Raw genomic sequence first — 57,671 nt, forward strand, 5'->3', positions numbered from 1 at the left:
TGTGGCGGTCAAGTGATTTCGGACACCGCGTTAGGTGGATTGGCTGCCGTTGGTTGCTCGTAGACGCTGGGAGGCAGGTAGCCCAGCGTCGAGTGGATGCGAACGGTGTTGTAGAACCGAGCGATGTAGTCCGCGATATCCCGCCGCGCCTCGCCGTGGTTCGCGTAGCGGCGCTGCCAGACGCGTTCCGTCTTGAGGCTCAGGAAGAAGCGCTCGACGACGGCATTGTCCCAGCAGTTACCCCGGCGGCTCATGCTCGCCTGGATCTGGTGCCGGGCCAGTAGCCGCCGCCAGGCGGCGCTGGTGTATTGGCAACCCTGGTCGGAGTGCAGCAGCAGTCCCGGCTCCGGTTGGCGCTGCTCCAGCGCCATGCGCAGCGCCTCGCAGGTCAGGCTCGCCGGCATCTGCCGATCGAGGGCCCAACCGATGACCTTGCGCGAGTACAGGTCGAGGATGACCGCCAGGTAGCTCCAGCCGGTCGCGGTTGGGATATAGGTGATGTCGGACGCCCACGCCTGGTTCGGTCCGGCCGGGGTGAACTCGCGGTTGAGATGGTTTTCGGCGACAGGGGCCCGGTCGTCGCGTTGCGTGGTGGTCACAAAGCGCCGCCGCCAGACGGGCCGCAGGCCGCGCTCGCGCATCAGCGTCCGCACCCGGTAACGGCCCATGGCGGTGCCATCCGCCTGTAAGGCTTTTGCCAAACGCCGGCTGCCGTAGGTTCGCCCGGAAGCCGCGAACACCCGCTCAAGGTGAGCGCCAGCGGCGCAGGGCACGCTTGGACGTTCGGCCCGCGCCCGCGCCGCGTAATAGCCGGCCCGGCTCACTCCCAGCAGCCGACAAAGACGATGGACAGGGCCTTCTCCGCTCAACCGCGTGATGCAGCGATGCATCACTTCAGTTCCCGGGCGAAGAAGGCCGACGCTTTTTTTAACAGCTCCTTGTCCTCCTTCAACCGCCGGTTCTCCTCCTCGAGCTGGCGGATCCGTTGTTGTTCCGCCGTCAGCGGCCGACCCTCGCCCGGTTGCCCCTTGCGCTCCGCCTTGAGCTGATCGACCCAGCGGCGAACGGCCGTCTCGCCTAGATCCTGATCCCGGCATACGACCGAGACCTCCAGACCGTCATCGACCACCATCCGGGCCACGCGCTCCTTGTATTCGCTTGAAAAACTTCGGCGCTTGCGTGCCATGGTTGTTCTCCTCGTCCAGGGGGTATCGTCCCACCTAACGAGGTGTCCACGGAAATTAGACCAGCTCACAGGGAGCACCGCGAGTCGAAAAACGTGGATGGTGTGCGACCTGCTTAGACCTGCCAATCGGGGGTGATTGGGCGTAACCCGACCCAGGTTCGTTAGGCTTGGAATGGAGAAAAGCGGCGACTGTCGTGTGCAGCGCCGGGAGAAGAGATCGTGCGTAAATGGATCAATGGCATGTGGTTGGGGTTGGCTGTGGCGGGCCTGCTAACAGCCTGCGGCGGCGAACGTGTATCGCCGGTGACGCTGGAACAGCTGGCGGCGTCGGCGCCTGCGTTCGATGGTGAATTGGTGGAAACCGAAGGCGTGGTGAATCGGTTTGACGACCCGGAGCACTACTGGCTGGAGGATGAAGATATCAACCGTGTGGCGGTGACGCCTGGTGCGTCGGTTCGCGATCACGTGGGTGAGCGCCTGCGTGTGGTCGGGCGCTTCTCCTACCACCAGGAAGAGGGGCGTCAGATCGAGATCGACCCGGCCGCGACGGCGGCCCTGCAGGCGTCGACACACTGACGATGAGCGGTTTTGGGGGAGTGGAATGACGGAATGGATTGACGTGGCCCCGGTGGGCACCATCGAGGATGGCGACCATCGGCTGGTGGGGACGGCCGACACTGAGGTCGCGGTGTTTAACCTCGGAGGTGAGTACTTCGCGGTGGAGAATCTCTGCACCCACGAGGACGTGCCCATCGCGGATGGCGAGATCGATGCTGACGACTGCATCACCTGCCCGATGCACGATGCCCAGTTCTGCCTGCGCACGGGAGAGGTGCTTGAACCCCCAGCGGAGGAACCCCTGACGCGGTTCCCGGTGCGGATCGAGGCGGACATGGTCCAGGTTGGGAGCCATCCACTGGACTAGGTGATCCGGTTAGAACCTGTGCCGGATGCTTCAGTTTTGCATCCTCTTGTACACTGTTCGCGAGCTCACGTTGTACTCACGTGGGCGGGCAGCCACAAGGGGACATCGCCGCGATGGCAGGCACGGACCAAACAAACAGGGAAGGCAAGACCAAGCGGCTGGATGTGATCTGGTCTGGGCTTACGGGGTTGTCGGATGCCCAGCGCCAGCAATTGGCCCGAGGGGTCGTGCCTCGCGTCACTGACCATCTGGATCACTGTCTTGGATCCGCGTCGCAGGAGTGGTCCGCGGGCCGCGCCGAGACGCACGACTCCACCGAGTGGGCCAACCAGCTACAAGGTTTCCAATACGTGTTGCGCCGCCAGTTTGAAGAGGCGCTGGAGCGCGACTTTGTTGCTTCGAATTACCCGCCACATTACGAATTTTCCGGCTCCAGCTATGCAGGGGCCAACTCCGGTCTGCAGATTCTCGATGATTACCAGTCGACCCGCCGCTCGCTGCGCCACAAGCTCGAGGGCCTGATCCGCGAACACAACCGTTACTCCTGGTTCGTGTTCTTGCAGGCCGCTCGTGAAGAGAATCGGTTCGAACATCCCGGTTGGGCTCCCTGGTCGCCCCTGAACTGGTATGAGCGTCTGATCGAAGCCGCCGAGAAGCAGTTCGGACGCACAGACCTGACGCTGGCCCTGATGCGCGCCTACGTGCGTTGCCTGGGCAAGACGGCCGCACCCACCCTGGCGTTTGTGATCGAAACGGTGGAGGCCTGTGGCCTGGTGCGTGAGCCGGTTTCCGAGGTGCCGGACGGCGACCTGTCCCAGCCTTCCGTACGGGCGAGTTGGGCGGCCGCAAACCGGGATTCAGACACGGACTCCCCTTCGGAGTCGGGTTCAGAGGGAGGGCCCGCTCCCGCGCTGAACGAGGCTCCCGTGGGCCCGGGGGCGCCAGCGCAAATGCCCGCAGTCGATGCCGACCCGGACGCGTGGCGGCAGTGGGCCGCGGCTTCCGGCTGGCTATACTCCGCCGGTCAAACGGTGACTGGCAGTGAACCTCTAACCGGCGGTGGTGGCGCCAGGGGTGGGGCATTGCCTGGCAACGACGGTGCATCTGCGGTCGAGGCGCCACCGCTGGAGAGCGTAATCGAGGGCGTGTTGGGCGGGGTGTTTTCAGAGGTATCCCGCCAGCTCAATTGCCACTCGGAGTTTCGGGCCTTGATGCTGGAGCTGCAGCCCTTGCTGGCGCGCGCGGCTAGCCGGGACTTGGAGTTCTTTCACGACCGCAGGCATCCACTGCGCGAATGGGTCGGCAGCCTGATCAATACCGGCATACGGATCACGCCGGAACTCGATACCGGGGGCTCTGAGAGCGTGGCCGGCTACCTGGGCGTCATGCGCCAGACGGTCGAGCGTTTGCGGCAGGAAGCGGACCAGATGGATCGTGCCGCGGCACAGGACTTGAACGAGGCCTGGGAGACGTCGCTGGCGACGCAGGAACAACAATGGCATGCCCTGGCAGCCGAGCAGGCGGAGCCGATGTGCCAGCAGGAGCGCGCGGCACGCGCCCGCCGGAGCCTGACCGTCTGTGTACTGGAGACGGGCGCGGAGTTACCGGAGCGCTCTGCCGAAGAAATTGCGGAGGCCTGGGAAGACCTGCTGGCGGTGGAAGAAAGTGCAGCCAAGCGGCTGGATGCGGGCGTCCAGGATGTCGCTCGCGCGATCTGTAACAAGGCGACACCGCAGGAGGTCAATCCACTCGTCCAGCGTATCGTGGCGACGGCGCGCGAGAATGGGGTGGACGAGGGACGGATCAAAGCGGTGGTTCAACACTTGGGCCAGGCCCATTTGCAGCGTATCCGGTCGTCCGCTGACGAGCCGCGCTTCGACCCGCAAGCCCGCATCCAGGCGCGACGAGCGGTGCGCCTGGAAGATGACGATGCCGATCTGCTGACCGACCTGGACGACACCTGGGTGTTTGATGCCAGCCGTATCCGCACAGGCGATTGGTTCGAAGTGGTCGATAAGGCCAGTGGCCACGTTCATCGCGTTGCGTTGGTCTGGCGCGGGGAGGCCACTCGCGGCTTCCTGTTCCTGTCGCTGGACCTAGGTGCCAGCCGCCGCCACTCCCTGCAGGGCGTGGCCCAGGAACTCCGCGAGGGCCGCATGCGCCCGCTCCCGGACGACAACCCGTTGGATGCGTTGCTGGGTTGATCAGCGCCTGTGGTCTGAAGAGCCAGGGCATATTTACCACGAAGAGCACGAAGGCACGAAGAAGTCCAAGCGAAGCGGGAAGGGCGTTTTCACCACAGAGCACACAGAGGCCACGGAGAAATTCAAAAGCGGTTTACAGGAAGCATGGAAGGGAGCGGGTGTTGGGAGTCAGGCTGTGCCATAAAGCTGTGCAGCAACCCTCCGTCGCATTCCCGGGCAACGGAACGATGCTAATGACTGCACCTATCACCACACCATCACAGGAAACCTTCTTCGGTCTTCTCCGTGCTCTCTGTGTCCTCTGTGGTGAAAATACAATCCCTTCAGGCTGAGCCCCGACGTTGATGGGTCAGTGAGTTTTTGGGCAGGCGCACGCGGAGGTGGGTGGCGCCGATGACCGCGGCGGGGACCAGTAGCAGGTTTACGACGGGCACCATGGCCAGCAGCGTGGTGCCGGCGCCGAAGCTCAGGGTTTGCAGGCGGTGGGTTCGTAGCGTCTGCCGGACCTCGGAAAAGGCCAGGCCATCGTTGGCCAGTGGTGCCTCCATTAATTCCACGGCCAGCACCCAGCTACCAAAGGTGAACCAGGCGAGGGCGGCTAGCAGGTTCAGGCCGGGGATGACGGTGATCAGCAGGACCGGGATGAAGAGCAGGGCGTAGTAGCCGGTCTTGCGCAATGCGGTCGTGGTGGCATGGCCCATCTCGCCGAGGAAGGAGCGTGCGGGTTGCCGCGGCTCATGCCCGAGGCTGCGCGCGGTCCGATAGGCCAGGGGTCCTGAAAACGGGCTGGCGACGATGGCGGCAACCGCCACGGCGGAGACCGCGAAGGCGACGAGCAGGGCCAGCGCGAACAGGGGCCAGAGTAACCAGGCCAACCAGTCCCAGCCGCTGGGTAGCCAGGCGGCCAGCAGGGCCTCGAACCCGAACCCCGCGGCGACGGCGAGCCCGACCACCACCAGGACGTTGATGATGAGCGGACCGATCACAAGGCCGCGCAGTCCTGGCTCGAATACGCGCGAGAGGCCCCGAAACGGTGCCAGGAAGGCGAACAGGGGGCTGAGAGCCGCAGGGGCGGGCCTCACAGCTGCCCTCAGCGGCGCACCCCGAAGATCGTGAGCACGAGCCCAACCACGGTCATCACGCCGCCGGCGATCAGGTACATGCGCGTATCTTCCGTGTACCGGCCCATGAACTCCTGATGGAGTTCCTCGCCCAGGCTATCGGTAGCGTTGTACCCCATTACCAGCAGGATGATGCCGCCTACCAGCAAGGCAATCCCGAGAAGTCGCGTCCAGTGCATGGCGGTTTCCTTTGTTGTGGTGTTCTCCCCTGAATGTAGCACGCGATCCGCGTTGCCCAAATGTCTGGTAGCGCACATTTCGGGCTAACGCATGGGAGTGCCACCTCAGGCGCCTCCTGCCCATAGCCCCGTTTAGGAGTCGGCTCGGAGACGAAGCGTCGGCCAAACTGGGGATTGCGATGCGGATCAGCCCCCAGGGCCCGGCTCCAGTCCCACGCCGATGCGTGCAAGCCGGGCGGCCCCAGTGGCGGCATCGTCATCCTCGGCAGTGGAGACGGGCACTTCGAGGGTGCGTTCGCGGATCCGGGTCCACACCGGGTTCTGGGCGCCGCCGCCCAGCGAGACGACCCGTTCCACGCGTGGGGCCCCCAGCTCGGCCAGGCGTTGATAGCCATCGCATTCCACTCGGGCAATTCCCTCGAACAGCCCCTGCAGGAAACGTGCGTCATCGTCCGGGCGGGGTGTGAGGCGAGGTTTCAGTTCGGGGTCGTTGATCGGGAAGCGCTCTCCGGGACGGGGCAGGGGGAGGTAGTCGAGTCCGCTGTCGGTGTCTGGATCGATCGCGGCGCTTAGCCGTTCCAGTGTGTCGTCATCAAAGTGCTGGCGCAGCACGGCACCGCCGCTGTTGGAGGCGCCGCCGACCAGCCAGCGCCCCAGCAATCGGTGGCTGTAGATGCCCAGTTCCGGGGCGTAGATCGGTTCCGGTGCCAGCTGTTTGATCACCAGCGTCGAGCCCAGGCTCGTGACCCCCGTGGTGTCATCGTCCACCCCGGAGGCAAGAAACCCCGCGATGCTGTCTGTGGTGCCGGCGACCACGCGGCAGGCCGGGTTCAGATGCAGCGATTCCGCCATTTCGGGGGACAGCGGCCCCAGCACGGTGCCGGCCGGGACCACCTCCGGCAGCAGCGCGGCATCGGTACCCAGGGTCTCCTGTAACCAGTTGGGCCAGCCACCCCAGAGCGCGTCGTAGCCAAGCTTCAGGGCGTTGTTCTCGTCCATGCGGTCGAAGCGTCCGCGCAGCCGCCCGGCGATCCAGTCGGCCTGGTGCAGAATGCGGCGCACACCGGACAACCCCTCGTGTCGGCGCAGCCACAGCAGTTTGGCCGCCGAAGAACTCGGGCTGTGTACGGCCGAATCCGCTGGCGCGACCCCGGCCAGGACGGACAGCATGTCTTTGGCCCGGGCATCGTTGTACATCAGCGCCGGATGGGTCGGGCGGCCGTCGGCATCCAGGCGCAGCAGCGTAGCGGAGGTCCCGTCCACTGCAATGGCGGCGGGTTCGCCATGCAAATGGGTAGCCGCCTCGCGGAGCAACTCGCGCACGATGGACCACCACAGCGCAGGGTTCTGTTCCGCACGCTGTTCGTCCCCCCCGACCGAGGCCGGCAGCGCCCGGTAAGCGGCATGGACACGCGCACCCTCCGAGTCCAGCAGCGCTAGCCGGATCCCGGAAGTGCCGAGGTCAATGCCGATGGCGTGCATGGATCCGTGTTTTCCTGAGATCAGCCGTTCATGTCCAGCGGGCTGCGGGTCGGTGCCGGTAGCTGAACCGGCTCCGGCGGCGTCCAGCCGGGCTTGCGATGCTCTGCAACGACGGTGGTGTAGACGCCACCCCGCACGTTGAAGTAGGAGGTCAGGCGCATGTAGCGCGGGTCGGTGGCCTCCACCAGATCGGCCAGGATGCGGTTGGTAACCGCCTCGTGGAATGCGCCCTCGTCGCGGTAGGACCACATGTAGTTCTTCAGCGACTTCAGCTCTACGCACTTGCCGTCGGCGACGTACTGGATGTGGAGCTCGGCGAAATCCGGCTGGCCGGTGGCAGGGCACAGACAGGTGAACTCCGGGATCCGGATGTAGATCGCGAAATCGTTCTCCGGTGCCGGGTTGTCGAAGGTTTCCAGGGTCTTGCTTGGCTGGCTGGGCATCTGCGTCTCTCGTGGTTGAATGGGTGTCCCCCCGCGTGTGACAGCCCGCTGTAGGAGCCTGCTCGCAGGCGAAGCCCCTGCCAAAGCCGGGCACGTGCATGGTTTCGCCTGCGAGCAGGCTCCTATAGCGGGCGGCTTTCGGGGGCGGGTCACTCTGAGGGTGTAAGCGTGTACCATTCTAACCCCGAGTTTCCTGACCGCGGATAGCGCCGAACGTGCGACTCGCCCGAATCAAGCTGGCCGGCTTCAAGTCGTTTGTGGACCCGACCACCCTCGTCCTTCCGGGCAACCGGGTGGGCGTGGTCGGCCCGAACGGTTGTGGCAAGTCGAATACGATCGACGCGGTGCGCTGGGTGATGGGCGAGTCCTCGGCCAAGCACCTGCGCGGAGATTCCAGCGAGGACGTGATCTTCAACGGCTCGTCCAGCCGAAAGCCGGTTGGTCAGGCCTCCATCGAACTCGTGTTCGACAATTCCGACGGCCGCCTGGGCGGTGAGTACAGTGGCTACGGCGAGATCGCGGTCAAGCGCGCGCTCACCCGCGACGGCCAGTCCAAGTACTTTCTCAACGGCCAGCGTGCCCGCAAGCGCGACGTGGTGGACCTGTTCCTCGGCACCGGCCTGGGGCCGCGTAGCTACGCCATCATCGAGCAGGGCATGATCTCGCGCCTGATTGAGGCGCGGCCCGAGGAGCTGCGTGTCTACCTGGAAGAGGCTGCCGGGATCTCCAAGTACAAGGAACGCCGCCGCGAGACCGAGCACCGCGTGCGCCACACCCGCGAGAACCTCGAGCGCCTCGACGACGTCCGCGACGAGGTCGCCAAGCAGGCCGAACGCCTGAACCGCCAGGCCGCTACCGCGGAGCGATATCAGGCCCTGGCCGCCGAGCGCCGGCGCAAGCGCGCCGAGGCCATCCTGCTGCGCCTCCAGGCCCAGGAACAGAAGATGGAGGCCAGTCGCGCCCGGCTGAACGAGGCCGAGACGGCCCTCGCCGCCGCCCAGGCCGAGGCACAAAAGGCGCAGACGAGCACCGAACAGGCGCGCCAGGAACGCGTAGAGCTGGAAGCGGCCACCACCCAGGCGCAGAGCGCCTATTACGATCGCGCCGCCGAGGTCTCGCGCCTGGAGCAGTCCATCCGCCATGCCGAGGAAGAACTCGCGCGCGAACAGGCTGAACTGCGCCAGCTGGAAAGTCGCATCGAGACCGCCGACAACGACCACCAGGCGGTCGCGGCGCGCATCGCCCAGGCCGAACAGGAGAGCGAACAACGTCGCGAGGCGGCCGCAACCGCCGAGGCCGAGCGCGAGGGCCTGGAGGCCGCCGCCGAGCAGGCGGAGACCGAGTTCCAGGCCGCTCGCGAGGCGCTGACCGAATGGGAGCGCTCGCTCGCCGAGCCGCGCCAGAATGCCCAGCTCGCGCGCTCGCGGATGGACAACGCCGAGCACCTGCTCAAACGCATCGCTCAACGCCGGGAACGTCTGGAGGCCGAGCGTGCGGCCCTGCCGCAGACCCATCCGGGCACCGAGGCAGATCATCTGGACACGGAGCTGGCCGGTCTGCGGGAGCGGCTGCAGGCGCTTCAGGCCGAGCGTGAACAGCAGCAGAACGAGCTCGCCGGGCTGGCGCAGGCCCAGCGCGAGGAACAGGACACCCTGCACGCCACCGAACGCGAGGCGCGCGAGGTAGCCGGGCGCCTGGCTGGGCTGGAGCATTTTGCCGGCGAGGACGACCCGCAGGAGACCCGCGCCCGGCGCGAGGCCTGGGCACGCGAACACGGGCTGGACCTGTCACGCCCCCTGGTGCAGCAGCTAGAGGTGGCCGAGGGCTGGGATACCGCCGTGGAACTGGTGCTGGGCGCCTGGCTGGAGGCCGCCGTGGTTGACCGGCCGGAGGCGGCCACGGATCTCCCTGATGCGATGCTGCGCCTGGTCGGCACGGATCTGTCGTCCACGCCGGAGGCGCGGACGGGTAGCCTGGGGGAACGAGTCCAGGGTTCCCCGGTGGTCACCGCCTGGCTCGCCTCGGTTTATTGCGCAGACGATGCCGACGCGGCCCGTGCGCGTGTGGCCACGTTGGGGCCGGACGAGAGTGTGATCACCCCGGATGGCACCTGGATGGGTCCGGGGTGGGTCGCCCACCGTACCCTGGAGGGTGGCGCGAGTGGTGCCGTGGCCCGGGTCCGGCTCGCGCGCGAGCTGCAGGAGCGCCAGGAGGAACTGGCCACCCAGGTGAACCGTATGCAGGCCGCGCTGGAGGAGCGCAACGAGACCATCGCGGCCACTCGCGCCCGACGCGAGGCGCTGGACGGCCAGATCCGCGAACAACAGGCGCAGATCGACGACCGCGACCGTCGGGTACAACGCCTGCGCGACCAGGCGCGCCAGCTGGAACAGCAGCAGGAACGCATCGATCGCGAGGCCGGCGAGCTGGACGAGGAAGCCGCCCGTGCCCGCGAGCAGTTCGCTGCGGCGGAGGCCGAGCGCAACGAGGCCCTGACCCGTATCGAGACCCTGGAGGCCGACCGCACCGATCTGGAGGCGCGGGTCGAGGCCGCGCGCACGGCCCAAGGGGGAGGGCGCGATGCCGTTCGTGCGGCCCGCGACGCGGCCAACCAGGCGCGTATGGCCGAGCAGGAGGCGCGTCATCGCCTGGAGCGCGAGCAGAACGAGCGCGGGCGTCTGGAACGCCAGCGTGAGGACGATACCCAGCGCCGCGAGCGCCTCGCGCAGGGCCTGAGTGATCGCCAGGGGCCGCTGGAGCAGTGGCGCGCGGACCTGCAAACCGCCGCCGAACAGCGCCAGGCGGCAGAGGCGCAGCTGACCCAGGCACGCTCGGGCCTGGAGGCCTGCGACGCGCGCCTGCGCGAACTAGCCAATAGCAGCACCGAGCTGGGCAATCGGGTTGAGGCGCAGCGTTCCACCTGCGAGGAGCTTCGCCTGGACCTGCGCGAACGCTCGGTCCAGATTGATCAGTTGAAGACCCAGTTCCAGGAATCCGGCTTCGACGCGGAGGCGCTGGCGCCGGAGCTGCCGGAGGATGCGGCGGTTCCGGCCTGGGAGCAGGCGATTGGCGAGCTGGATCGCAAGATCGAGAAGCTCGGGCCGATCAACCTGGCGGCGATCGACGAGGCGCGCAGTCTGGAGGAGCGTTCGCGCTACCTGGAAGAGCAGCACGCGGACTTGATCGAGGCGCTAGAGACGCTGGAGGCGGCGATGCACCGCATCGATCGCGAGACCCGGGCCCTGTTCAAGCAGACCTTCGATCAGGTGAACGCCGGGCTGGGGCACAAATTCCAGCGCCTGTTCGGTGGGGGCGAGGCGCGCCTGGAGATGACCGGGGACGACCTGCTGGATACGGGCGTCACCATCATGGCGCGGCCACCCGGCAAACGGCTGTCGACCATCCATTTGATGTCCGGTGGTGAGAAGGCGCTCACGGCTTCGGCGCTGGTGTTCGCGATTTTCGAGCTAAATCCGGCGCCATTCTGCATGCTGGACGAGGTGGACGCGCCGCTGGACGAAGCCAACGTCGGGCGTTTCTGTGATCTGCTGCGTGAGATGTCCGAGCAGATCCAGTTCATCTTTATTACGCACAACAAGGCAACCATGGCGATGGCGGAACAGCTCATTGGCGTTACCATGCACGAGCCGGGCGTGTCGCGGCTGGTCAGTGTGGATGTCGACGAGGCCGTGGAACTGGCGGAGGCCTGACCGAGGTTCCGTCATTGCGAGCGAAGCGAAGCAATCTCCAGCGGCTTCCCAGCGTGTTCTAACGGGCTCTGGGCCCCGGTAGCCCACGGCACAAAACAGCAACACAACGAGGTATTGCGTGGATTGGATGCGCATCAGTCTGGTCATTCTGGGGATTGTCCTGATCGCGGGGATCTGGATCGCCCATCGCCTGCGCACGCGGGCGGTGACGCGCGATCTTGAAGACGATGCCGAGGATTGGGGCGACGAGGCGGTACACATCCGGGCGAGCGACGAGCCGGGCCACAAGCGCTGGTACGAGCCGGCCGACCCGGATGCGTCCGCCGAGCCGGAAGCGGGCTGGGGCGATCCGCTGGATACCAACCGAACCACGGGTGGCACACGTGAGCCCGCCTTTGACGCACCTCATATCCCTGGCAGTGTCCGCGACGAGCGCCATGAGCCGCATCTCGGCGTGACCGCCAATGAAGACGAGCCGGACCTGGAACCTGACTACGGACGGCGAGGCGAGCGCGCCCAGGATATCTATGGCGTGTTGGACAGCGACGAGGAGCCTACGCCACCCCCGCCGCACGGAGCCTTCGAGCCTTCACCGGAGGATCGCCCGGGCCGGGGGCGGCGGCGCAGTTCGTCGACCGCGCCAGTAGAGCGGGCCCGCGAGGTACTGGGAGGCCTGGGTGGGCGTCTGCGTTCCGGCATGGACCGCTTGCGCTCGGCACGACTCAAGCGCCCGCGAGCCGACGACACCCTGGGCGAACACCTGGACCCGGACCACGAGGTGGATCCGGACCTGATCGAGCAACCATCCCCCGATATGGAAACCCTGGGCGAGTACGTCTCCGAGCCGCGCGTGGTGGGGCGTAACCCCAGGGCCGATCGCCGCGCGACGGACGAGAAGATCCTGTTGTTGCACGTTGTCGCGCCGCGCAACAAACCGTTCACCGGTGTCGCGCTGGGTGCCGCGATGCAGCGCGCCGGCATGACGCCGGGCGAGATGGACATTTACCACTTTCACGAACCCGGGACCGACGCCCGCGTACCGTTGTTCTCCGCAGCCAACATGGTTCCACCGGGCACCCTGCGGGAAGAAGACCTGGCGGACATGATGACGCCGGGTGTCACGCTGTTTACCCAGGTGCATCGGAGTGCCCAGCCGCAGCGGGCCTTCGAGGCCTTGCTGGAGCACGCTCATACGCTGGCGCGTGACCTGGGCGGCAGCATCCTGGACGCGCAGCAATCCACTGCCACCAACCAGACGCTCGCCTACATGCGCGAGGATCTGAACGACTGGTTGCGCCGCCACCGGCCCGATGTGCTGCGCCGCCGGAGTGCGCGGTGAGCGTGGCGGGCTCGCCTGCCCCGCAGGCTGGCTCGACCGATTCCTCGAAGGCGCGTAGCGACGAGCTGCGTCGACAGATCGAGCACCACAACTACCGTTACTACGTGCTCGACGACCCGGAGGTCTCCGACGCCGAGTTCGACGCGCTGATGCGCGAGCTGGAGGGGTTGGAAAAAGACCATCCGGACCTGGTCACACCCGACTCACCGACCCAGCGCGTAGGGGCGCACCCGGCCGAGGGTTTTGCCACGGTCCGGCATCGGCTTCCGATGCTGTCGCTGGCCAACGGCTTCGAGCCCGACGAGATCCGCGACTTCGACCGTCGCGTGCGCGAACGCCTGGCGAAGCAGACCGGCGACCCCGAGCTTGTCGAGGCGGCCGTGATTTACATGGCCGAGCCCAAGCTGGACGGCCTCGCGATCAGCCTGATCTACGAGGACGGGCGCCTGGTGCAGGCCGCTACCCGTGGTGATGGCGAGACCGGCGAGGACGTGACCACAAACGTCCGCACCATCCGGCCGATCCCGCTGCACCTGGGCGACCGCTTTACCGACGATGCCCCGCGTGTGCTGGAGGTACGCGGCGAGGTCTTCATGCGCCGCGCCGACTTCGAACGTCTGAACGCCGGGCTGGAGGCCGAAGGGCAGCGCGGCTTCATGAACCCGCGCAACGCCGCCGCCGGCAGCCTGCGGCAGCTGGACTCGCAGGTGACCGCGCGCCGTCCGCTGAGCTTCTTCGCCTACTCAGTGGGCTTCGTGGAGGGCGGAACCCTCCCGGACACCCAATCCGGCACGCTGGACTGGCTGCGGCAGCTCGGTTTCCCGGCCTGCCCGGAGCGGGAGGTGCTGGAAGGTGTGGAGGCCTGCCTTGACTACTACGAGCGGGTCGCTGAGCGGCGTGCGACGCTCGATTACGAGATCGACGGCATCGTCTACAAGGTCGATTCGCTCGCCGATCAGCAGGCGCTCGGCTTCGTCTCGCGCGCGCCGCGCTGGGCGATCGCCCACAAGTTCCCGGCGGAAGAGCGCACCACCACGCTGCGCAATGTCGAGTTTCGTGTCGGCCGCACCGGCGCCCTGACGCCGGTGGCGCGCCTGGAGCCGGTGCTGGTGGGTGGCGTGATGGTCAGCAACGCCACCCTGCACAACATGGACGAGATCGCGCGCAAGGACATCCGTATCGGCGATCGCGTGATCGTGCGCCGCGCGGGCGACGTAATTCCTGAAGTGGTCGGCCGCGCCGGCGGCGAGCGCCCCGCGGACACCCGCGCCATCGAGATGCCCGCCGCCTGCCCGGAATGTGGCTCGCACATCGAGCGCCCCGAGGGCGAAGCGGTGGCCCGCTGCACCGGCGGGCTGGTGTGCCCGGCCCAGCGCCGCGAGGCGCTCAAGCATTTTGTCTCGCGCCGGGCGTTGGATATCGAGGGCTTCGGCGAGAAGCTGATCGAACAGGTGGCGGACGGCGGCCTCGTGCAAAGCCCCGCGGACCTGTTCGCCCTAGACGCCGAACGCCTGGAAGCGCTGGAACGCGTCGGCCCCAAGCTGGCGGAAAATCTGGTCAACGCACTGGATCAGGCACGCGAGACCACGCTGGCCCGGTTCATCTTCGCGCTCGGCATCCGCGAGGTGGGCGAGGTCACCGCCCGCAACCTGGCCTCGTATTACGGCGACCTGGACGTGCTGATGAAAGCCGATGCGGAGGCATTACAGGAGGTCCCGGACGTTGGCCCTATCGTCGCCGAGCACATCGCCAACTTCTTCGCCGAACCGCACAACCTCGAGGTCATCCGCGCGCTGCGCGAGGCCGACGTGCACTGGCCCGATCCGCCCAGACGCGCCGCACCCGAGACCGCCGATGCAGCGCCGCTGGCGGGGCGGACCTACGTCCTCACTGGCAGTTTCGAGTCCATGACCCGCGACGAGGCCAAGGCTGCCCTAGAGGCCCGCGGCGCCAAGATCACCGGCTCCGTCTCCAAAAAAACCACCGCCGTCATCGCCGGCGCCGACCCCGGCTCCAAGGTCACCAAGGCCGAGTCCCTCGACATCCCCATCCTCGGCCCCGACGACCTCGCCCAGCTCCTCGCCTAATCGACCCTCCTGTGGGATTGGGCTGGAGTGAGTAGTCTGATAGAGCTGGGTTTGTAGGGTTGGTTTTTGTGGGAGCAGTTCTGTGGGAGCAGCCTTGGCCGCGAAGCCCCTGCCCGGGTCCGACTTTGGCAGGGGCTTCGCGGCCAAGGCCGCTCCCACACAAATATGGGATTGCATTAAGGTTGAACCGGTAACAATTACGGGAGGTTCGAATGCCACGGAAGGCACGATCCCACCGGCTGCGGCTTGGGCGGTTTAGCGAGCACGGAAGGATTTACCTGGTTACGGCAGTTTGCGCCAATCGGCATGCCTGGTTTGGCGCGCTCGATCACGGTCGCTGCGTGGTTCAGGCGTTGCGTGAGGTGGAAGGGGCGGCGACTACACTCTGCTTCGTGGTCATGCCCGACCATGTTCATTGGCTGATGCAACTGGACGATGGGGAATTGTCCCGCACCGTACAGAAGGTGAAGGGTTCCACGACTCGGCGAATGGGTGCTGCGCGAGGCCTACCGTGCCGGGTTTGGCAGCCGGGTTTTCACGACCGCGCTTTGCGCCGGGAGGAGGACCTCCAGGCCGTCGCGCGTTACGTGGTAGCGAACCCGCTTCGGGCTGGGCTGGTGGGCAATCTCGGTGATTATCCCCAGTGGGATGCGATCTGGTTAGAGTGAGGGGGCTGAATGGACTTTGGCAGGGGCTTGGCGGGCAAGCCCGCTCCCACACCCACTCGATTCGCCCAGGATTGGCAGAGCTGTGGGAGCGGCCTTGGCCGCGAAGCCCCTGCCAGCGTGATCGAACGGCAACAGCGTTCTCTCCGGGTGCATCTCACAGTCAAGGATGCAATCCCATGAGGGTTTGCTTATCCTCCGCCAGCCGCAGCGGAATGCGGCTCCCCGAACGGGTGCGCCTGGTGTAGTGTGGCGGCAGGGGGAAATGACGGAACGCGAGGACGGCCTTTCCATGAAAACCCTCAGCCAGAGAATATGCTGAACCAAGGCCTTAAACGGTTGTTGAGCCTGTCTCGCAGTCGCAAGCGCTGGGTCATGGTGGCAGCCGATGCCGTCATGCTTCCGCTGGCGCTTTGGTCGGGCTTCATGATCCGCATGGCCGAGCCCTTCCCGCCGATCATGTTCGAGACCTGGTGGCTGTTCCCGCTGGTGATCATCGTCGGTATTCCGCTGTTCGTGCGCCTCGGGCTGTATCGCGCCGTGATTCGATTCATGGGTTCGCGCGCCATCTGGGCGGTGGGCACGGGTGCGGTGATTCTGGCGCTAGTTCTCTGGGCTGCTGTCGCCCTCGGTCAGGTTCAGGGTTTCCCCCGTTCGGTACCGATCAACTTCGCCATCATTGCGTTCCTTTACCTCGGGGGTAGCCGGTTCCTCATTCGGGCCTGGTACCACTCGATGACCGATGCCGCCTCCGGAGCCGAGCCGGTCGTGGTCTACGGTGCAGGGGAGGCCGGAGTGCAACTGCTGTCGGGGCTTAAGGCAGGTGGGCGTTTCCGGGTAGTCGCATTTGTCGACGAGGACCAGTCCCTGCAGGGCAGTTCGATCGATGGTGTCCCGGTGCATGCCCCGGAGCGCCTTTCTTTGCTGGTCGCGCGTTTCCGGGTCCAGCGCCTGCTGTTGGCCATTCCCTCGGCTCCTCGCCAGGAGCGTCGGCGCATTCTGGAGCAGCTGGAGTCATTCCCGGTCTACGTCCAGTCGGTACCTTCGATGGAGGCCGTTGTCTCGGGCCACGCGAACCTCGATCAGCTCGAGGATATCGATGTGGCCGATCTGCTCGGGCGCGACCCCGTGCCGCCAAACCCTGAGTTGCTGGAATCCAGTATCCGTGGTCGGGTAGTCATGGTGACCGGCGCTGGGGGATCGATTGGTTCGGAGTTGTCTCGTCGTATTGTCCGCCTGGCACCGGAAACGCTGGTTCTGTATGAGCGCAACGAATTTGCCCTCTACAGCATCGAACATGAGCTGCGGGAAGCCGCGGCACAGATGGACCCGAGTCCAACGATTCATGCGGTACTCGGATCGGTCGCCAATGCTCGGCGCGTGGCGTCCGTCCTTACGGAATACCGCGTCCGGACGCTCTACCACGCGGCCGCCTACAAGCACGTCCCGATCGTCGAGGCTAATCTGATCGAAGGCGTGCGCAACAACGTGTTCGGCACGGCCATTCTGGCGGATGCGGCGATCGAGGCCGGAGTGGAGCGCTTTATTCTGATTTCCACCGACAAGGCCGTGCGCCCTACAAACGTGATGGGGGCCACCAAGCGCATGGCCGAGATGGTGCTACAGGATCGGGCGCGCGAGAATCGCGGCACCATCTTCAGCATGGTGCGGTTCGGCAATGTACTTGGCTCGTCCGGTTCCGTGGTGCCGCTATTTCACCAGCAGATCCGGGACGGCGGCCCGGTTACGGTCACGCATCCGGAGATCACGCGTTACTTCATGTCCATTCCCGAGGCCGCCGAACTGGTCATCCAGGCTGGGGCCATGGCGGAAGGCGGCGAGGTCTATGTGTTGGATATGGGCGAGCCGGTCAAGATCCTTGATCTCGCCCGCCGCATGATTAGGCTGCACGGCCGCCAGGTGAAAGAGGATGGGTATCCGGAAGACGGCATCGAGATCGTATTCACCGGCCTGCGCCCGGGCGAAAAACTCTATGAAGAGCTTCTGATCGGCGACAATGTCGAGCCAACCCCTCACAGCAAGATCATGCGTGCACGGGAGGACTGTGTGGAGGCGCAGGCAGTACAAGCGGCACTCAAACAGCTCGACCGGGCCGATCGCGAGATGGACCATGAAGCGGCATGTACTGTCCTGAAATTGGTGGTCCACGAGTACCAGCCGGTGGACCACCCACCGCAAGAACGAATATCGGCCTGAAGGGGCGGCTTCCTTGCAGCACGGGCAACCCCATGCTCCAATCGGCGTTCACTCGATGAACGCGCCCATGGAAGTCTTGGGGATCATCCAATGACGGACCCCTCAGCGTTTCTGGGTAACCGTTAAACCCCGGCATCACTGGCTAACGACCGATTCCATGTCCTCCGAAGAAGTCCAGTTGAAACTCCTGCGCTTGTTGGAACAGGACCCGACGCGCTCGCAACGCACGCTGGCCCGCGAACTGGGTATCTCGGTCGGCAGTACCAACCACGCGCTACGGGCCCTGCTGGCGCGCGGGTGGGTCAAGGCGCAGAACTTCACGCGAAGCGACAACAAGCGCGGCTACCTGTACAAGCTCACGCCGACGGGTGTGTCCGAGAAGGCGCGCCTGGCCTATCATTTCCTGCAGCGCAAGCGTGCGGAGCACGTGGCCCTGATGACCGAGATCGAACAGCTCCGCCAAGAGGTGCAGCGCGAGGAACGTGAATAGTGCCACGGCCGATCCGATACGGAATGTGGTGTGTGCACATCGAATTGACGTATCGACCCACTATCCTGCCGACCACGCCCCTGTAGGAGCCGGCTCGCCGGCGAAGCTCCTGCCAAAGTCAGATGTGGGCAGGAGCGTTCGCCCGTAGGAGCTGCCTTGGCGGCGAAGCCCCCGCCAAAGACAGTCGTGGGCAGGGGCTTCGCCTGAAAGCAGGCTCCTAAGAGGAGTTAGAAAGGTCTGGATTAGGGGATGCGACGCCGAGAATTCTTCGTCTGTCCCCAAATCACCAGAACACAACACCGAAAACAGAAGGAACCAGGGATGAAGATTGCAGTTGCCGGCACCGGCTATGTAGGCCTTTCCAATGCGGTCCTGCTGGCGCAGCACCACGAGGTGGTCGCGCTGGACGTTGTGGCCGAAAAGGTCGAACAAATCAACCGCAAGCAGTCCCCGATCATTGACGCGGAGATCCAGCACTTCCTGGAGAACAAGCCGCTGAACCTGAAGGCCACGCTGGACAAGCAAGAGGCTTTCGACGGAGCGGACTTCGTCATCATCGCGACACCCACCGACTACGACCCGCAGACCAACTACTTCAACACCTCCACGGTGGAGTCGGTCATCCGCGACGTGCTGGCGATCAATCCGCACGCGGTCATGGTCATCAAATCCACCGTTCCGGTCGGCTACACGCGTGACATCAAGGCGCAGATGGAGACGGACAACATCCTGTTCTCGCCCGAGTTCCTGCGCGAGGGCCGAGCACTGTACGACAATCTCCACCCCTCCCGAATCATCGTCGGAGAGGAATCCGAGCGGGCAGAGACCTTCGCTGGTCTCCTGGCGGAAGGTGCAGCAGACGAGAACATCCCGATCTTGTTCACCCACTCGACTGAAGCCGAGGCGATCAAGCTGTTCGCCAACACCTTCCTGGCCATGCGCGTCGCGTACTTCAACGAGCTCGATACCTACGCCGAGACCCACGGACTAGACACCCGCCAGATCATCGACGGCGTCTGCCTCGACCCGCGCATCGGCAGCCACTACAACAACCCGTCCTTTGGCTATGGCGGCTACTGCCTGCCGAAAGACACCAAGCAGCTCCTGGCCAATTACGATGAAGTCCCCAACAACATCGTGAAGGCCATTGTCGATGCCAACCGCACGCGCAAGGATTTCGTGGCCGATGCCGTGATCAAGCGCAACCCGAAGGTGGTGGGTGTCTATCGGCTGGTTATGAAGAGTGGCTCCGACAACTTCCGCGCCTCCGCCATCCAGGGGGTAATGAAGCGCATCAAGGCCAAGGGCATCGAAGTCGTCGTCTACGAGCCGGAACTGCCCGGTGACGACTTCTACCGCTCCCGCGTCATCCGCGACCTGGACGAGTTCAAGCGTGTGTCCGACGTCATCGTCGCCAACCGCGTCACCGACGACATCCGCGACCAGGCCGACAAAATCTACACTCGCGACCTCTTCGGCAGCGACTAACCCCAACTTCCCGCCTACAACACTCCGCGTGTGGGAGCCTGCTTGCAGGCGTACGCCCCTGCCAAAGCTCGACTCGGGCAGGGCCGTTCGTCTGCGAGCAGGCTCCTACGGGGCGGTGGTGCGCGGACGCGGTGCCTCTCTTGGTTCATAATGCGCGGCTTTACGCACCTGCATCGACACTGGACGTTACATGAACCTCATCAGCCCCTACGGCGGCACATTGTGTGATCGCTACGTTGACGAAGCCACCGCCCGCGAACTGAAGGATATCGCGCGGGAGATCCCGACCTGGGATCTGACCGAGCGGCAGGTGTGTGATGTGGAGCTGTTGCTCAATGGCGGCTTCTCCCCGCTGACGGGCTTCATGGGGCAGGCGGATTACGAGGGCGTGATCGAGAAGATGCGCTTGGCTGATGGAACGCTCTGGCCGATACCGGTGACGCTGGATGTCAGTGAGGCGTTCGCGGAACAGGCCGCTCCGGGTACGCGCATTGCCCTACGGGATGCCGAGGGGGTGACCCTCGCGGTGATGGACGTCGAGCAACGGTGGACGCCCGACAAGACGCGCGAGGCCGAGCTAGTGTTCGGCGCCACGGATCTTGAACATCCCGGGGTAAACTTCCTGATGAACCGCTCCGGGCCCGTGTACCTGGGCGGCACGTTGCAAGGCATCGAGTCCCCGGTGCACTACGATTTCCGCAACTACCGCTACAGTCCCGCGGAGCTTCGCGAGTATTTCCACAAGCTGGGTTGGAGCCGCGTGGCCGCCTTCCAGACGCGCAACCCTATGCACCGCGCCCAGGTGGAGCTCACCCGTCGTGCCGTGCGCCAAACCGAGGCCAACCTGCTGATTCATCCGGTGGTGGGCGTGACCGCGCCGGGAGATGTGGACCACTTCGTGCGCGTGCGCTGTTACGAGCATGTGCTGCGACAGGCCCCGGAGCAGACCACCCAACTGAGCCTCCTGCCGCTGGCGATGCGCATGGCTGGCCCGCGCGAGGCGTTGTGGCACGCGATCATCCGCCGTAACTACGGTTGCACGCACATGATCGTCGGGGGCGACCATGCCAGCCCCGATGCGGGCCCGGACGAGCAGGCCTTCTACGGCCCCTACGAGGCGCAAGAACTGATCCAGCGCCATGCCGACGAGATCGGTATCGAGATGGTCCCGTTCCAGGCCATGACCTACGTGCAGGATCGGGCGGACTTCGTGCCGGCCAATGAAGTGCGCGAGGGCGAACACACCCTCAGCCTCCCCAGCTCGGAATTCCGCCGCCGCCTGCGTGAGGGCCTGGAGATCCCCGAGTGGTTCTCCTACCCGGAAGTGGTGCAGGAGCTTCGCCGCAGCTTCCCGCCGCGCGACCGCCAGGGCTTCACCGTGTTCTTCACCGGCCTGTCCGGCTCCGGCAAGTCCACCATGGCCAACGCCCTGCGGGTCAAGCTGATGGAACTGGGCGGGCGAGCCGTCACGCTGCTGGATGGCGACATCGTGCGCAAGGAGCTCTCGAGCGAGCTCGGCTTCTCCAGGGAGCACCGCGACATCAACGTCCAGCGCATCGGCTATGTGGCCAGCGAGATCACCAAGAACGGCGGTTGCGCCATCTGCGCCCCGATCGCCCCGTACACCGACATGCGCCGCCGCGTGCGCGAACGCATCGAGCGGGCAGGGGGCTTTATCGAGGTCCACGTCGCCACGCCGCTGGAAACCTGCGAGGCCCGCGACCGCAAGGGCCTCTACGCCAAGGCCCGCGCCGGCCTCATCAAGGAATTCACCGGTATCGACGACCCCTACCAGGAGCCGCAACACCCCGAGCTGCGCCTCGACACCCGCGAGATGACCCCGGACGAAGCCGCCCACCGCATCCTGCTCAAACTCGAAGCCATGGGCTTCATCCGCAACCCTTAGCGCACGATCGGCCAGAGGGCTGGCCTCCTCTACGGAAGATTTGATGGAACGCAATGGAATGCATACCCAGAGATTTGAACGGCATGTAGCGATCACTCGCCCCGCACAAGAGCGCATGAAGCAGCGCGGTATCTCTGAACACGAACTGTTTGAATTGAGTGAGCGCGGCGACTTGCGAAACAAGGACGAGATACGGCTTTGGGTGGCGAAACACTTCGAGGAGCGGTCCGACAATCTCATCTGTGCAGCCGTGATCCTTGAGGAGCAACTGGTGGTCAAAACCGCTATGCACCACTTTGACTGGAGAAGGTGACGATGCGGACCACATATGACGAAGCGGACGACACTCTCGTGCTTCACCTATCGGACAAGCCGATCAAGCGTGAATGCTCGCAGTACTGGAATACCCATGTGAGCTACGCAGAAGACGGAACGATCGTCGCAGTCGTGGTCCTGGAGGCATCCAAACAGAGTGCCTGGCCCCTCCTGCGATCCAGAGCCGCTTGATTCCCGCAACCCAGAGGTCTCAACCTCACCCGTAGGAGCGCTGGCATCCCCCACCCAATGCTAGCCCCCCTGTGGGAGCGGCCTTGGCCGCGAAGCCCCTGCCAAAGCCGGAAAACCGCCTAATCTCCATAGCCAGCCAAGCCACGCCCCTTCCACCACCTCATCTCGGCCTCCGCGCAGCGAAGAGCCGGGATCTCCGGCCTTTGTGGTGGCCCTGACGAGAGGGGATCCCGGATAACCGCTGAGCGGTTTCCGGGATGACCGGGAGGTTGTTGGGGTTCGAGGCGCGGGAATTCCAAGCGCCCGGTACCAGCATGGCTCGTCTCGCCTTTATGTGCCATATTGAACCGAACGTGGCAGAGGGTAAGAACAGTGGCACAAAATGAAAACGAGGTGCAGGTCGGCGCACAAGGCCGTGTCGTGATCCCGGCCGCGCTGCGTAATACCTTGAAGCTGCGCCCTGGCGATCGCCTGGTTGCCCGGCTGGTGGGGGAGAGCCTGGTGCTGGAACGGCGCGAGCTCGTCGAGCGAAGGCTCCGTGAGCGGTTCAGGCACATCCCGCGGGACGTCAGCCTTGTGGACGAACTTATCGGCGATCGGCGGGCCGAGGCCAGACACGAGCATGGGGAGTCATGACCACCGTGCTGGATGCCTCCGCACTGCTGGCCTTCCTGCATGAGGAGCCGGGCGGAGACAGGGTGGCCCGCGCGCTCGATGGCGGCTGCGTGTCCACCGTGAACTGGTCCGAGGTGCTGCAGAAATCCCTGCAGCGCAAGGTCGGCGTCCAGGGCATGCAGCAGGAATTTATCGACGTCGGGCTCGTGTTCGAGCCATTCACGGCACAGCAGGCGGATCTCGCCGCACAGCTGTGGGAGTCCTCGCGCCGGCATGGCCTGTCAATAGCCGACCGAGCCTGCCTCGCGCTGGCCAGGGACAAGGCCCTCCCGGTGCTGACCGCCGACCGGGCGTGGACCCATCTCGACCTGGACATCGAGATCCACCCCGTGCGCTAACCCCTTCACCTTTTGGAGGCCAGCCCCCTGGCCGATTGGACGCTGAACATACCCCCAATCGGCCAGAGGGCTGGCCTCCCACGCCCAATGCTAGCCCCCCTATGGGAGCGACCTTGGCCGCGAAGCCCCCGCCAAAGCCAGAAAAACACCCAATCTCCCTAGCCAAGCCACACCTCCTCCACCACGTCATCCAGGCCGTAGCGAAGCGAAGAGCGGGCTCGCCAGCGGCTAGGGTTGCCCGGACGCCCGAGATCCCGGATAACCACTGCGCGGTTTCCAGGATGACTGGGTGGCGTTGCGGCTTAGGGGATAACGACGCAGGGCGGCCCAGCGCCCAGAAGGCCAGTGCCAACAGGCTTGGGCCCGGGAACTGCGAGCCCCGACACCGCGCCGGTTGCAGTTCAAGAAAGTGCGGGATGGCAGAAGGAGTGACGGTGGCACCGCCATACTAGTGGCTGGGCTGTTCGGCACTGGAGAAAGCGTGATGACCAATCATTTGACGGCGATTCTCGAGCAGGAGGACGGCGGCTATATGTCGCTCTGTCCCGAGGTGGATGTCGCAAGCCAGGGCGCGACCATTGAAGAGGCTCGGAACAACTTGCGAGAAGCGCTGGAGCTGTTCTTCGAGTCGGCCTCGGAAGACGAGCTTCAAGAGCGCCTCCACGGGGAAGTCTTCGCGACCAGCGTTGAGGTCGCCGTTGGGTAAGCTGTGACCGTTGTTGGGCAAGGAGGTGATCGTCATCCTTGCGAGGCACGGCGTCGAGCCCGTTCGGCAACGGGGCAGCCATGTGCCATACAGAAAAAAGACGGACACTCCACGATCACCGCATACCGGATCATTCGGAACTGCGAAAGGGCGCTCTGATGTCGATCATTCCGTAGTCGGGCATTTCTCGTTCCGAGTTCGAATAGACGGCCACCCCCATCCCGTCCTCCCGGCGCAGCGTGCGCGAGCCAGACGACACCCCGCTCTCTGCCACCAAAGCGGGCGCTGCTCACGAGCCTGAAAGAAGCAGCGCTGGCTACCAACAATGCCTCCCCACCCACCAAACCTTGAGCCCAGCCCCCCAACCATGGTCCAATCCGTGTTCAACTACTGAACGCACCCCCGTAGGAGGCTGGCCCCTGGCCGATCACGCGTGCACGCCAAATCGGCCAGAAGGCTGGCCTCCTACCTGGAAGACCCGCCCGCGGAACCCAGCCCTCGTGAACACCCTCATCACCACCTGTAATGGCTATGCATTGGCGCCGCACCCGGGTCGCTCTACACAGCCCGCACCCTCGTCGAGCCACAATAACGCCTCATGCTGAACACCATCCGCAAACTGCACGCATTGCTCGATGCCCCAGGCCGGCGCCGTGCCTACCTGATGCTGGTGCTCATCGTGGCCCTGGCGTTCGTGGAAATGGTCGGCGTGGCCTCCATCATGCCTTTCGTCATGGTGTTGGCGAACCCGGAAGTGGTCGAGACCAACCGCCACCTGAACGCCGTCTACACCGCGCTCGGGTTCGAGAGTACCGATCGGTTCATGTTCTTCCTCGGCATCGTCATGATGCTGGCGTTGCTCACCACCATCACCTTCAAGGCGCTGGTTACCTACCTGATGCAGCGCTTCATGCACATGCGCAGCTACGCCCTGAGCCGCCACCTGGTGGAAAGCTACCTGCGCCAGCCCTACGACCACTTCCTTAACCGAAACAGCGCGGACCTTGGCAAGTCTATCCTCGCCGAGGCCGGGCAGGTGGTAAAAGGTGCCCTCAAGCCGCTCATGCTGTTCCTCGCCGGCGCCGCGGTAAGCCTCGCCATCATCATCCTGCTGTTCATCGTCGACCCACGGTTGGCCGGGGCCATCACTGCGGGCCTGGCACTGGGCTACGGCGGCATCTATCTAGTGGCCCGCGGTATTCTCAACCGCCTGGGTCGCCGCCGGGTGGCTGCCAATCGGGGCCGGTTCGAGGCTGTGCAGGAGTGCTTTGGCGGGATCAAAGAGGTCAAGGTCACCGGGCTGGAAGGCCCCTACCTGAAGCGCTTCGAACAGCCCGCCAAGCGGTACGCCCGTACCCAGGCCACCGCCGTACTGTTCAAGGAGGTGCCGAAATACGCCCTCCAGGCCATGACCTACGGCGGCGCCTTCCTCGTCATCCTTTACCTGCTGCGCCAGCCCGGCGGCCTTCAGGCAGCAATCCCCACGCTGGCGGTTTTCGCCCTCGGCGCGCAGCGGCTGTTGCCCGCCCTTGGAGACGTATACAAGAACCTGAGCCTGATGCGGTTCACCAACGCCGCGCTGGACAACCTGCACCAGGACCTCGTGCGCCTGCGCCGAGAAGAGACGCTGTCAACAAAGGAGCTGAAAGGGCGCCAGCCACAACCCCTGGGCCTGAACCACGCCCTAGAACTGGACCACATCAACTATACCTATCCCGGCGCGGAGCGCCCGGCGCTCAACGACCTAACCCTCACCATTCCGGCCCGTACCACCGTTGGCCTGGTAGGCGCCACCGGCAGCGGAAAGACCACCACGGTGGATATCATCCTCGGTCTGCTCAACCCCGGCGGAGGAGCGCTCAAGGTCGACGGCACGCCGATCACCACCGAAAACGTTCGCGCCTGGCAGCGCACCATCGGCTACGTACCACAGCACATCTACCTGTCCGACGATACCGTCGCCGCCAACATCGCCTTTGGTGTCCCATCGGGGAAGATCGACCAGAGCGCGGTAGAGCGGGCCGCGCGCATCGCCAACCTGCACGAGTTCGTGGTAAACGATATGCCCCAAGGTTACGCTACCCCCGTCGGCGAGCGCGGCGTACGCCTGTCCGGTGGCCAACGACAGCGCATCGGCATCGCCCGCGCCCTCTACCACGACCCCGAGGTGCTGATCCTCGACGAGGCCACCAGCGCATTGGATAACCTCACCGAGCAAGCGGTGATGGAGGCGGTGCACAATCTCGGTCACCGTAAGACCATCATCCTCATCGCACACCGGCTCTCCACCGTGCGGGAATGTGCTCAAATCTTCCTGCTGGAAACGGGCGAGCTAAAGGGGCAGGGCGGCTTTGACGAGCTGGAAGAAGCCAATGAGCGGTTTCGCAACATGGCGGCGAATCAATAATCGTGGCAATAGCGTTACGTTTTGCTGTCTTAGGTGCCTGCTCTTTGTGCTTTGGGCGCACTATTCAAGTTCGCTTAAGGGGGAGCGATGTCTGAGAAAAAGCTAGTTTTACATATTGGCTATCCTAAAACCGGAACAACCACGATACAGAAAAAATGGTTATCTCGCTTCGATAACCAAATTAATCCTTTCTCGCAGGAGCCCGAGAAGCGAGAACTAAAAAAACGCGTAGCTGGCATGTTCAGAAAGCACGCCCCTGAAGACTGGCGGACTAAGTGGGGAGAAGAAACCGCACGAATGCTATGGGCTACCGTTGATCGCTACGAGATCCCTTTTGTCTACAGTCACGAAGGCCTGTCGATTCCGTTTTTCTATCGACCGGTAAAACAGCCTATGTTCCTCGGTGTGGAGTCGAGGCAATTTCCTGTTGCGGCGCACCTTGCGAGACTGATCGAACATAAGCCTTCTCACATTTCTGTTGACGTTGTCGTGACGGTCCGCAATCAAGTCGAGTGGCTTGCCTCGCTCTATGCCCAGCAATCGCATCTGATGAAAGCGCCATCCCAAGAGGATTTTGAAGCCCGGACACGAAATATATTGCGAGAACCGGCCACCAGAGGTTCCGGTTTTATCGAATACAATGCCTTGTATCAGGCTCTGTCGGGGGTTATTGGCAAGAGTCACGTGCACATGCTTTTTTTGGAAGAGATTGGGACAAATACGTTTTGGTCGTACCTTGGAAAGGTAAGTGAGTTGCCTGTGGATTATTCGTCTCTTATTGATCCAGAAAAAAACCGTGAGAACGTGCGTTCGGTGGCCGACTCTCGATGGGCATTGAGGCGAGACGAACGCCTCAAGAAAACGCAGTTTTACAAGAAAGCATCACGGTACCAACTCGGAAAGAGAGTGTTGAATTCGGTCCAGTCCCGTCTCTTCAGTCGAGATAGAGGCGTCATCGAGATGACTGCGGATCTAGAATCGGCTATCCGATCACGCTTCCATGAATCAAATCGTCGTTTGGCACAGCTTCTGAAAAGGGAGTTGCCTCAAAAGTTCTAATGGTTTGTTGGCTCCAGGCCTCGCCACCGAGAATTATGCATGCGTATAGTCCTCTTCCTGAAATATATTCCGTCCCGTGGTCACGACCAAAAATCAGATTTGCTGTGGTCTGCAATTGATGGCCTCACAGGGGCTGGCTTCGATGTCGTGCTCGCAACGCAAGGCCGGGCAGATCCTGTCGATTTGCCTCGCATGCCGCTGACGTTATCAGGCGTTTCGCGAATTGGATTCCGTGTTGCTAAGGGAATAGCATCGCGGATCGGCTGGCGCGTTTCAGTTGATCGACTGACAAAGTGGGAAACTGCCTTGGCCATAAAAGCTTGGACAAGGCGCAATAACGATTTTGATGCGGTGGTAGCGCTGTGTACCGCAAACCACCCTGCGCTTCTGGGTCATATGGTTGCTAAACTATTGCGGAAGCCACTTTTGGTCCAAGAGCATAAAATTTATGAATCCGGCATCAAGACCGTCGACGACATATCGTCAGACTATCTTGAAGCCCTGCGTTCGGCAGATACCCTTGTAGCAGTATCACCGTTTCTTGCGGATATCATGGTGAGAGTTGGGGTGCGTCGTGACATTAGCGTCATTCCAAACGCATTATCGGATGAATTCTTTCAGGCACCAAAAGTGAGGTTCGAGTTCCATTGGGATGAGGCCGGTAGCTCTGGGGAAAAGCTTTTTGTCTACGGCGCCTGGACCCGTTGGCGAGAGATCAAGCGGGTGGACTTGCTCCTCAAAGCGTTCAAGGAAGTATACTCGGAACATCCAGATGCGCGATTAATCATTGCCGGGCCAATTGAGCCGGAGAGTAACGCGAGCCGGGCTGCAGACTATATTAGACGAAGCGGCCTGGAGAGTGTTGTACGCATGTTTGGGCCAGCCGATCGCGAACAGATCCACCAAATCGCCCACGCCATCGACTGTAATGTAGTTCCCAGCGACTACGAGACCTTCGGCTTGCCGGCGCTCGAGGCGTTGGCAGCGGGGAAACCGGTTGTCACGACGCGTTGCAACGGTCCGGAGTGGTTGGTCCGCGATGAGCGTTTCGGGCGTTGTGTTGATAGGGGATCGTCAGCTGCGCTCGCGGAGGCAATGATCGAGGTTTACAATTCGCGTAATGAATTCGATTGCGATTTTATTCGGTCTGAAACATGGAACAAATTTTCCAGGACTGCGGTGTCGCGGCAATGGTCTGAGGCCATTCATAAGGCCGTATCAAAGGATTGAATTGGTCATGTTTGATAAGGTAGTACTATTTTTGGACTATTCTTTATGCCCGCAGTGGTTATGCGTTAGACAAGGAGCCAAGAATTATGGGCTGGGCTCCAGGTCGTTATGAAGCGCGTAGAGTTTCTGGGTACAGCCGGATCGGGGAAGACCTCTATATATCAGTCCTTGGAGTTTCATCAAACTGTGTTTGGGTCCCGAGAGGACTTGGTATTATTTGTTTCAAGGTGCATATTTCTAGAGAGTTCACCGTTGCTTGGGAGAATTTGTGGAGCATTGCCGCAAAGCGTTTTTGATTGGTATGTGAAAAAAAGGAATTCACGAAGTGTGGTTCTTGAGTCAGCTTTGAGAGAAGAGCATTGTATTTTATCAGGGACGATCTATCGGTGTCTCACGGATGACATTGATCGCAAGAAGGTTCGCCCTGAGCCTTTGAGGGCTAGATGTGCGCTTCTGCTGGCTGGGGAAAAGTACAGCTATACAAAAATTCCTGTTTTCGATGAGGGTCTTCTCGGTTGCATAAAAGATCTAGAGTCTCACTACTTTGAAAACGCGCTGGATAAGTTGTTAGGTGTCGTTCATGTTGATTCGGATCCTTTTAGCTTGCTGTGTGGACTAAAAAATAGGGCGGTGGCAGGCAACTTAAAAGGTGCGAGGAGACTGAATGAGCGAACTGAGCAAGAGACGTTGGAGTTACTGGATTCCAGGTTGCAACGTAACAGGTACAAAAAGATGGCGCTTGTCGAGAGGGGTATTCCGGTTGTTACTGTGAACTATCATGCAGCTCCGGTTGTAGCAAAAAGACAAGCGAATGATTTCCTGGGTTCGTTAGATGCAGCGAATTGATGTTTTGGGAGGCGGGGGTAGTGGCAAAACCACTCTAGTTGTAACGCTCATAGACAATGAAGCTGTTCGTGACCAAAGCGCTGCAGTAGACCGGGCTGCGCACCGCGCGCTTGATATCAATGATGGTTCCAGTTTCAAGCGTCGCCCCATGGCTCGAATTCCTTACTGTCGCCAGCCGCTTCTCCGTCACGCTATTGAGGCAGGCGATAATAATGCCTTCGCCGGCTTCGCCGAACAACACGACGCCTTCGTCGCTACCGTCGACGAAAGCTTCGCCCTTTGTGGCCGCAGCGAGTACCGCCGGGTTGAGGGCTATTACGATTTCCTCCGCATCGTCCGGCGGATCGCCTTTCTGGAGGAGTGGCTGGAAGACGGGAGCGTGGTGTTCGACGAGTCACTCAGCCAAAAGGTTTACGCTGTGATGCCGTGGGATCGGGGCAGCGAATTTTCCCGCGCGGCCGGTATTTCGAACACATGCCGCTGCCAACGGCGCTGATCCACCTCGACGCCGACGCCGCCCAGGTGGTGCGCCAGGTCTGCGAGCGCTCCACCGGCAAGCTCATTCCCGGCCATCGCGGGTTGAGTGTCGATGAGCTGGTGAGTAACGCCGAGGCGAGCCGGGAGGTTGCGCGTATCGGCGCCGGATGCCTGCAGGCGCGGGGTTGGCCGATCTTGTCGCTGACGGACTCGGGGCCGCCGAGACAGCATGCCCGACGCGTTATTGGGTGTTTCCAGGGACTCGCTGCATGAAACTGCCTTTTCTTGGTGAATGGTGGCTGCCTGAGAAGTTACGACCTTCAAGGCTAGAACATGGCGCCCACCTGGGCGTCATCAATCAGGCCGACGGGGTCGTCAATTACGAAGGCCGACAGTCCACGCCGGAGACCTCGGCCAACGCCAAGGTGGGACCGCACCTGACGCAATCGTCGCACAGTCCGGAAGCCATCGGCGTGCTGGGTGTAAACCATTCCAGCCAAGCCAAGAACGACGCGCTCGAGGGCCGAAACACGGGGTTGAGCGCGACCGTCTCGGCACTGCAAGGACAGCACCTCACACCGTTCCGCTTCGAACGCATGCAATGGAGCGAGCGACGTTTCGCGAGCCTGGGCGGGAGGCTAAAGTGAGCATACCCATTATTGAAATCGTCGGCGCGCCAGGGGCTGGAAAGACCACCTTACTGCGTGCAGTTGTGAATGGCAGGGGGTTAAGTACGAGACCTATAATTGTGGGGAAGAAAACCAGCCTCAAGCAGCCACGTCGGTTGTTTCGGAAGATTCCTGAATTAGCTTCTAGGCTTTCGGTAAGAAACAGACTGCTGGAGAGGTTTTTTTTGAAAAGCGGGCAGAGCTTTAAATATAGCCCTAACCTCGAGGCATCGTTAGAGGATTGGTCTTGCTATGTACAACATTCATTGGGCCTTATTCATTCCCAAAAGAGTCCTTGGCTTTTTAAAACAAAGGTTGCGGCGTGGTGGGCCGACACTTTTCTCGATAGGTTAGCGTTAGATTGTATCGAAAGGGAAGGGGTTCTTTGCTTGGATGACGAGCCGCTTTGCTATAGGCTAAGTCTATTTAACGGGCTTTGTGATGAGGCGATAATTCGAAGATATTATGAGTTGATGCCGTTGCCGTCGGCGGTCGCGCATTTGGTTATCGGTGAAGATGAGTTGATGCATAGAGTGAAAAGTAGGGAGCGCGTTGCAGCAAGGCACAAGGGGCTGAGCGAGTTTGAGCTCCAAGAGGACGTTGCTTTCTCCGCTAATGTGGCCAACATCGCCAGGGAAGTGCTGGGCACGCGGGGCGTCCCTGTGCTGGAATTAGATGGCTCGGCTTGTGTGTCGAGGAATGCGTCAGCAGTTTTATCGTTCTCTAAGAAAATTGCTGGGGACGGTAGTGTCAGTGGGGACGCTGATGGCCATTGCTAGATATGCCATGGCTCTGTGCTCTACTGACGGTTCGTTGTCCAATTGGGGATACGTGGGTATGGAGGGAGGAGCAGTCTCCTATTGGGCGATCGCGTCGGGGCATGATGAGGCGGCCCTGACGGAAGAGACCTACATGGCGCATGGTTCCGATGGTGTGGTGTTGTTTGATCACCAGGCGAGAGCGTGCCCAGCACTTCCGGCAGGCACCGATTCGCCATCTCCTACGTGAGCCTTCCGCACATTCCATGAGAGTGACGATCATCAACAAGCACATCGCCCATACAGTGGGCGGGAGCGAGTTACAGTGCGACTTCCTGGCCTGGGGGCTCCATGAGCGAGGGCATGAAGTGGTCTATATCGCCCCGTCGCAATCGCCATCGTACGCGAGGGGATACGCGTACGAGGTTGTGTCCGTGCGGGACTCGGCTGCTTCGTTGACGGAAGCAGTACTCACGGCCCGGCCTGATGTTGTCTACTGGCGCTATAACAAACACCATTTTCGTGCGGTCTCCTCCGCGCTGGCGGAAGCGTGTATCCCGATGGTTTTCGCCGTGGCACACGTCAATGATCTTGTGCCCTGGGCGGTGAAACCCGGAACTGGTGGATGGCGGGGAAGGATTTGCCAGTTCCAGCGGAAGCTTAAGGCGCGTCGAGAGCACGCCGGGTTCCGTCATGTGCGAGCACTGACCACCAACAATCGCGATCTCCTATCCCTGTCTCCCGTTACTGACACGCATTACGTCCCCAACGGTATGAGCGCCGAGGCCGAGCCCTTCCTGTGGCCGCGGCCCTACGTAGCCTGGGTGGCGAACATCAAACCGGCCAAGCGGCCCGAGTTGTTTGTCGAGGTTGCCCGGGCCTTGGCCAGCCGCGGCCTCGACGCCCTGATGGTGGGCCACATCCAATCCGGCGGGTATGACTGGCTGAATGACCCGGACCGTGTCCCTTCCAATTTCCACTACCTGGGTCCGCGCACCCCGACCGAGGTCAATGGCCTTCTGGCCGGTAGCCGCCTTCATGTGCATACCTGCCAGCCGGAAGGTTTCCCTAACGTCTTCATTCAGGCGTGGATGCAGGGGCGTCCATCTGTGAGTCTGGAGTTCGATCCCAGTGGTTACATCAGGGAGCAGGGGCTCGGTGCTGTCTCCGATGGGGACTTCGATGTCTTCACGGATCACGTGATCGAGTGGGCGACTGATCCCGAGCGAGCCGATGATGTGGGCTTGCGGGCGCAAGCGTTTGCGCGTGACACGTTTTCGGTGGACGCCATGGTGCAGCGGGTCGAGGGCATACTTCGGAGGGTCGTAGAAAACCCAGTCAAGGCGGGAAGAGGATAAAGTGCGAGGTCCCGTGTTGTCGGCCCAATGGCTTTATATCGCTAGTGGTCCTGTTCCGTCTGCAGCCGCCAATTCGGTTCACGTCGTGCATATGTGCGACGCGTTGATTGGACGCGGATTGCGGGTGAGTGTTGCGCCTCCGGCTTCCTCATTCGGGCGTGCTTCGCGTTCGGCGTTGAGTGGCTATGGGGTGAAGCATGAAGTGCCGATCCACCGTTTATGGAAGCCTGGCATTCGGGGCGGTGGCCTGGTTTATCGCTTCTTCTTGAAAAGGTTGTTGAGTACCTCTCCTGCCGATTTCGTGTACGGACGATCGCTTCAGGGCTGTCGGATAGCCGCTGAGCTTGGAAAGCCTACGGCTTTTGAGGCCCATAAGCCGGAGTGGGAGCTTGGAGAACGAAGCCGAGTGGACTTTGAGCGGCTATTGGCGGGTACCGGCTTTCGGGCGGTGGTGTGCATCTCAGAAGCTCTGGAGCGCCGTCTGCTGGAAGCCTTTCCGGGGTTGGATGGTCGAACCATCGTGGCGCACGATGGTGCCCCTGCGCTGGAAAAACCCGAAAGCGCTGGGCGCAATGAAGAATTCGTAGTCGGCTACTTTGGCAGCCTTCACAAGGGGAAAGGTGTGGAGACCTTGCTGGAGGTTGCACCTCGCTGCTCCTGGGCCACCTTTCGGATTGTCGGCGGGGACCCCTCGACCATCCAGGCCTGGCGAGAAGAGCACGTAATACCTGCCAATGTGCATTTCCTGGGGCATCATGCGCACCGCGAACTTCCCACAATGATGGCGGAGTGTGATGTGCTGGTGGCGCCCTATCTGGAGAAGGTATCGGTTCATGGTGGGGGCGGGGATGTGGCTCGGTGGATGTCTCCGCTAAAGCTGTTTGAATACATGGCGATGTTGCGTCCGATTGTGGCGGCTGACTTGCCGGTTCTGCGCGAGGTACTGAGGGATGGTGACAATGCCTTGCTGGCCGGGCCGGGCAAGGTAGACGAGTGGGTGCGGGCGCTGGAACTGCTCCGCGACGATGGGGAGTTGGCGCGGCGGTTGGGGGAGCAGGCTCGGTCGGACTATGAAGCGCGGCATACATGGGATGCCCGTGCGGGTCATATCCTCTCGGAGCTGCGTCGGATTGGGGCAGTAAGCGCTTGAAGATTTTCTTTTACATACAGTCGCTGACCGGTGGCGGGGCCGAGCGTGTAACGGCAGCCTTGGCCCGGCATCTGGTGGCCCAGGGCCATGACGTCGGCGTGGTGACACTGGCTTCGGCGGAGGGGGACTTCTACCCGCTGGACGATCGTGTGCGCCGCGTCTCTCTGGACCTGGTGGGGGTCAACCGAGGGATGGGCAAGCTCACCGCCAACTACAGGCGCTGGCGGGCACTGCACCGGGCTTTGAAGGCCGAGCAGCCCGATGTGGTGGTGGCGATGATGACGACATCCATCGTTCTCGCCATTCTTGCAGCCGTCGGTTTGCCCGTGCGGGTATACGGTTCCGAGCGCAATTACCCGGGGCGCAAGACCACCGGCCGCCCGTGGGGGGTACTGCGAAGGCTGGTCTACCGTTTGGCTGCCGGCCATATTGCACAGACCCGGGAGGCGGCCGTCTGGCTGGAGCGCCACACCGGTGCGCGCAATGTGCATGTGATCCCCAACCCGGTGATTTGGCCGATTCCCTCCTTCTCGCCCGAGGTAGCCACGGAAAGCGTTGTGTCGCGGGAGCGTAAGGTCATCCTCGCGGTGGGCAGCAAGCCAGAGCAGAAGGGGTTCGACCTGCTGGTGCGTGCCTTCTCCACTCTGGCGAAGGACTGGCCCGAATGGGACCTGGTGATCCTCGGTGTGGACGCGGGCTCGTCGGCGGCCTGTGGCGGTGGTGCCGTGGTTGAGCGGCTGGCTGAGCAGAGTGGGATACCGGAGCGGCTCCATCTGCCGGGACGGGTTGGCAATGTGATGGAGTGGTACGAGCGCGCCGATATCTTTGTGCTCAGCTCCCGCTACGAGGGCTTCCCGAACGTGCTGTTGGAGGCGATGGCCGCCGGGTGCCCATGCATTGCGTTTGATTGCGATACCGGGCCGCGAGACATCATTGAGGATGGCGCCAATGGATTGTTGGTGCCTGCTGAAGACGTCGAGAAGTTGCGCGACCGTATGGCTGGCTTGATGGCCAATGTGGCTATGCGGACGGAGCTTGGTGGGCAGGCCGTTCAGGTGCGGAAGGCATTTTCAGAGGAACGCATCATGGCGCTGTGGCAGCAGGTGCTGCAGTGATTGTTCATTTCATTGGTGGTGCGGGTACCGGAAAGTCGACGCTGCTAGGACTTGTAGGGGCCGGGGGCGCATTTACGCTCGCGCGAGAGGTACAGGGGCTCAGCTCACTCGTGCCAAATTGGCTGATACCCCGGGTGTTATACCCAACTTGCCTGCCATTGGCATTTCAGTTGGTATCGCATAACCGCGCGGGCCCGAGGGGGCGGAGCGTGTGGGGATGGGCGAGGGGAATCTCCAATCAAAGGGCATGGAGGTGGTGGTACTCGGATTCTCGCGTCGTGTTGGTGGATCAGGGTATGACCAATGCACTGCGGAAAGATGGCAGCGCGAGCGCAGCAGCCCTTGTGGCGCGGCTGCCGCTGCCGGACATGGTTGTTCACGTTACGGCTCCCAGCGCAGTCAAGGCAGCGCGGGTCGCGTTGCGGGACAAGCCGGACCATGTGCCTAAACGTTTTCTGTCCGGTGAGTTGGTGGTGGAAGCAGGAAGGGCCCGCGCAAGGCAATGGAATGCGCTTTGGGGACCAGATGAGGCTTTGCGCTGCCTGCGGGCGTGGAGTCGGTGGCAGTGCCGCCCCGTGCTGGATGACAGCATGCTTCAAACAATGTTGGAGGAGTCGACTGACCAGCCTTTGACGGAGAAGGATGAAGCGGCGTTACGAAACCGGCCCGTGCGCGAGCGGGAGAGGTGGTTGCGTGATGCATTTGTGGAGCACGGCGTGCACTGGCTTGATGTCGTCAATGATGGCCGGGAGCCGGCCGAGGCGCACGCGCGGCGGATTGTCGAGGCGATTCATCAGTGGCGCGGCTGAGCCTGCTTGTCGCCAACCTGGGCGGTGGGGGCGCTCAGGGGGTTTGCGTGACGCTGGCCAACGGGCTGGCGGATCGGGGGCACGATGTGGAGATCGTCGCTTTGACGACCAGGGATGCCCGCCGTATGGCAGACGTTAGTGCTCAGGTGCGCATCGTGGATCTGGGTGTGCAGCGCGCCCGCAGTGCCTGGCGCCCGCTGGTGGCGCATTACCGGGCGGCCCCTCCGGATGCGGTGTTGGCGTTTGCTGTGGAACTGTGGGTGTTGATGATGGCTGTGCGGTGGCGCATGCGAGCGCGCTTCCGCCTGGTGGTGCGGACCATCAATACACTCAGTGCGGTCGCCGGTTCTTCTCCCTCGTTAACGCGGCGATGGCTGGATTATGGCCTACGGGTGGTGTACCGCCGTGCGGATCATGTGGTGGCGCAGTCGCAGGGGATGGCGGCTGAGCTGATGGAGCGGTACCGTGTGCCGCGCGACAGGCTTGGCGTAATCCCCAACCCTGTGTCCCCGGCTTTGCTGGCGGGGGGCGAGCAAAGCGTGCGGCTGCCCGTGGAGGGACCGTACCTGCTGTATGCCGGCCGCCTTGAGCCACAGAAGGGTCTTGATCGGCTGCTCGCAGCCTTTGCCCACACGATGGACCAATGCCCCGAGCTACAGCTCGTGATGCTCGGGGACGGAAGTCTGAAGGAAGGCCTGGAAGCACAAGCCGAAGAGCTTGGAGCTGGAGACCGGGTGCATTTTCTGGGTTACCAGAACGATCTTGAGCCCTGGTATCGACATGCTTGTGCGACGGTGCTGACCTCGCATTATGAGGGGCTGCCGAACGTGCTGATCGAGTCGATCGCGCTGGGAACGCCGGTGGTGAGCTTCGATTGCCCGAATGGCCCGTCCGAGATCGTGGTCGATGGGGTCAATGGCTATCTGGTTCCCGAGGGTGATTTGGACAGGCTTAGCGATGCCTTTCTGAACATTCTTGCCGGAAATATTGACCGGGAGGCCGTGCGCGGAACCGCCAACCGATATCTGGCCGAACACGTGGTAGCCCGGTATGAATCCTTGCTAGTAAGCGGAAGGCCGCTTGGATCAGCGGACTGATTGCAGATCGCCGAATACTGACGGCCCTGTGAGTTGCTGCACAGACAGCGCCACAGAACGATGAGCAGGCTAGGCGGTTTCGAGAAATACTCATGGGGTCGGCTTTGGACGAGAACACTCAAGAACCGTCGTCGGATCCGGGCCCGCGCGCCGTGCAAGTGGGGTACGTCGTTTCCACTTTGAGGCGTAGCGGGCCGACACGCCAGCTGTTGAATCTGGTCACGCAGCTTAATAGGTGGGGGTACGGTGTCCACGTTCTCACACTGTCGTCCGAGCCTGACGATTCTTTGTGGCGCGAGTTTGAAGCTCTCGGCGTTCGCTTGAGTACGTTGTCCATGGGGCGCGGCGTGAGCATGCTGGCGGGCAAAAGGAAGATCAAGGCTTGGGCCGAGCAATCTCGGGTGGATGTGCTTCATACCCAGGGTATTCGTGCAGACTCCATGGTGTGTACGCTCGGGATCCCCCACGTGGCGACATTGCGGAACTATCCGTTTGAAGATTACCCATTGTTGTACGGGCGGTGGCGCGGCTGGTGTATGGCGCACTGGCATATGCGTGCGCTTCGCAGGGTGTCTCGGCCGGTAGTAGTGTCCTGGGGCGTGGCTGAGATGCTGAAGCGACACGGACTGGAAATGGATGTCATTCAGAATGGTGTCGACGTGGAGTATTTTGATGTTCCGGCAGGGAGAGCCGCTGCAAAACAGGCTGTGGGGCACTTCGGGGAGCAGCCCCTTGTGGTGGCTACGGGGCACTTGATTGACCGGAAAGATCCCGAAACCGCACTAAGGGCGATGACCGCGTTGGAAAACAAGGTGAAGTTTGTCCTGGTTGGAGACGGAGCGCTGCGCCCAGAGTTGGAAAGGCGTTGGGGTGCGAACGACCAAGTTCGGTTTGTAGGGCGCGTAGAGGACGTGAGGCCCTGGTTGCAAGCGGCGGACGTATTTGTATCGCCTTCGAAATCTGAAGGGTTGCCGAATTCAGTGATGGAGGCGATGGCCTGTGGTTTGCCATGCGTTCTATCGGACATACCGCCACACAGGGAGTTGCTCGAGGATCAGCCGAGCGCGGGTGAGCTTTTCACGGTCGGCGACGCTGAAGGGATGGCGCAAGCAGTGCTGAGAGTGCTGGAAAACACCGAGGCAGCAGGGGCTGCGGCCCGGGATAATGCTGTGATGTCCTTTTCCTCGGAGGTGATGGCAGGGGGGTATCTCAAGCTCTATCAACAAGAGTCGAAACGAACATCACGACGGGTCGGGCATTAGGGATATGGGGGCAGGGGAGCAAGCAGGAGTTTCGGTGCTGATCGCGGTGCATTCGAGCGACAGCGTCGAGTTCCTGGATCCGGCTATTTCGAGCATGACGTTCGGCCAGACGCGGCAGCCGGACCAAGTGGTCTTGGTGAAAGATGGCCCTTTGTCGGCGAAAGGCGAAAGTGTATTGAGTGACTGGCAGGCTCGGCTTGGCAACAAACTGGAGGTCGTGTCGCTTCGAGAAAGCATTGGATTGGGAGGCGCGCTCAATGCCGGGCTTGAACGCTGTGCGTATCCGCTTGTGGCCCGCATGGATGCGGACGATGTTTCATTTCCGGATCGCCTCGAGCGACAAGGTGCCTTCATGGAAGAGAATCCCGAGATCGGTGTGCTGGGGAGCGCTGCACGTGAACTAGGGTTTGATGGGAATGCGGGCCCGCTCAGGGTGGTGGCCGAGGAGCATGAAGCACTAATGGATCGGCTTTGGGCGTGTCCGTTTATTCACCCCTCGGTGATGTTTCGGCGGGATCTGATACGGGGTGTTGGTGGTTATGATGCGTCGCTTCGACGGCGGCAGGATTATGAGTTGTGGTTTCGTGTGGCGCAGGCAGGGGGGCGCTTCGCGAACATCGGAGAGCCGTTGATCTGGTACCGGTTTAATCGTGATACGCACAAGAAGCAAAGCACCTTGGCGGCGTGGAGGCAGGGTGTAATTGGCTTTCGCGGGTCACGCAAGGTGGGCCTGCCTGTCTGGAAGCAGGTGGCCTGTTTTGCTCCTTTTTTCAGGTCGTTGCTACCGCTGTGGGCGCAGCATAGAGTCTATCGCCTGTCGAGTTCGTTCGACCCCAGGCGATAAGGGGCGTAGGCCGATGTCAGATCCAGGCGTTAGAAGCGATGTCCGGCGTTGGTTGGTGACCGGAGCTACCGGCTTCGTGGGTAAAGCGGTGGTGGCAAGGTTGGCGTTCGAGGATTCCTGTATTCCTGTGGCGGGATGCCGACGGGATGTCTCGTTACCGGGAAACGCGGAGTTGGCGGTAACGCCGTCGCTTGGCCCAGATGCGGACTGGAGCGGCGCGCTGCAGGGTGTGGAGACCGTCGTGCATACCGCGGCCCGTGTGCATGTGATGGACGAGGACGCGGCCGATCCATTGGCGGAGTATCGACGCGCGAATGTGGAGGGCACGCTGGCGCTGGCGCGGCAGGCGGCGCAGGCGGGTGTGCGGCGGTTTGTGTTCGTCAGTTCCATCAAGGTGAATGGGGAGCAGACTGCGACCGGTAGTGCGTTTTCCGCGGCGGATGCGCCGGCGCCGGTTGATCCGTATGGCGTTTCCAAGGCGGAGGCGGAAGCGGGGTTGTTCGCACTGGGCCGTGAGACGGGGATGGAGATTGTGGTGGTGCGGCCGCCGCTGGTGTACGGCCCGGGTGTGGGCGGGAATTTCGCACGGATGATGCAGTGGGTGGCGCGGGGTGTGCCGCTGCCGCTGGGGGCTGTGGACAATCGGCGTTCGCTGGTGGGGCTGGATAACCTGGTGGATCTGCTGGTGACGTGTCTGGAGCATCCGGCTGCGGCGAATCGGGTGTTCCTGGCGGGGGATGGGGAGGACCTTTCCACCACTGATCTGTTGCACCGTGTGGCGGCGGCGATGGGGCGGCGGGCGCGGTTGGTGCCGGTGCCGCCTGTGCTGTTGCGGGCCGGGGCGCGTGCGGTGGGGCGCGGGGAGATGGCGCGGCGGTTGCTGGACTCGTTGCAGGTGGATATTTCGCATACGCGGGAGACGCTGGGGTGGGAGCCTCCGGTGAGTGTGGATGAGGGGTTGCGGCGGGCGGTTGTGTCGTTGGTTGGGTAGGTTTGGTGGTTTTTCGAGTTTGGCGGGGGCTTCGCGGCCAAGGCCGCTCATACAGGGTAGCATTTGGTGTAGCAGGCCAGCTTCTGGGCGTTGGGGGTTGGATTCGCGTGGGTGATCGGCCAAGGGGCTGTGTCCACTTCCCCGGATTAGGTCCACGCATAACTAGAGGTTTCCGGGTGGTGTAGCTGCCGGTATTCGACCGGCGTGAGATCCCCCAGCGAGTCGTGGGGGATGGTTTCGTTGTAGTCCTGCAGCCACTGCTCGGTGTGTTCCCAGACTTCGGTCAGCGTTCGGAAGACGTAGAGGTCCAGGACCCCTCGGCGGTAGCTGCCGTTGAACCGTTCGATGAACCCGTTCTGCATGGGCTTGCCCGGCTGGATGAAGCTCAGTTCCACGCCCCGCTGCTCGGCTCAGTCGGCGATCGCGGCCGAGACGAACTCGGGACCATTGTCGAGGCGGAGTTGCTGGGGATAGCCCCGCCAGGCCGCAATACGCTCCAGCACCCGGATCACACGGGGTGCGGGCAGATTCAGATCGATCTCCACCGCCAGCGCTTCCCGGTTGAAGTCATCTACGACGTTGAAGGTGCGAAAGCGCCGTCCGTCCCACAGCGCATCCGACATAAAGTCCGCTGACCAGCACGCGTTCGGAGCTTCGGTCGATGCCAGAGGTCGTGGCTCCCGTGGTGGTAAGCGGCGCTTACCCTTGCGCCGCAGGTTCAGCTTCAGGGCGCAGTACACGCGCCAGACCCGCTTGTGGTTCCAGGGCAGGCCCCGACGCCGGATCAGCTTGAACAGCTTGCCAAAGCCCCGCTCCGGATAGCGTTCCACCAGCTCCTGCAGTAGTGCGATCACCGCATCGTCCCGGTCCGGTTGCTTGCGATACCGCACCACCGATCGCGCAACCCCGGCCGCCTGACAGGCCCGGCGCTGACTCAGCCCATGCTCCTGCGTCAACGCAGTGACCACGCAGCGCTTCTCGTCCGGGCTCAGAGCTTTTTTGTGATGACGTCCTTCAGGGCCGTGTTCTCCAGGGCCAGCTCGGCATACATCCGCTTGAGCCGGTTGTTCTCGTCCTCCAGCTCCTTCAGCCGTCGGACGTCGGCTGCCTCCATGCCGCCGTACTTCGACTTCCACTGGTAGTAGGTTGCTTCCGAGACCCCGACCTCCCGACAGACGTCCTTCACCTTCCGGCCGCCTTCGACCTGCTTCAGCGTCTGAACAATCTGGCTTTCCGTAAACCGACTCTTGCGCATCTCGGCCTCCTTGGGCTCTAGTGTGCCCGGAGACCTCCAGTTTTCAATGGACCGAATTTACGGGAAGGCGACAGCTGGCCTCCTGCAAGAGAGCGCTTTGCTATACTTGTATAGCACTGTCTGGAGGAACATACATGTTGGCTTTGCGTTTGCCTGAAGATGTCGAGAAGCGCCTGGCCGCCTTGGCGAAAGCGACCGGGCGCAGCAAGAGCTTCTATGCGCGCGAAGCGATCGTGCAGCATCTTGAGGATCTCGAAGACATCTATTTGGCTGAGCAGCGCCTGATTGACCACCGCAAGGGAAGCGGAGAAACGGTCTCCATGGATGAGATGAGGCGTCGACTTGAGCTGGACGATTGAGTTCGAAAACCCGTAGAGAAAGAACTGCGAGCGCTCGATAAGCAGGCAGCGAACCGCATTCTGAAATATCTGGCCGAGCGGGTTGCGCCTGCGGATGATCCTCGTCGTCTAGTCAAGGCGCTCTCGGGGGGCGAGTATTGGCGATATCGAGTGGGGCCCTACCGTGTGCTGGCCACAATTGAAGACGATGCGCTGCGGATACTCGTCGTCCGGGTGGCGCACCGGAACCATGGATACCGTCAGTAGCGCGTTGGCCCTTGGTGCGAATCTCGGCTAGCTTCGTTTCCCCTCCAAATGAACATTGGGTGATTGGCCAGGGGCTGGCCCCCTACGGGGGGTTGTTGGTTGGGATGTGGGAGGCGTTTTGATTCGGATTCTGGATGTGGTGCTGGCGTTGGTGGGGCTGGTGGTGGCCGCGCCGGTGATGGCGGTGTTGTGGGTGCTGGGCTGGCTGGAGTCGCGTTCGCCGCTGTTCCGGCAGGAGCGGATAGGGCGGCATCAGCGGCCGTTTGTGCTGGTCAAGTTTCGGACGATGCGGCCGGATACTGCGTCGGTGGCGACGCATCTGGCGGAGTCTTCCTCGGTGACGCGGCTGGGGGGCTTTCTGCGCAAGACCAAGCTGGATGAGTTGCCGCAGCTTTGGAATGTGCTGAAGGGGGAGATGAGCCTGGTGGGGCCGCGGCCCTGCCTGGTGAGTCAGGTGGAGTTGATCGCGGCGCGCGAGGCGCGCGGAGTGTTTGCGGTGCGCCCCGGCATCACCGGGCTGGCGCAGGTGAACGGGATCGATATGTCGGACCCGGAGAGGCTGGCCGAGGTCGATGCGAAGATGATTGGGTCGCTGACGCTTGTGGGTTACTTCCGGTATCTGGTGCTGACGGTGACCGGAAAGGGTTCAGGAGATCGGATCCGACCGTAGAGTGTGAAGGTGCCAGATCGGCGTTATTGGGGCTCGGTCGGGTTCAGGGGAGTTGGCGCTGTAGGGCGTCCCTGTACAGCTTGCGCCAGCCTGATACTGACCGTCGGAAGAAGTGACTGTTGCTTAGATTCCACTGCCGGGCGAGGGGCGAGCTCTTGCTAGTTCCAAGGGTACCGGGAAAGTGCCCCGCCTGGTTATAGAGCGTCAACTCTCCAAACCAAAGGCGTTGGCCATCCCAGAGAAAGTCGACCCGTACATGGTCGAACTCCTGTCCGAGTTTTCGGGCGATTGCTAGCGCTTGGTTGATGTCCACCGGCAAGAACAGGGTGGGCGAGGGTGGGGCGACGGCAGCTCGCTCCTCGCTTCGAATGGGTGCTCCTGAATCGTCGAAATACCAGACGTTGGCCCGCATGTCCTGAAACCGTCCGCTGATGTGAATGAGGCGCTCCACTCTTTCACCAAAGGTGTAGATCTTGAGTTCGTCCGGTCCGCCTGTGTCGGGTGCAATCATCTCTTCGAGAAATAGCTGGCGAGGGATACCCAGGTACCCCCATTCATAATGCTTGCGGCCGTGCGTTTGCAACATCCATTGGTGGCCCAGCTGCTCGATCTCAGCCCGGTTATGGTTGCCTTTTCGAACCATGTGGTTGGTCCCGCAGCCATGGTTTGCTTTGAATACGGTGTCGCCCCGAAGAAGGGTGTCCGGTATGTCACACGGATCGGTACCCGTCCAGCGTACCGAAGCGATCGAGAGCCCAGGGACGCGGGCCGCTACCCACTCCTTGCTCGCGAGTTTGTCGCTGACGATTACAAATCGGGGATCATGATCGAATATCTTGCGCCAGAAGAACTTGTCGTTTCCGGTGACGGGGCAGCCGGCACAAGGGAGACGACGCGTGCGGCGTAGGGTGCGCAATGTGATGGGGAGATACCGAATCCAGCACCAAAGGGTAACCGCCGCCAGCAGTGCCCGGTCCAGGTATTTCACGCGGAACTCGGATCTAAGGGCTTGGTACCTGAAGCATAGGCGAGAGACCATGGCATGTAGGCGCCACCGGGCGATTCGTAGGCTTCCAAGTGGTCGACAATGAGCCCCATGACGTCCGATGGTGGCAGCCGAACCATGCCGAACAACTGATGAACAAAACGAGCCAGAGAGGGCAAGTCGGGGCACTGCCAAGTGATACGCTCTTCGGTCTCGAATGTGTTCAGGAATTTGGCTTGGACTAGGTGGTTGCGCAATTCACCGAGGGCGAAGAAGACACCGCGGTGGCCAGTCTCGGTCCAACGATCCACGGGTCCGTTCAAGAACGCTGCAGCGGCTGATCCTGTTCGAACATCGGCGACAACGATCTGCCCGCCGGGTCGCAGCACCCGCCAGGCTTCGTTGAAGAAGCCGCGACGTTCTGAAGAAGAAAGGTGATGGAGTCCCGCCAGGCTCGCAACCTTGTCAACGCTTTGATCCGGAAGAGGTATATCCCAGATTGGGGAGATGATCGTCGTATGGTTTTCTTCGAGAGGTGACGCAAACTCGGACGAGGGTTCTACGCACACCACTTCAGCGCCCTGGGTCTTCAACCGGTCGGCAACGTACCCACCCCCCGCTGGGGCATCCACGATCGTTTCCCCTGGAAGGGGCGACAGCCTTTTTAGTAGCTCGGCAAGCTCCTGATTACGGGCATTAGGGAACTCTGCCATCGCGTTGTTGTACGAGCGGCCCCGCTGGTCGAATGTGTCGATATACGTTGTCACAGCGGACGATGATAAGTGCGTTCAGTCTCCAAGCGAAAGGGGTCTATCTGGTTCCAACGTGCGGTTGAAACAGTCCATGTCCGCGGTGCCAGGCGACTCCTGTGGAAAGGCATCAGTTTTTGCTGGTGAAGTTTCGGACGATGCGGCCGGATACGGCGTCGGTGGCGACGCATCTGGCGCAGGCCTCGTCGATTACGCGCCTAGGCCGTTTCTTGCGTCGTACGAAGCTGGATGAGTTGCCGCAGCTTTGGAATGTGCTGAAGGGGGAGATGAGCCTGGTGGGGCCGCGGCCCTGCCTGGTGAGTCAGGTGGAGTTGATCGCGGCGCGGGAGGCGCGCGGGGTGTTTGCGGTGCGCCCCGGCATTACCGGGCTGGCACAGGTGAACGGGATCGATATGTCGGACCCGGAGCGGTTGGCGAAGATGGATTCGGAGATGATCGGTTCTTTAAACCTCCGGGACTATTTCCGGTATCTGGTGCTCACGGTGACCGGAAAGGGTTCAGGAGATCGGATCCGACCGTCGTAATAACCAGGATCGGACTATTGGGTTCTGTTTTGTAGGAGCCTGCTTGCAGGCGAAGGTTGGGGTCGAATCGGGCGCTGGCGGGAGCTTCGCCTGCGAGCAGGCTCCCACGAGTCCGGGAATGCTTGATGTGGGCGGCCCAGCCATTTGGCTGGCGTGCCTGCTCCGGTCTTCCATCGGCCAGGGGCTGGCCTCCTGCAGTGTGCTGTGCGCTTCGCATTACGGCGTGGCTGGTTCTGGGGTTATCGCCGGGATGCGGAATTTTGTGTGAGGGGCTTGTCAGTGGCCAGAAATTGGTAGGGTGATGGGCGAATACAGGTCGGCAGGGTCGGCGCTACCGTTGAGGGGTTGCAATCGACCGTTCGCATAAATTTTGGCGATAAGGGTGGATTCCTCTACTTTATGTGCTAGTTTTTGTCGCGGGGGACAAGGACGTCCCCTGAAAGGGCCACTTGGGCATGGACGCCAGGGTGGCCCTTTCTCTTTGTGGGGCAGGTTCCAGCCAGTGTCAGCCGATCCGCTTATCTGTAAGACGTGTAACAGTGGATGTCCGGCGTTCGAGGGCCTCGCTGACATCGTCCTTGTCATCCCGGCCGTCGAGAAGCGGAGAGCCTGGGTTTCCTGTTTGCCCCGGCGCTAGTTGTGCCGCGCAGGGAAAATCATGAATAGCGGTTTCGCCGATGCTGGGAGGGCGTTCTAGTCGATGTGCTGTCCAGGACCGAAGGCTCAGTGGTGCTGGGCCTTGGGTAACCGAGAGGTTTTTATTTATTCCATGCTCTTGCTACCGCTTAGCGGTCCAATTCGACCGTTGAGTAATCAGATTTGCGATTCGCTGGAAATCGGCAGCATGTTTGATATGTTGCGTGTGGGGGCAGGGACGCCCCCGGAAGGGCCGCTCATGGAATGGATTCCAAGCGGCCCTTTCTTTTTTGGCGTGCCCTTTCAGCCACAAGTGGGTGTCGCAGAGGATCAGGAAAGTGGGTGATCCGGAAGGCTGGTGCAGAACGCTCGAAAGGTTGGGCGGGGTCTTATTACAGCAGCGTCGCATTCACGCCCATGGGTTCTGCAGCGGCCACGAGCGTCTCGTCGAGTGAGCAAAGTGCCACGCCGTGGTTGTACGCAATGGCCAAGTGAAGAGCGTCGCCAGCGCGCAAGCCGGAGGCATGATCGTCGGCGAAGTGGGCAGCGGTGTGGTAATCGATAGACGAGATCGGCAGGGTCGAGAGTGACGATTCCCGCAACGCCGCAAATGCGCCAAGCACGTTCGCCCGTTCCCGGGGTGTCAGGATTTCCATTCGAACCTTCATGGACAAGGCTGCGGAGAAATCCGTAAGCACCCAGTGACTGATGCATAGCGCATCGGCGTCTTGTGCCGCCAGCCAATCTTGTACCTCTTCGGTACGGGGCGCGCGAGTGAGCGCCGTGACCAGGATGCTAGTGTCCAGATAGCGCATCAGTAGCGTGCATCGTCGCGGATCTGTTGCTCGATGGTCTCGTTGGAACCGTGTTGCTGGGCATCGGTGACTGCGCGGAGCGCATTCGCATCAATGGGTTTTTTAGGCGCCGTCGCGCTGGAAAGGCGCACGACGGCCTTGCCTCGCTTGGTGATGAGGATGGATTCCCCGGCCGCAGCGCGTTCCGCCAGCTCGCTCAGGTGGGCTTTGGCGTTCGCCAGGCTAACCGTCGGCTCGGGCATTTCGTGCGCTCCTGACCATGTAGATGGTCATATCATAGCGTGGCGACAACCGTCGCGGAAATGGGGTGGCGCGAGGGAAGGGGATGCAGACGCGGGGCTTGCGCCCGATTGCGTCGGCGAATTTGGGCTTGTGACAACAAAAACCCCGGCACGAGGCCGGGGTTCAAGAAGGAGAAAATAAATCTGTCCCCGTTTGCTTCTTTTCAAAGTGGGTGTCTCATAGATGTCGTCCTTGACTGGTGAATGTCGCGGGATAGGGATAGCAGGGCGGCTAGCAGAAGGCTGGCGGCGATTAGCTCCACTGACTCCTCCAGCAAATGGTCGACCAGCAGGTATTCGAGGGTGAAAGTGTAGTTTTCATTATTGGCACGAGACTGTTCCATGATCGCCAGCGTATCCTGCCAGTGTGGCAGGGCGTACAGGTCCAATCGCTCCATCAGCCATGTCCCGAGCCGTTCCTGCCAGTCTCCGACTCGTCGCATGGCTGAGCCGAAGGCCACGGAACCGTAGATGACGAAAGCAAGGGACAGCCAGACTAATGTTTCCAGGCGAGGTCTGTAGCGCAATATGATTGCCGCGACAGCTCCGAGCATCATCGCGCTCAGAACCGAGTAGAAGAAGAGCTCCCATGTGAGCCGGCTGACGAAGCGTTCAGTAAAAGGCAGGAGGCTGTGCAGAAGAGGCAGGTAGTCGTTTGCTACTACATGTCGGAGGTTCAGAGAATCTTCCACGAGCATCAAAAGCAGTGCGCTGGCCAATAGCAGAAATGGCACCCTGATGGCTGCGGGGGTCGATTTCAGATGTGATAGCCACCAGCCGGTAGCCAGCAGGGTCGAACAGAACAATAACCCCCACTGAGCCATCTCGACCGCTCTGCCTTCGCTGAACAGTGCATACCAGAGCAGCGGTAGCGGGGAGTCCGCTAGTAGCCAGTCGCTTCGCACTGTCGGTATCCCCGCGATATCGGCGAGTGCTACCCAAGCCCACAAAGTACCCAGGATGGAGATTGAAAGCGCGACGACAAAAGTGGGCAACAGTCGAGGGATCATGCAGCCATCGTAACGGAGATGATCGAGGCGGGCACCTTGCTGCCTTTACGCGGGACAAAAGGCGGAGGAAAGTGAGTGTCCCACAAAATGCTGGAATTGTATCCGAGAAAGCAGGCCAACAAACAGAAAACTAAAAGCCCCGGGATGTGCCGGGGCTCCAGCGCACAAAGGGGGAGGGCGTCATCGATTACCCCATCCAGTGAGAGAGGGGAACATAAATCTGTCCCCTTTCGCTCAGTGAATGCAATTGGCGGGCTGGATCAGCCTCGGCACCTGGGCAAACTCAGTCGTCTGGCAAGCCATCACACGCCATGCCGAAAACGCCGGCGGAAGGGTAGTGGCTCTGTGGGGGAGGAGCGGAGTGGGAATGCGGCGCCTGCCGCCAGTTGGTTGTGTCGCTGGTGTCGGTGAATCGGGCGTATGACAACAAAAAACCCCGGCGTGAGGCCGGGGTTTGGAGTGGGGAAAATAAATCTGTCCCCTTTTGATTCATGTCCCCTTTTGATTCTTTAGTTGTTTATTTTTAATGCATTAGCTACTGCCTTCCCTACGGGGTGCCCGCTTCGGTACGGCAATTGGCGGGAACCCATCGATGGTTAGCTTCCGGGGTGGTGCACGCCCAGGTTACCGAACCGCCCTCGTCGCTAGGCGTAAGAGTGACAGTAAAGTTCTGGTTGCCGTTGTATACAACGGCAATCACGCCATCTTCGTTTACAGTAACCGAATCAACATAGTCGCCAGTGATAGAAGTGGCGGCTGGAAGGCCCGCCTCAGTGTTGTTATCAGGGAAGTCACCCGTGGATTGGAACGTCTCGGTCACAGATGTGCGTGCCGACTGCGCGAGTGATAGCGCTTCGGATACCTGTGCGCGAGTGGTGTAATCCTGATAAGCCGGCAGCGCAATAGCCGCCAGAATCCCGATAATCGCCACAACGATCATCAGTTCGATAAGCGTAAAGCCCTTTTGGGCGGTCTTCTTCTGCATGTTCGTACTCCCTTGATGTGATGAAAGCTGGGCCGGAGGCCCGGCCGCCCCGTGGGCAGCTGTCAGAGTAGAAGCAATGGGTGTGCCAGGAGCGGGAAAATCCGGATAAACGGCGCTGTGTGGCCATTCGGTGTGGGGTTTGGGTCACTACATGCGGGGGTTCAGATGTGTAACGTGACAAAAATGGTCACCCCGAGTGACGTGGGTGGTCAGTTTGGTTTGGGGTTTGTCACCTGCGCGGTGCCGGCTCTTCGGGTTACTGGGCGCGGGTCTGCGAGAAGCGCTCGCGACTATCAGGCCGATTGCTTCGTCGCTTTGCTCCTCGCAATGACGGGTTTCTTTTGGCGGGGGCTTCGTCGATGAGGTCGCTCAGGGCTGCATAGGACTCGGGGGTGTGTTCACGAGATTGCCACGGCCCCTTTGGGGCCTCGCAATGACGCGATTCCTGGGGCCGGGGGTCAGAGGCCGAGGATGGCGACGGCGACGGCAAAGTAGATGAGGATGCCGACGATGTCGACGACGGAGGTGATCAGCGGGGCGCTGGCGACCGCCGGGTCGAAGCCGAAGCGGGACAGGGCAAACGGCAGGAGCATGCCGAACATGGAGCCGAAGATCACGACGAAGAACATGCCGAGCGCGATGGCATTGGCCACCTGCATGTCGCCGAGCCAGTTGCCGGAGATCCAGATGGCGGCGGCCAGGGTGACGCCCAGGGCGCCGGACACGAGGACTTCCTTGCCGCCGAGGCGCCACCAGTCGCGTAATTGTATGTCGTTCACGGCGAGTGATCGCACGACCAGTGTGGCGGCCTGTGCGCCGGCATTACCGCCGGTGGCGATGACCATGGGCAGGAAGAACACCAGGGCGACGACGGCCTCGATGGCGGCTTCGTAGTAGCCGATGGCGATGCCCGCGAAGATGTTCACCGCGACCAGGATCAGGAGCCAGCCGATGCGCTTGCGGTAGAGAAGCTGCATGCTGGCATCGCGCAGGGAGAGGACGAGGTCGCCGACCGCGGCCATGCGGTGGAAATCCTCGGTGGTCTCGGCGCGCAGGACGTCCATGACATCGTCCACGGTGATGATGCCGAGCAGGTGGCCGTTGTCGTCGACCACCGGGAGGACGTCCAGGTCGTAGTGGCTGATGCGGTGGGCGGCCTCTTCGCGATCTTCCTCGGCAGCGACGCTCACGACATCCGTGTGCATGCGTTCGCGCACGGTGGTGGTAGGGCTCGACAGCAGGAGTTCTTTTAGTCGTACCCAGCCAAGCAGCTCGCCGTCCGGAGTGATGACAAAGATCGTGTTGATGGTTTCCGCCAGTTCGTGTTGTTCGCGCAGGTGGTCCATCGCCTCGGCCACGGACCAGTCGGGCTGGACCGAGGCGAACTCGGGTGTCATCAGGCGCCCGGCGCTCTCTTCGGGGTAGCCGAGCAGGGTTTCCAGTGCCTCCTGGTCGTCGTTCGGCAGCGCCTCGAGCAACGTCTCGGCGTGGTCGTCTTTGAGGCCTTCGATGACCGAGGCCGCGTCGTCATAGGACAGGGCGGCGATCAAACGGCTGGCGTGTTCCTCCTCCAGGGACTTCAGCACCCGGGACTGGTGGTCCGGCTGCAGGTGGGCATAGATATCCGCCGTGCAGGCGATATCCAGGCGCTGGAAGAAGCGCTGCATGAGTTCTTCGGGCAGTGCTTCCAGGGCGTCGGACAGATCCGGGGCCGCGTGGCTCGCGCACAGGCCTTGCAGGGCATCATCCGTGGGTTGATCCAGCGCGGTGCCCAGCGTCTGTGGCAGGTGGTCGATCTCGTGGTCGGTCGGGCTCATCGCTTGTGTCCTACGGGGTGGCCAGGCCGAGCATTGCCACGGCCAGCGAGAAGTAGATCATGATGCCGCCAAGGTCGGCGATCGCGGTGACCATCGGTACGCTGGCCGTTGCCGGGTCCAGTTTCAGGCGGCTCAGAATGACCGGAAGCAGCATGCCGATCATGCTGGCAAAGGCGACGATGATGGTCATGGCGACGGCGACCAGCAGTGCGATCTCGGCGCCGCCCCGCCACAAGCCTAGTATCGAGACGGCCAGGCCCATGGTCACGCCGATGCCGACGGATACCCCCAGCTCCTTGCCCCACAGCCGCAGCCAGTCGCGCGCGGTGACTTCGCCGGTCGCCATGGCGCGGACCATCAGCGTGGAGCTCTGGGCCCCGGCGTTACCGCCGGAGTCGATGATCAGGGGAAGGAAGAACACGAGCACGACGAGGGCCTCGATGGCTTCCTCGTACTGGGAGATCATCAGTGCACCAATGCTGTTGAAGGCCACCAGCCCAATCAGCCAGCCCACGCGCTTGCGGTACAGCAGCCAGGGGCTGGCGGCGTCGGGCGACAGGGGCAGGCTGCCCACGGAACCCATCTTGTGGAAGTCCTCGGTGGATTCGGCCTCGAGGACGTCCATGACGTCGTCGACCGTAATCACGCCAAGCAGCTCGCCGGTTTCGCCGACCACCGGAAGCGTCTCCAGGTCGTAATGCTGGATCTTGCGGGCGGCGGCCACGGCGGTTTCGGAGACGCCGATGGTGATGGGATCGGCGTCGTCCAGCAGGTCGCGTACCGGGCTGTCGGCTGCGGCGCGCAGGAAGTGCCGGATCGGCACGGCCGCCTGCAGCACCCGGTCCTGGTCGACAACGAAGATCACGTTGTTGGAGTGTTCGTCCGCGTTACGCCGGATGAAGGCCAGGGCCCGCTTGAGGGTCCAGTCCGGGTCTACGGCCACGACATCCGGTGACATCACACGGCCGGCGGAGTCCTCGGGGTAGTTCAGTTGTTTCAGGGCACGGCGGATGGCGCGAAACGGCAGCAGTCGCAGATAGCCGCGCAGGGTGTCCGCATCCAGCGTCTGCAGCAGGGCGGTGAGGTCGTCCGCCTCCATCTCCGAGAGGATGAAGCGAGCGTCGTCCCGCGGTGAAGACTCCAGCAGCCGGATCTGGTGCGCCGAGTCCAGGTAGGCGAAGACATCCGCCTTGCGCCCGGGGGGCAGCATGTTGAATACGGCGGTAAGGTCCGCCTCGCCCAGCTCCATCAGCGCGTGGGCGATATCCTGCACGCGCATGTAGTCGAGCAGTTCGTGGAGTCCGTCGCGGTCGTCCAGACGCAACAGCTCCTTCAGCTCGATGATGGATTGTTCGAGGTGAAGCTCCATGCCCTTCTCCCGGTGGCATCCGGGCGCTGCGGGAGGGACACGTGCATGGGCACAGTCGCTCAAGGCGCCGCAAGGATGCGGTGGATGATTCCAGGGGTCAGTCGGGTTGTGGACCCGGCCGTTCCCGGCTCTTTATTTAAAAAGGCCTGACGGGAAGCGACCGGTTCGGAGAACGGACGCTTGCCGCTAGGCGCAGATAGATCGGCTGCGTGATCGGCGTTTCAAGGCGCGTTCCCGTGTGTGGAGATGGTGTTCATTCTAACGGATGCTGGCCCGCAATCAACCGCTTGTGCCGGGTTTTGAAACATTCATCTACTCTTCATGGTCAGTGATGGGCCAGCCAGTACGCGGGTCGATGAGTGCTGAGCGTTGGGTGGTGGGGTAGGTTTTCGGGCACGGTCGGGGGGAGCCCGATCGCCTGCAAGCAGGCTCCTACAGGGGATTGCCCTGCCTTGTAGGAGCCTGCTTGCAGGCGATCAACTCGGCGTCTGTCTGACGCAACGATTTGTGTATCAGAAAAGGTGTACGCGATGGAGCAACAAGGCTCGATAGAAGGCGCTGTGCTGTCGCTGACCGATGTGGCGTTTGGCTATCCGGGCGAGGGCGAGGTACTGCACGGGGTCGACCTGGAGCTGGCCGCCGGGGAGCGCGTGGCGATCGTCGGCGAGAGCGGCAGCGGCAAGTCCACCTTGCTGCATCTGGCGGCGGGGTTGGAGGCGGCGGATCGCGGCAAGGTGCACCTAACGGGGAAGGCGCTGGCGGGGCTGGACGAGGCGGCGCGGACGCGGCTGCGGCGTTCGCGCGTAGGGATCGTTTTCCAGTCGTTTCACCTGATTCCGACGCTGACGGTGCTCGAGAACGTGATGCTGCCGCTGGAGCTGGCGACGGATCTGGATGCCGCGCAGCGCCGTGAACGGGCTGCGCGGCAACTGGCGGCCGTAGGTCTCGGGGACAAGGGCGGGCGAGAGCCAGAGCAGCTCTCCGGGGGCGAGCAGCAGCGCGTGGCGATCGCGCGGGCGCTGGTGCACCGGCCGGCGCTGATCCTGGCCGACGAGCCGACCGGCAACCTCGATTCGCGCACCGGCGAGGCGGTGTTCGGCCTGCTGCTGGAACAGGTGCGAGCGACCGGCTGCGCCTTGTTGCTGGTTACGCATTGTGACGATCTGGCCGGGCGTCTGGACCGGGTGCTGCGCATGCAGGACGGCCACTTGCAGGATCTCGCCGCGGAAGCCTCGGCGACGTGAACTCACTGCTGGTAAAGGCCTGGCTGCGCGATTGGCGAAGGCGCCCGTTGCAGCGGCTGCTGACGCTGGTGGGTGTGGTGATCGCCGTGGCCGTGGTGCTGGCGGTGGACTTGGCCAACCAGTCGGCGCAGCGCGCGTTCGACCGCTCGATGGACGAGGTGGCTGGCACGGCCACTCACCAGATTCTGGGGCCGGCCCGGGGATTCGACGAGGCGCATTATCGCGATCTGCGGCTGGCCGGCTGGCGCGATACCGCGCCGATCGTGGAGGGGCCCGCGCGGCTGCCGGACGGGCGCACGATCTATGTACTGGGCGTCGATCCGCTGGCCGAGGGCCCGTTCCGCGGGGCGGCCTCGGACATCGGGGATGCCCCGGTGCAACGGCTGGTCACCGAGCCGGGCACGATCCTGCCGCCGAGTGGTTGGTGGGCGGGCTCCGGGATGGCGCACGAGGACGGGCTGACGCTCGAGACCACCGCCGGGCGTTTCGAGGTCACGCTGCTCGACCGCGCGGCGGAGCGTGACGAACCGGCGGTCGAGGCAGACGACGAGGGCGGCTCGCTGTGGGTCACGGATATTGCCACCGCGCAGACGCTGCTCGGCCGGCCGGGGCGGCTTGATCGTATCGACGTGCGCCTCGATGACGCCGACATCGACGGCTTCGCGGAGCTACTGCCGGATGGCCTGGAGCTCGTGCCGGTCGCGGCGCGCGACCAGGCCTCGCGCGAGCTGGCGCAGGCCTTTCGGATCAACCTGACGGCGATGAGCCTGCTGGCGCTGCTGATTGCGGCCTTCCTGATCTACAACACCCAGACCTTCGCGGTCCTGCGCCGACGCGAAGTGCTGGCGAGCCTGCGCCTGGTGGGGGCCGGTCGGCGGGCGCTGTTCGGCGTGGTGATGCTGGAGGCCTTGCTGGTCGGGGTGATCGGCACGCTACTGGGTGTGCTGGTCGGGATGGGTCTGGCGCAGGTGCTGGTCGGCCAGGTCGCGCAGACGGTAACCGATCATTTCTTTGTGGTGGCGGTAACGGAGGTGACGCCGCGCCCGCTGGCGCTGCTGGCGGTGATCGCGCTGGGGGTAGGGCTGTCGCTGCTGGCGGCGCTGGCCCCGGCCTGGGAGGCGGCGCGGGCGGCCAGCCCCGGCAGCCTTGGGCGCGGGCGGCTGGAACGCCGGGCGCGCCGGGGCCTGCGCGGGCTGGCCGTGGCGGCGGTCGTGCTGCTAGCGGCGGGTGGCGTGATGCTGCTGCTCGGGACCGGGGGGCTGGTAGGCAGCTTCGTCGCGCTGTTTCTGCTGATTACCGGCTTTGTGCTGCTGCTCCCGCTGGTGCTGGCCGGGGTGCTGCGTGGTCTGGCGCGGCTCGGTCGCGGGCGGACGCTCCCGCGTATCGGGGTGCGCAGTCTGGAGCGGAGTCTGTCGCGCAGCGCGCCGGCGACCTCCGCGCTGACGCTGGCCCTGGCGGCCGCGATCAGCGTGTCGGTGATGGTCGGGAGCTTCCGCGACAGCGTGGAGCAGTGGCTGGGGCAGGCGCTGACCTCGGATGTGTACGTGGTGCCGGTGGCCCCGGCCGCCGCCCGTAGCGGGGCGCGACTGCCCGCGGACTGGGGGGAGACGCTCGCCCGCATCGCCGAGGCGGAGTCGGTCAGCACCGGTTCCAGCCAGGACACGCCGAGTGCTGTCGGGATGATCGATCTCTACGTGGTCGAGCCGCATCCGGTCTGGCTGGACTACCTGCCGCTGCTGCGGGCCGAGGCCACGGGCGAGGCACTCGACCGGCGCCTGCGCGAGACCGATGCGGTGCTGGTCACCGAGCCCTTTGCGGCGCATCACGATGTGGGTGTGGGCGATCGCCTGGAGATCCGCGTGGACGACGGACGGCGGATGTTCGAGGTGGCGGGCGTGTATCGCGACTACGGTAGCCCGCAGGGCACCGTGCTGATGCTGGGCGAGCGGTTCTATGCAGGCACGGCCGGTGCAGAGGAGGTGGGCTCGTTTGGGCTGCGCCTGCCCGACGACGTGGATGCTGGCGCGGTGATCGAGCGCCTGGAGGCGTGGCTGGCCGAGCGCGAGACGGCGGCCATGGTCACGCGCCCCGGCGATATCGAGCAGGAGTCCATGGCGATCTTCGACCGCACCTTTGCAATCACGCACCTGCTGCGGGTGATTACGCTGCTGGTCGCGTTCATCGCGATCCTCGGGGCGTTGATGGCCCTGCAGATGGAACGCGCGCGCGAATTCGCCACGCTGCGCAGCCTTGGCCTGCTGCCCGGCGGGGTGCGCGGGCTGGTGGTGTTTCAGGGCGCGGTGCTGGGGGGCTTTGCCGCACTGGCCGCGATCCCGCTGGGGCTGGGCATGGGCTGGTTGCTGATCGAAGTCATCAACCGCGAGGCCTTCGGCTGGGGCATGGACCTGCGCTGGCCGGGCCGCGAGATCGCCGAGACCGTTGTCCTGGGCGTGGGGGCTGCGCTGCTGGCGGCGCTGATCCCGGCCTGGCGCATGGCACGCATGCGGTTGGTGCCCGCGTTGCGAGAGGTACCATGATGGTCGGGTTGCGGCTTGTGGAAATGGGTTTTGTGGGAGCGGGCTCTGTGGGAGCGGGCTTGCCCGCGAAGCCCCTGCCCGCGCTAGGCTCTGGCAAGGCCCTTTCGCGGGCAAGCCCGCTCCCACAGGTGCTCCTGCAGATGTTTCCTCAGAAGATTCTGCGCCTGTTGGTGCTGGCTGGGCTCGTGGTGCTGCTGGTGGCCTGTGGCGGGGCGGAGCCGCCGGATGTGCGCGAGGCCGAGGTGTCCGGGCTGCGGGTGGGCGAGGCCCTGGGCGGGGAGGATACGGATGGGTTCCGGCGCGCGGATGCGCCGCGGGTGTTCGAGTTTCCGCGTGACCACGGGCCGCACCCGGGGTTTCGCAACGAGTGGTGGTATGTGACCGGTAATCTCGATGGGCCGGAGGGCGAGCGGCTGGGCTTTCACGTCACCTTCTTCCGCGTTGGGCTGGCGCCGGAGCTGGCGGGGGAGGCGCGCTGGCACGATTCGGCCTGGGCCAGCCCGGATATCTGGATGGCGCATACGGCGGTGGTCGACCGCGAGGCCGGGCACCACGCCTCCGAGGAGCGCTTCGTACGCGACGGGGCGGGGCTGGCGGGGGCCACGGAGCCGGTCGGCCGGGTCTGGGCCGAGGACTGGCAGCTGGCGGATCTGGACCGGGGCCGCTGGACGCTGGACTTCAGCGTGGACGACTACCGGCTGGCGCTGGAACTGGAGCCCCTGCGCGGCCCGGTCCTCCAGGGCGAGGCGGGGCTCAGCCAGAAGGGCCCGGAGCCGGGCAACGCCTCCTATTACTACTCCATGCCCCGTATCGCGGTGCGCGGGGAGGTCGAGCGTGCGGAGCACGGGCGCCTGGCGGTGACCGGTCAGGCCTGGATGGACCGCGAGTGGAGCACCAGTGCGCTATCCGAGGATCAGGTGGGCTGGGACTGGTTCGCGCTGCAGTTCGACGACGGGCTGGACGTCATGTACTACCAGCTGCGCAAGGAGGACGGCGAGCCGCACCCGCTGTCCAAGGGCCGCTGGATGCCGGCGGATGCCGACGACCGGCTGCTGGAGCCCGACCAGGTCGAACTGGAGCCCCGGCGCTGGGCCACGCAGCCATCCGGCAATCGCTATCCGGTGGAATGGGCCATGCGCATCGCGCCGCCGGACGGCTCGGCCCCGCGCGAACTCACCGTGCGCGCCATCCGTGATGAACAGGAAATGGACACGGTGATTCGCTACTGGGAAGGGGCGGTGGATATCCTCGGCCCGGATGGTGAGCCCATTGGCCGGGGGTTTGTGGAGTTGACGGGGTATGAGGACGATTAAGGCGTTTCTACCACAGAGGGCATAGAGGGCACGGAGAAAGGCGAGGTCAAAAACGAAAGGCATTCACAGGAAGATTGGAAGATCGGAAGGTTTTTGGGTCCCGCAGTGCTGCGTCGGAGGCAGGATCAGCTTCGCACGCTGGGGGTGCCCGGGCGCCCCACGACAACCCTTCCAGATTGCACGTCTTCCTGTTAGTCGTTCTGGATCTGGCCTTTCTCCGTGTCCTCTGTGCCCTCTGTGGTGCAATGGATCTGCTTGCAGGAGAGGGGTGGCGCGAGGCCACCTCGGGGTTACCAGTCCATGGCTTCGTGGGGGGTGTCGAGGTCGAAGTCGTCCTGGAGGTGGGCGCGCAGGGCGCGTTCTTCCATCAGGCGTTCGAGGGTACGGCGGGCGGCGTGACGGGCCGGACCGCGGTCGTTGACGAGCTGATCTTCGAACAGGCTGGCGATCTCGTCGGCGCCATCGGCCGAGAAGTCGATCGTCGGGTCCATTGTCGGGTCTCCTGACAAGCCGGCCGGGCCATCCCGGACTGCGGTATCAGAAAAGTCTTATAAAGTCTTCCGGCCGGTTCGCAAGCAGAAAATTCTTATTGTTCAGTAGTTCGCCTTATAGGCTCCTGGTGCCGAACTCACGGGCGCGGTTCTGGTCCATCGTGCACGAATGGCGACGCTTTCCGCCGCCACCGAACAGTCGTGAGGGCAGGCCATGTTGATCCGCACCCGACATCGTTCCGAATGTTCCCATAGTGAGGTCACCCCACGGGAGGTCTACGCCCGCCGGCGCGAGTTTCTGCGGACCAGTATCGGGCTGGGAGCCGGGTTGGCGCTGGGTGGACTCGGGATGAGTGCGCCGGCGGCGGCCGCGCTGCGTGGCTACGAGCTGGAATTCGAGCCCAGTGATTTCTCCACGGACGAGTCGAAGACCTCCCTTGATGAGATTACGAGCTACAACAATTTTTTCGAGATGGGGCCGGGCAAGAGTGACCCGAAGACCTACGCCGACCAGCTGAAGACGGACCCCTGGACGATCACGGTGGACGGGCTCTGCGAAAACCCGGGCGAGTATGCGGTGGAGGACTTCATCAACCCGTGGTCGCTGGAAGAGCGGATTTATCGC

52 protein-coding genes and 3 pseudogenes (1 of these 55 running past the window's edge) are annotated in these 57,671 nt (G+C 62.9%); 40 read left to right on the forward strand and 15 right to left on the reverse strand.

The features are described from left to right. Positions 1-8: 8 nt before the first annotated feature. Positions 9-1,186 (reverse strand): IS3 family transposase gene (locus tag D002_RS13400; protein WP_155996075.1). Its coding sequence is split into 2 segments (ribosomal slippage): positions 9-919 and positions 919-1,186, totalling 1,179 coding nucleotides; the frame shifts between segments, so codons are not numbered across the junction. 240 nt (positions 1,187-1,426) lie between these two features. On the opposite strand from D002_RS13400, the gene D002_RS0105100 reads away from it, so the two are divergent. The 3 genes from D002_RS0105100 to D002_RS0105110 all read left to right on the forward strand — a co-directional run bounded on the left by D002_RS0105100 (position 1,427) and on the right by D002_RS0105110 (position 4,315). Then, positions 1,427-1,762, forward strand: a complete 336-nt coding sequence (locus D002_RS0105100; RefSeq protein ID WP_018140834.1) for a hypothetical protein — start codon at positions 1,427-1,429, stop codon at positions 1,760-1,762. A gap of 25 nt (positions 1,763-1,787) precedes the next feature. After that, entirely contained in the window at positions 1,788-2,111 is a 324-nt protein-coding gene (locus tag D002_RS0105105) for a non-heme iron oxygenase ferredoxin subunit (RefSeq protein WP_018140835.1), read from the forward strand. Between the two features lie 188 nt (positions 2,112-2,299). Next, complete coding sequence (locus D002_RS0105110) at positions 2,300-4,315, forward strand: DUF1631 family protein (protein ID WP_026181539.1); 2,016 nt, start codon at positions 2,300-2,302, stop codon at positions 4,313-4,315. A 323-nt stretch (positions 4,316-4,638) separates the two neighbouring features. On the opposite strand, the gene cysZ is transcribed toward D002_RS0105110, so the two are convergent. From cysZ to queF, 4 genes are all read right to left on the reverse strand, one after another. Continuing rightward, positions 4,639-5,397, reverse strand: coding sequence for a sulfate transporter CysZ (gene cysZ, locus D002_RS0105115; protein ID WP_026181540.1), 759 nt, complete (start codon positions 5,395-5,397; stop codon positions 4,639-4,641). A gap of 8 nt (positions 5,398-5,405) precedes the next feature. Beyond that, positions 5,406-5,615 carry a DUF3185 family protein gene (locus D002_RS0105120; RefSeq protein WP_018140838.1) on the reverse strand — a complete coding sequence of 70 codons (210 nt, stop codon included), beginning with the start codon at positions 5,613-5,615 and terminating at the stop codon, positions 5,406-5,408. A gap of 186 nt (positions 5,616-5,801) precedes the next feature. Next, on the reverse strand, positions 5,802-7,097 hold the full coding sequence (locus tag D002_RS0105125; RefSeq protein WP_018140839.1) for an FGGY-family carbohydrate kinase: 1,296 nt from the start codon (positions 7,095-7,097) through the stop codon (positions 5,802-5,804). Between the two features lie 20 nt (positions 7,098-7,117). After that, complete coding sequence (gene queF / locus D002_RS0105130) at positions 7,118-7,540, reverse strand: preQ(1) synthase (RefSeq protein WP_018140840.1); 423 nt, start codon at positions 7,538-7,540, stop codon at positions 7,118-7,120. Between the two features lie 215 nt (positions 7,541-7,755). Here queF and smc point away from each other — a divergent pair, with 215 nt between their 5' ends. The 29 genes from smc to D002_RS0105265 all read left to right on the forward strand — a co-directional run bounded on the left by smc (position 7,756) and on the right by D002_RS0105265 (position 39,739). Beyond that, on the forward strand, positions 7,756-11,250 hold the full coding sequence (gene smc / locus D002_RS0105135; protein WP_018140841.1) for a chromosome segregation protein SMC: 3,495 nt from the start codon (positions 7,756-7,758) through the stop codon (positions 11,248-11,250). A gap of 127 nt (positions 11,251-11,377) precedes the next feature. After that, positions 11,378-12,589, forward strand: coding sequence for a cell division protein ZipA (gene zipA, locus D002_RS0105140; RefSeq protein ID WP_026181541.1), 1,212 nt, complete (start codon positions 11,378-11,380; stop codon positions 12,587-12,589). Next, complete coding sequence (gene ligA, locus D002_RS0105145; protein WP_018140843.1) at positions 12,586-14,676, forward strand: NAD-dependent DNA ligase LigA; 2,091 nt, start codon at positions 12,586-12,588, stop codon at positions 14,674-14,676. The genes zipA and ligA overlap by 4 nt, the downstream gene beginning before the upstream one ends. Before the next feature lie 212 nt (positions 14,677-14,888). After that, positions 14,889-15,344, forward strand: coding sequence for an REP-associated tyrosine transposase (locus D002_RS0105150; protein WP_018140844.1), 456 nt, complete (start codon positions 14,889-14,891; stop codon positions 15,342-15,344). A gap of 312 nt (positions 15,345-15,656) precedes the next feature. Continuing rightward, the gene (locus D002_RS0105155) at positions 15,657-17,558 is read left to right on the forward strand and encodes a nucleoside-diphosphate sugar epimerase/dehydratase (RefSeq protein ID WP_018140845.1); all 1,902 of its coding nucleotides are present in this window, start codon (positions 15,657-15,659) and stop codon (positions 17,556-17,558) included. Positions 17,559-17,715: 157 nt separating this feature from the next. Continuing rightward, positions 17,716-18,048, forward strand: coding sequence for a MarR family EPS-associated transcriptional regulator (locus D002_RS0105160; protein ID WP_018140846.1), 333 nt, complete (start codon positions 17,716-17,718; stop codon positions 18,046-18,048). Between the two features lie 321 nt (positions 18,049-18,369). After that, positions 18,370-19,536 carry a nucleotide sugar dehydrogenase gene (locus D002_RS0105165; protein WP_018140847.1) on the forward strand — a complete coding sequence of 389 codons (1,167 nt, stop codon included), beginning with the start codon at positions 18,370-18,372 and terminating at the stop codon, positions 19,534-19,536. A gap of 190 nt (positions 19,537-19,726) precedes the next feature. Further along, entirely contained in the window at positions 19,727-21,442 is a 1,716-nt protein-coding gene (locus D002_RS0105170; RefSeq protein ID WP_018140848.1) for a bifunctional sulfate adenylyltransferase/adenylylsulfate kinase, read from the forward strand. A gap of 115 nt (positions 21,443-21,557) precedes the next feature. Then, positions 21,558-21,755: a DUF4258 domain-containing protein gene (locus D002_RS0105175; RefSeq protein ID WP_026181542.1), complete on the forward strand. Its 198-nt coding sequence runs from the start codon at positions 21,558-21,560 to the stop codon at positions 21,753-21,755. 2 nt (positions 21,756-21,757) lie between these two features. Then, a complete protein-coding gene (locus D002_RS0105180) occupies positions 21,758-21,949 on the forward strand; it encodes a DUF2283 domain-containing protein (protein WP_018140850.1) in 192 nt (63 codons plus the stop codon). A 372-nt stretch (positions 21,950-22,321) separates the two neighbouring features. Then, positions 22,322-22,585, forward strand: a complete 264-nt coding sequence (locus tag D002_RS13405; protein ID WP_081610818.1) for an AbrB/MazE/SpoVT family DNA-binding domain-containing protein — start codon at positions 22,322-22,324, stop codon at positions 22,583-22,585. Beyond that, the gene (locus D002_RS0105190; protein ID WP_018140852.1) at positions 22,582-22,962 is read left to right on the forward strand and encodes a type II toxin-antitoxin system VapC family toxin; all 381 of its coding nucleotides are present in this window, start codon (positions 22,582-22,584) and stop codon (positions 22,960-22,962) included. Before D002_RS13405 ends, D002_RS0105190 begins: the two co-directional genes overlap by 4 nt. Before the next feature lie 484 nt (positions 22,963-23,446). After that, positions 23,447-23,668, forward strand: a complete 222-nt coding sequence (locus tag D002_RS0105195; RefSeq protein WP_018140853.1) for a type II toxin-antitoxin system HicB family antitoxin — start codon at positions 23,447-23,449, stop codon at positions 23,666-23,668. 598 nt (positions 23,669-24,266) lie between these two features. After that, positions 24,267-26,075 (forward strand): ABC transporter ATP-binding protein, encoded by a 1,809-nt coding sequence (locus D002_RS0105205; RefSeq protein WP_018140855.1) that lies wholly within the window; start codon positions 24,267-24,269, stop codon positions 26,073-26,075. 87 nt (positions 26,076-26,162) lie between these two features. Beyond that, positions 26,163-27,134: a hypothetical protein gene (locus D002_RS13720; protein ID WP_155996123.1), complete on the forward strand. Its 972-nt coding sequence runs from the start codon at positions 26,163-26,165 to the stop codon at positions 27,132-27,134. Between the two features lie 39 nt (positions 27,135-27,173). Next, positions 27,174-28,364, forward strand: coding sequence for a glycosyltransferase family 4 protein (locus D002_RS0105210; protein WP_081610819.1), 1,191 nt, complete (start codon positions 27,174-27,176; stop codon positions 28,362-28,364). A gap of 276 nt (positions 28,365-28,640) precedes the next feature. Beyond that, a complete protein-coding gene (locus D002_RS13725; protein WP_155996126.1) occupies positions 28,641-29,210 on the forward strand; it encodes a hypothetical protein in 570 nt (189 codons plus the stop codon). Further along, positions 29,197-29,706 (forward strand): hypothetical protein, encoded by a 510-nt coding sequence (locus tag D002_RS0105215; RefSeq protein ID WP_155996129.1) that lies wholly within the window; start codon positions 29,197-29,199, stop codon positions 29,704-29,706. The genes D002_RS13725 and D002_RS0105215 overlap by 14 nt, the downstream gene beginning before the upstream one ends. Beyond that, on the forward strand, positions 29,685-29,960 hold the full coding sequence (locus D002_RS0105220; RefSeq protein ID WP_018140858.1) for a hypothetical protein: 276 nt from the start codon (positions 29,685-29,687) through the stop codon (positions 29,958-29,960). The genes D002_RS0105215 and D002_RS0105220 overlap by 22 nt, the downstream gene beginning before the upstream one ends. Continuing rightward, on the forward strand, positions 29,957-30,334 hold the full coding sequence (locus D002_RS0105225) for a hypothetical protein (RefSeq protein ID WP_018140859.1): 378 nt from the start codon (positions 29,957-29,959) through the stop codon (positions 30,332-30,334). Before D002_RS0105220 ends, D002_RS0105225 begins: the two co-directional genes overlap by 4 nt. Continuing rightward, positions 30,331-31,134, forward strand: a complete 804-nt coding sequence (locus D002_RS13730; protein ID WP_155996132.1) for an ATP-binding protein — start codon at positions 30,331-30,333, stop codon at positions 31,132-31,134. The genes D002_RS0105225 and D002_RS13730 overlap by 4 nt, the downstream gene beginning before the upstream one ends. A 674-nt stretch (positions 31,135-31,808) precedes the next feature. Then, entirely contained in the window at positions 31,809-32,471 is a 663-nt protein-coding gene (locus tag D002_RS13835; RefSeq protein WP_231362917.1) for a glycosyltransferase family 4 protein, read from the forward strand. Positions 32,472-32,556: 85 nt separating this feature from the next. Further along, a complete protein-coding gene (locus D002_RS0105235) occupies positions 32,557-33,621 on the forward strand; it encodes a glycosyltransferase family 4 protein (RefSeq protein ID WP_255349318.1) in 1,065 nt (354 codons plus the stop codon). Next, positions 33,618-34,736, forward strand: a complete 1,119-nt coding sequence (locus D002_RS0105240; RefSeq protein ID WP_018140862.1) for a glycosyltransferase family 4 protein — start codon at positions 33,618-33,620, stop codon at positions 34,734-34,736. The genes D002_RS0105235 and D002_RS0105240 overlap by 4 nt, the downstream gene beginning before the upstream one ends. 296 nt (positions 34,737-35,032) lie before the next feature. After that, a complete protein-coding gene (locus D002_RS0105245) occupies positions 35,033-35,545 on the forward strand; it encodes a hypothetical protein (RefSeq protein WP_038055377.1) in 513 nt (170 codons plus the stop codon). After that, on the forward strand, positions 35,533-36,642 hold the full coding sequence (locus D002_RS0105250; RefSeq protein WP_018140864.1) for a glycosyltransferase: 1,110 nt from the start codon (positions 35,533-35,535) through the stop codon (positions 36,640-36,642). Before D002_RS0105245 ends, D002_RS0105250 begins: the two co-directional genes overlap by 13 nt. 92 nt (positions 36,643-36,734) lie before the next feature. Further along, complete coding sequence (locus tag D002_RS13065; RefSeq protein WP_018140865.1) at positions 36,735-37,904, forward strand: glycosyltransferase family 4 protein; 1,170 nt, start codon at positions 36,735-36,737, stop codon at positions 37,902-37,904. A gap of 34 nt (positions 37,905-37,938) precedes the next feature. Then, a complete protein-coding gene (locus D002_RS0105260) occupies positions 37,939-38,748 on the forward strand; it encodes a glycosyltransferase (RefSeq protein ID WP_018140866.1) in 810 nt (269 codons plus the stop codon). A gap of 13 nt (positions 38,749-38,761) precedes the next feature. Beyond that, positions 38,762-39,739: an SDR family oxidoreductase gene (locus D002_RS0105265; protein ID WP_081610821.1), complete on the forward strand. Its 978-nt coding sequence runs from the start codon at positions 38,762-38,764 to the stop codon at positions 39,737-39,739. A 146-nt stretch (positions 39,740-39,885) separates the two neighbouring features. Here D002_RS0105265 and D002_RS13070 read toward each other — a convergent pair. Continuing rightward, positions 39,886-40,994: pseudogene (locus D002_RS13070) on the reverse strand (IS3 family transposase). A gap of 134 nt (positions 40,995-41,128) precedes the next feature. Here D002_RS13070 and D002_RS0105280 point away from each other — a divergent pair. The 3 genes and pseudogenes from D002_RS0105280 to D002_RS0105285 all read left to right on the forward strand — a co-directional run bounded on the left by D002_RS0105280 (position 41,129) and on the right by D002_RS0105285 (position 42,269). Next, complete coding sequence (locus D002_RS0105280; RefSeq protein ID WP_018140871.1) at positions 41,129-41,353, forward strand: DUF6290 family protein; 225 nt, start codon at positions 41,129-41,131, stop codon at positions 41,351-41,353. Further along, positions 41,337-41,599 (forward strand): annotated as a pseudogene (locus D002_RS13410) (type II toxin-antitoxin system RelE family toxin). The gene D002_RS0105280 and the pseudogene D002_RS13410 overlap by 17 nt, the downstream one beginning before the upstream one ends. 118 nt (positions 41,600-41,717) lie before the next feature. Beyond that, positions 41,718-42,269, forward strand: a complete 552-nt coding sequence (locus tag D002_RS0105285; RefSeq protein ID WP_018140872.1) for a sugar transferase — start codon at positions 41,718-41,720, stop codon at positions 42,267-42,269. A gap of 43 nt (positions 42,270-42,312) precedes the next feature. On the opposite strand, the gene D002_RS0105290 is transcribed toward D002_RS0105285, so the two are convergent. Together D002_RS0105290 and D002_RS0105295 are read right to left on the reverse strand one after the other, a co-directional pair. Next, a complete protein-coding gene (locus D002_RS0105290; protein WP_018140873.1) occupies positions 42,313-43,257 on the reverse strand; it encodes an ATP-grasp fold amidoligase family protein in 945 nt (314 codons plus the stop codon). After that, a complete protein-coding gene (locus D002_RS0105295) occupies positions 43,254-44,021 on the reverse strand; it encodes a class I SAM-dependent methyltransferase (protein ID WP_018140874.1) in 768 nt (255 codons plus the stop codon). Before D002_RS0105295 ends, D002_RS0105290 begins: the two co-directional genes overlap by 4 nt. 116 nt (positions 44,022-44,137) lie before the next feature. Between D002_RS0105295 and D002_RS13075 the strand changes: the two are divergent. Next, a pseudogene (locus tag D002_RS13075) lies at positions 44,138-44,548 on the forward strand (lipid carrier--UDP-N-acetylgalactosaminyltransferase); the annotation flags it as partial. Between the two features lie 1,028 nt (positions 44,549-45,576). Here D002_RS13075 and D002_RS0105305 read toward each other — a convergent pair. The 6 genes from D002_RS0105305 to mgtE (D002_RS0105330) form a co-directional block, all read right to left on the reverse strand. Beyond that, positions 45,577-45,999, reverse strand: coding sequence for a type II toxin-antitoxin system VapC family toxin (locus tag D002_RS0105305; RefSeq protein ID WP_018140876.1), 423 nt, complete (start codon positions 45,997-45,999; stop codon positions 45,577-45,579). Beyond that, entirely contained in the window at positions 45,999-46,241 is a 243-nt protein-coding gene (locus tag D002_RS0105310) for a type II toxin-antitoxin system Phd/YefM family antitoxin (RefSeq protein ID WP_018140877.1), read from the reverse strand. The genes D002_RS0105305 and D002_RS0105310 overlap by 1 nt, the downstream gene beginning before the upstream one ends. Positions 46,242-46,444: 203 nt before the next feature. Then, complete coding sequence (locus D002_RS0105315; RefSeq protein WP_018140878.1) at positions 46,445-47,290, reverse strand: hypothetical protein; 846 nt, start codon at positions 47,288-47,290, stop codon at positions 46,445-46,447. Positions 47,291-47,837: 547 nt separating this feature from the next. Beyond that, on the reverse strand, positions 47,838-48,275 hold the full coding sequence (locus tag D002_RS0105320; RefSeq protein ID WP_018140879.1) for a pilin: 438 nt from the start codon (positions 48,273-48,275) through the stop codon (positions 47,838-47,840). A 458-nt stretch (positions 48,276-48,733) separates the two neighbouring features. Further along, positions 48,734-50,092, reverse strand: a complete 1,359-nt coding sequence (gene mgtE / locus D002_RS0105325) for a magnesium transporter (RefSeq protein ID WP_018140880.1) — start codon at positions 50,090-50,092, stop codon at positions 48,734-48,736. 10 nt (positions 50,093-50,102) lie between these two features. Further along, positions 50,103-51,461, reverse strand: coding sequence for a magnesium transporter (mgtE, locus tag D002_RS0105330; RefSeq protein WP_018140881.1), 1,359 nt, complete (start codon positions 51,459-51,461; stop codon positions 50,103-50,105). 530 nt (positions 51,462-51,991) lie between these two features. Between mgtE (D002_RS0105330) and D002_RS0105335 the strand changes: the two genes are divergently transcribed. From D002_RS0105335 to D002_RS0105345, 3 genes are all read left to right on the forward strand, one after another. Then, positions 51,992-52,705 (forward strand): ABC transporter ATP-binding protein, encoded by a 714-nt coding sequence (locus tag D002_RS0105335; RefSeq protein ID WP_018140882.1) that lies wholly within the window; start codon positions 51,992-51,994, stop codon positions 52,703-52,705. Next, complete coding sequence (locus D002_RS0105340; protein ID WP_018140883.1) at positions 52,702-55,242, forward strand: FtsX-like permease family protein; 2,541 nt, start codon at positions 52,702-52,704, stop codon at positions 55,240-55,242. Before D002_RS0105335 ends, D002_RS0105340 begins: the two co-directional genes overlap by 4 nt. Before the next feature lie 140 nt (positions 55,243-55,382). After that, on the forward strand, positions 55,383-56,555 hold the full coding sequence (locus D002_RS0105345; RefSeq protein WP_018140884.1) for a lipocalin-like domain-containing protein: 1,173 nt from the start codon (positions 55,383-55,385) through the stop codon (positions 56,553-56,555). A 290-nt stretch (positions 56,556-56,845) separates the two neighbouring features. Here the strand turns inward: D002_RS0105345 and D002_RS0105350 are convergent, their stop codons facing one another. Continuing rightward, complete coding sequence (locus D002_RS0105350; protein ID WP_018140885.1) at positions 56,846-57,046, reverse strand: PA3496 family putative envelope integrity protein; 201 nt, start codon at positions 57,044-57,046, stop codon at positions 56,846-56,848. A gap of 214 nt (positions 57,047-57,260) precedes the next feature. Here D002_RS0105350 and msrP point away from each other — a divergent pair, with 214 nt between their 5' ends. Continuing rightward, on the forward strand, positions 57,261-57,671 hold the 5' portion of the coding sequence (msrP, locus tag D002_RS0105355) for a protein-methionine-sulfoxide reductase catalytic subunit MsrP (RefSeq protein WP_018140886.1). The gene runs 564 nt beyond the window's last position; only the first 411 of its 975 coding nucleotides appear in the window; it begins with the start codon at positions 57,261-57,263; the stop codon falls past the right edge of the window.

This window comes from Thioalkalivibrio sp. ALJ7 (genome assembly GCF_000376865.1).
GTDB lineage: Bacteria > Pseudomonadota > Gammaproteobacteria > Ectothiorhodospirales > Ectothiorhodospiraceae > Thioalkalivibrio.

Excerpts from the sequence above, each read along its gene's own strand:
- D002_RS0105155 (WP_018140845.1), top strand. The coding sequence starts at position 15,657 with ATGCTGAACCAAGGCCTTAAACGGTTGTTGAGCCTGTCTCGCAGTCGC.
- mgtE (WP_018140880.1), bottom strand. The coding sequence starts at position 50,092 with ATGAGCCCGACCGACCACGAGATCGACCACCTGCCACAGACGCTGGGC.
- D002_RS0105350 (WP_018140885.1), bottom strand. The coding sequence starts at position 57,046 with ATGGACCCGACGATCGACTTCTCGGCCGATGGCGCCGACGAGATCGCC.
- D002_RS0105170 (WP_018140848.1), top strand. The coding sequence starts at position 19,727 with ATGAACCTCATCAGCCCCTACGGCGGCACATTGTGTGATCGCTACGTT.
- D002_RS0105210 (WP_081610819.1), top strand. The coding sequence starts at position 27,174 with ATGCGTATAGTCCTCTTCCTGAAATATATTCCGTCCCGTGGTCACGAC.
- D002_RS0105315 (WP_018140878.1), bottom strand. The coding sequence starts at position 47,290 with ATGATCCCTCGACTGTTGCCCACTTTTGTCGTCGCGCTTTCAATCTCC.
- D002_RS0105125 (WP_018140839.1), bottom strand. The coding sequence starts at position 7,097 with ATGCACGCCATCGGCATTGACCTCGGCACTTCCGGGATCCGGCTAGCG.
- D002_RS0105150 (WP_018140844.1), top strand. The coding sequence starts at position 14,889 with ATGCCACGGAAGGCACGATCCCACCGGCTGCGGCTTGGGCGGTTTAGC.
- D002_RS0105190 (WP_018140852.1), top strand. The coding sequence starts at position 22,582 with ATGACCACCGTGCTGGATGCCTCCGCACTGCTGGCCTTCCTGCATGAG.
- D002_RS0105310 (WP_018140877.1), bottom strand. The coding sequence starts at position 46,241 with ATGCCCGAGCCGACGGTTAGCCTGGCGAACGCCAAAGCCCACCTGAGC.
- D002_RS0105265 (WP_081610821.1), top strand. The coding sequence starts at position 38,762 with ATGTCAGATCCAGGCGTTAGAAGCGATGTCCGGCGTTGGTTGGTGACC.
- D002_RS0105195 (WP_018140853.1), top strand. The coding sequence starts at position 23,447 with ATGACCAATCATTTGACGGCGATTCTCGAGCAGGAGGACGGCGGCTAT.
- D002_RS0105120 (WP_018140838.1), bottom strand. The coding sequence starts at position 5,615 with ATGCACTGGACGCGACTTCTCGGGATTGCCTTGCTGGTAGGCGGCATC.
- D002_RS0105180 (WP_018140850.1), top strand. The coding sequence starts at position 21,758 with ATGCGGACCACATATGACGAAGCGGACGACACTCTCGTGCTTCACCTA.
- D002_RS13720 (WP_155996123.1), top strand. The coding sequence starts at position 26,163 with ATGTCTGAGAAAAAGCTAGTTTTACATATTGGCTATCCTAAAACCGGA.
- D002_RS0105165 (WP_018140847.1), top strand. The coding sequence starts at position 18,370 with ATGAAGATTGCAGTTGCCGGCACCGGCTATGTAGGCCTTTCCAATGCG.
- D002_RS0105335 (WP_018140882.1), top strand. The coding sequence starts at position 51,992 with ATGGAGCAACAAGGCTCGATAGAAGGCGCTGTGCTGTCGCTGACCGAT.
- D002_RS0105345 (WP_018140884.1), top strand. The coding sequence starts at position 55,383 with ATGTTTCCTCAGAAGATTCTGCGCCTGTTGGTGCTGGCTGGGCTCGTG.
- D002_RS0105225 (WP_018140859.1), top strand. The coding sequence starts at position 29,957 with ATGAAACTGCCTTTTCTTGGTGAATGGTGGCTGCCTGAGAAGTTACGA.
- D002_RS0105105 (WP_018140835.1), top strand. The coding sequence starts at position 1,788 with ATGACGGAATGGATTGACGTGGCCCCGGTGGGCACCATCGAGGATGGC.
- D002_RS0105220 (WP_018140858.1), top strand. The coding sequence starts at position 29,685 with ATGCCGCTGCCAACGGCGCTGATCCACCTCGACGCCGACGCCGCCCAG.
- D002_RS0105215 (WP_155996129.1), top strand. The coding sequence starts at position 29,197 with ATGCAGCGAATTGATGTTTTGGGAGGCGGGGGTAGTGGCAAAACCACT.
- queF (WP_018140840.1), bottom strand. The coding sequence starts at position 7,540 with ATGCCCAGCCAGCCAAGCAAGACCCTGGAAACCTTCGACAACCCGGCA.
- D002_RS0105160 (WP_018140846.1), top strand. The coding sequence starts at position 17,716 with ATGTCCTCCGAAGAAGTCCAGTTGAAACTCCTGCGCTTGTTGGAACAG.
- D002_RS13065 (WP_018140865.1), top strand. The coding sequence starts at position 36,735 with ATGGGGTCGGCTTTGGACGAGAACACTCAAGAACCGTCGTCGGATCCG.
- D002_RS0105175 (WP_026181542.1), top strand. The coding sequence starts at position 21,558 with ATGAAGCAGCGCGGTATCTCTGAACACGAACTGTTTGAATTGAGTGAG.
- D002_RS0105205 (WP_018140855.1), top strand. The coding sequence starts at position 24,267 with ATGCTGAACACCATCCGCAAACTGCACGCATTGCTCGATGCCCCAGGC.
- D002_RS0105245 (WP_038055377.1), top strand. The coding sequence starts at position 35,033 with ATGACCAATGCACTGCGGAAAGATGGCAGCGCGAGCGCAGCAGCCCTT.
- D002_RS0105305 (WP_018140876.1), bottom strand. The coding sequence starts at position 45,999 with ATGCGCTATCTGGACACTAGCATCCTGGTCACGGCGCTCACTCGCGCG.
- D002_RS0105280 (WP_018140871.1), top strand. The coding sequence starts at position 41,129 with ATGTTGGCTTTGCGTTTGCCTGAAGATGTCGAGAAGCGCCTGGCCGCC.
- D002_RS0105100 (WP_018140834.1), top strand. The coding sequence starts at position 1,427 with ATGTGGTTGGGGTTGGCTGTGGCGGGCCTGCTAACAGCCTGCGGCGGC.
- mgtE (WP_018140881.1), bottom strand. The coding sequence starts at position 51,461 with ATGGAGCTTCACCTCGAACAATCCATCATCGAGCTGAAGGAGCTGTTG.
- D002_RS0105320 (WP_018140879.1), bottom strand. The coding sequence starts at position 48,275 with ATGCAGAAGAAGACCGCCCAAAAGGGCTTTACGCTTATCGAACTGATG.
- zipA (WP_026181541.1), top strand. The coding sequence starts at position 11,378 with ATGCGCATCAGTCTGGTCATTCTGGGGATTGTCCTGATCGCGGGGATC.